Raw genomic sequence first — 57,471 nt, 5'->3', positions numbered from 1 at the left:
CCCCAATTCATTTCAATCAGCGCGTCCGAGGTTTTCGGGGTGCGCCCAGACACGATCCGCGCTGTTTCACTGGCGCGCAGCAAGGGGCTGGACCAGATATCAGCGGCGGCCCATGGGTCAGGCAAGCGACACCCGGCCAGTTCAGACCGCGCGTCCTCATCCAGCGGAATATCACTGCGCCCCTGAATGCGCCCTGCGCGGTTCCAGTGGGTATGCCCGTGGCGAAGCAGTGCAAGACGGGTCATGATACATCCTTCAACAAGGGCCGAAGATGCGCCCACAACCGCTCGGTCGCCTGAGGCATAAGGTGACGCCGGTCCACATAGCTGCGCGTATTCGCCCCAAGCGCGTGGCGCTGCGCGGTGTCCTCGAGCAGGTTTTGCATGTGATCGGCAAGCCCTTTGGCCCCAGCATCAACCGATGGGTAAACCGCCGGTGCCAGCACATCCCGAACGCCGGGGCGATCCTGTGCGACCACGGGCAGGCCTGTCGCCTGCGCCTCGAGATAGACCATCCCATAGGCTTCGTTTACGCCCGGCCAGACAAGCAGGGATGCGCGTTGGTAGATTTTCTGCAAGTCCGCCCGGTCGAGCTGGCCCAGAAAGTGCACCCGGCTTCCGAACGGTACCATCAACGCTTCAACATCCGGCCGCGCCGGACCGTCCCCCGCGATGTTCAGGTTCCAGTCACATGTCAGGTACGAAAGGGCCTCGGCCAAAATCCGGTAGGACGCCAGCTTGTCCCCATGCCGCATCATTCCGACAGTAAGCATCGGGCCGTCCCCGGTCGTAGCCACAGGCAACACGGTTTCAGGCAGAAATGGCGGCAATTCAACCAGTGCCTGCTTGCCAAAACGGTCCCGTTCCAACGTAATCAGGTCATTGGCAGTGTGGTAGAAAATGATATCCGCTGCATCGCAAGCCTGATGCGCCGCTTGGGCGAAATCGGCCCACGGTCCGTTCAGCCTGCTTGATGCGCGCGTGCTTTCCAATTGCACATACGGAATGCCGCGCGCCTGGCAGATCTTAGGGCCCAGCAGGTCGGGTGCTTTGTAGTAATTGTGATAAGTCACCCACAGATCTGTATCAAAGGGCAACTCGGCGCTCAGCCGCTGTGCTTCAATCTCAGCCGCGCGAACAAGGGTTCTCTGTAGGTCCCGGTCCCCGTTCTTGTCGTAGACGCGCAGGTCCGAAGCCAGTTCGACCTTATTCCCCTGCGCCGCCAAGGCCAGCATCAGGTTTCGCGCCATTTCGCGATCGCCCGAGGGTTTCTGGCTGCCGGGAGATTTCATTGGCGCATAAAACGCAACCCGCGCCATTACGCGTCTTCCATGCTCAGGGTTTTCAGCCGGGCCGACAGCCGTGCAATACCAGGGTCCATTCGAAAATCTGCAATCAGGCGGTCATAGGCTGCACGCGCCATAGTTGCAGCCGTTTCCGGATCAGCGGCCAAAGCTGAAATGGCTGAAGCCAATGCAGCCGGGTCGTCATCAGACAACACGCCATGCGTTCCGGATTGGATGAATTCCGGGATGGCCGAAACCGGTGTCGACAGGATCGGCAACAGCTGGGATGCGGCCTCCATCAACACGTTCGGCAATCCGTCCCGGTCCCCGTCCGCAGCAATCCGGCTGGGCAAGACAAACAGGTCGGCCCTGCGCATGGCATCGATCACCTCGGGCTGATCGCACGCTCCCCTCCAGGTGATGCGGTCCGCGATACCAGCAGCGCGCGCCTGCGCGCGCAGGGTGTCACCAAGGCCCCCGCCGCCAATGTGGGACCAATGCCAGTTCAGGTTCTCCGGCAGCAGCGTGAAGGCCGCAATAAGGCGGTCAAAGCCCTTCTTTTCGACCAGTCGTCCAACGGAAATCATGTGAAACGGGTCACCAGCGGCACGTGTCCCGCGCTTTGGCGGTTCGGGGAAGCGCGACAGGTCCAGACCGTGATAGATAAGGTCCACCCGGTTGGGGTCATCAGCGAGACCGCGCAGATGTTCCGCGCCGATTGCCGTGCAGGTGGCACTGAAAGCAGCTCCGTACGTTGAGGCCTGCAACTTTTCACGCTTTTCCCAGACCGGCGAGGTCCAGATATCCTTGGCATGGGCAGAAAAGCTCCATGGCAGACCGCGCATGATGGCCGCATATCGGGCGACGGACGAGGGGGTGTGCATGAAATGGGCATAGAGCCCCTGCGTCTGGGCGGGTAACTCGGCGGCCAGAACACATGCTTGCCCGAAGCGGCGGATGCGGTTCGGCGTGGGATCGCGGCGCAGGTCGTGCCGCCAGATCTTGTAGGCTTCGGCATAGCCGGGCAGGTCTTGGGCGGCAGCGCGGGCCGCCCACACTCTCTGTGGCTCTTCATGCAGGTATTCCGGCAGATAGCGAACCTGCCCTGCGAAACGGTCGTGCAAAGGGTGACGTTTGGTGTCGGTCGGATGGCGCAGAGACCAGATGTCAAATCGGTGCCCGGCTTCCTGCAAGGCAACAAGTTCCTGCGCGATAAATGTTTCGGACAGTCGCGGCCAGCCTTTGACCACAACCGCCAGATTGGGAGAGGCCGAGTTCATCCAGTGGCTCGTTTCTGTTCCCATGTCAGCAGGCTGTCAATGCGGTCGGTGACATAGTCCAAACCGTCCAGTAAACCGCTTTGGATGGCCTGTGACGGCACAGATTGGTGCGGCAGGTTGCGGATGGCACGGATCATTGCGTCGGGTGTCAGGCTGTCGCGTTGTTCGTCCAGCATCTTGACCAGCCCCAGCTCTTCTGCGCGTGAGGCCCGAATCCATTGTTCCAGACGGGGTGTGGTGCGTGGAACGATGACGGCCCGTTTGTCAAAGGACAGGACCTCGCAAAACGTGTTGTAGCCGCCCATGCAGACCACGCCTTCGGCCCCGGCAAACAGCGTTTCGATCTGCGATTCAAATCCAACCGCGGTTACACGACCATTCAATGCGGCAACCCGTGCTTCGAATTCATTCCTCAATTCACCCGACAGGAATGGGCCATAGACCAGCACGGCACGCGGCGACAGGTCTGGGTCTTTCTCGTAGGCGGACAAGACGAGGTTGACCAACGCCTTGCCATCGCCCCCGCCGCCGGGTGTGATCAGGATATAGGGTTGCTGAGGCGGTTCCCCGACCGGGCCGAGATCTCGGCGCAGATATCCCGTCCAGTGAATGCGGGATCGCGCTGACGCGCTTAGCGGCAAGCCTTGCGTCGGGTCATAGATCGACTGTGATCCATAAACCCAAATCTCATGATAGAACCGCTCGGTCGCTTCGATGGCTTCTTTGCGCGCCCACTCGGCAGCCAGTACTTCGGGTTCGTCCAGCACATCACGCAGACCCAGAACCAGTTTCGTTCCGCAATGGCGTTCAAGGTATTTCAGTGTCGGCACCAGCTCACCCCGGAACCCTGTCGGTTCCTTGTCGACGACCAACACGTCGGGGTCGAATTGCTGAACCGCAGTCTGGATCAATCCCGCGCGCAATTCGGTTACTTCGTCGATACCCATTCCGATTGTACGCGCGGCATACGATCCGTCCGCGCGCTTGGTCACGCCGGGCAGGCGCACATGGTCAACGCGGCGGGGAAAGGTAAAACGGCCTGCCACGGGCGAACCCGTCAGGATCAGCGCCGAGGCGCTTGGGTCCGCCTGCGTGATTGCCGCAGCCAAGGCGCGGGACCGGCGCAAATGCCCCAGACCGAACGTGTCGTGGCTGTAAAACAGGATACGCGGCGCGCGGTCCGGTTTAGAATTGGTTGTGCCAAGGCTCATAGTGTTGCCCGTCTTCTTGATCCCAGAGCGAAATCCGCGCGTTCGCAAGCGTTACTGTATATTTCAATCCCACGCTTGCCAAAGGCGGATTTGCGCACTTGCAAATGTTTCAAGCATTGCGATTTGGCAACAGCGTATTGACTGTTTCGCGACATATCGCACCACCGCCAGACAAGATCGCCCAATGAGAACGATGAAGACAATCGAGGCCGACCAGAAACCTTTGCTTGGTCATATTCAATTATTGAAAGATTGAAAACACCTGCGCTCATCAGAGTGCGCCAAGAACACGTCCAAACACGATATTGAGACGGTTCGATGCGAGTATTTGAACTGCTTGAAACGCTTCTGTAATCTGACCAATATCGGCAAAAACTGGATGCACGACCCAATGCGAAATAACTTTCTGGCCGCATTTTTTTTGGCGTTTTGGGCCATTTTCCTGAGCATTTCCACTGGTGCATTGGCGCAGTCATCCTTGATTCCCGGATATCCTTCAGGGTCGGGCAGTTCGTCCGAGGCCGACAAGGAAAGTGATCTGGCCGCTGCAATCCGCGCGGCCAGCGATGCGGGCGCAAGTGTCATTGTCATCGACAGTGCCGGTCAGGTTGTGACAACGGCAGGCGGAAAGGATGCAGGTTCGGAGGGCGCAGACAGCGATTCGAGCAACCCAATGGGTGACGGTTCGCAACTGATGAAGGCGCAAGAGCGGTTCTCGAAGTTCCGCGAGTCGATGCAATCCAGGCTCGAGGCGCTGCCCTATTCTATTTTTGAAGTACAATACATCCTGCGCCAGACCAGCCCGGATGGCCGAATCCAGACCTATGTCGAGGTGTTGGGCTGGAATATCCTGTTCCTGTTACTTGGGCGGTGGCTGTCGATCGAGATATACGGGAAGCGGTTCGCGCGCCGGTGGGTAGTGGCGCGGATCAAGGACGAACCACAGGGGTATCGGGAAAAGATGCCGTTCCTGCTGTTCCGGTTCCTGATGGGGATTGGAGCCACGGTCTTTGCCATGATCATGGCTTTGATCGTCGGGTATCTGATCTTTGGCGAGGCCGAGGATATCTCGGTCCAGTTCACGATCACGGCAATCTTTACGGCCTTTTTCCTGTCGCGCACGGTGTCGGACCTCTGGCGCATGGTCCTGTCACCTTATCTGAGCCAATATCGATTACCGCCCTTTTCGGACAAGAATGCGCGCAGGCTGTATATTTGGGCGTCCGTGCTGGCGACCTATGACATTTCGGTCGTTCTGTTTTCTACCTGGGTCGCGGATTTTGGACTGAACTACAACGTCTACGCCATGGTGTATGGCGGTCTGACAATGCTGGGCGCGCTGGGCAATATACTGATGATCCTGTTCAACGCCCGTGCAATCTCGAACGCGATCCGGGGTGGGCGGGCATCCGAACAGGTGTCATGGCTTTTGCGGTTTGTGTCTTTCGGCTGGGCACCGGCGTTGATCATCTATGTCGTGTTCAGCTGGTTCCGTCTGGCTGTTGATCTGGCGCTGGAGCATCCGACGCCGCTGCCGCTGATTGCAAGCAGCTACATGATCTTCATGTCCGTGGTCGTGGCCTATGGTGCAATGAACTATCTGCTGGAGCGATATTTTGACCGCTCGCGCATGATTAGCGAAATTAACGGGGAAGCCGCCGCAGCGGAAGAAGGCGTCGTGACGACGGATATACCCGAGCCCGAACAACCGAAGCAGCATCTTCTGACTTATGAAGACCTGGCCCGCCGGGTAGCCGGAATTCTGGCTTTCGTGCTCGGGGCTTATGCGCTTGTCGTGATATGGTACCCGAACGCGGACTGGAGCGAGGATCTGCCGGTTGAACGTGCGCTGGATGTGATGGTTGTCCTGTTCATCGGGTACATCCTGTTTCACTTCTTTCGGATTTGGATCGACAGCAAAATCGCTGAAGAATCCGACGATGGCACCGAGGTTGAACTGGGCGACGAAGGTGGCGAAGGCGGGCAAAGCCGTCTGGCAACGTTGTTGCCGCTTTTCCGGGGCGCAATTCTGGCCGTTGTCGTGGTTACAATCGTTCTGATAGTCCTGATGGAACTGGGTATTAACGTCAGCCCGCTGTTTGCGGGTGCCGGTGTGGTTGGTTTGGCCGTGGGGTTCGGGTCACAAACGCTGGTGCGCGACATTTTTTCCGGCGCATTCTTCTTGTTGGATGATGCGTTCCGGAAAGGAGAATATATCGACATTGGGGATGTGAAAGGCACGGTCGAGAAAATCTCGGTCAGGTCCATGCAACTGCGCCACCATCTGGGTGCGCTGAACACCATTCCCTTTGGCGAGATCAAAGTGCTGACCAACTACTCGCGCGATTGGGTAATCATGAAGCTGCCGCTGCGCGTGACCTATGACACCGATGTCGAGAAGGTCCGCAAACTGATCAAGAAACTGGGACAGGAGTTGTTGACCGATCCCGTAATCGGAGACAATTTCATCCAGCCGCTTAAGTCGCAGGGCGTGATCGAGATGCAGGATTCGGCGATGATTATCCGGGTCAAGTTCATGACGAAACCGGGTGATCAGTGGCTGGTTCGCAAAAAGGTCTATCAGGATATCCGCGAGTTGTTCGCGCGCGAAGGGATCAAGTTTGCACATCGCGAAGTCACTGTAAGATTAGCAGATGGGAAAGAGGCGGAAGACCTGACACCAAAACAGCGTGAAGCTGTAGCGGGGGCTGTTCAGACTGCGATTGACGAGGATTATCTGGACGATATCGGACCGGGCGGCGACGACCGTTAGCAAGGCCTTCCGCCGCTCTGAATTGCGCGTCGGATGAGGTGCCACCGACAGCGTGAGGTCCGACCGCGCGTTTCGCGCGGCGGTTGGGTCAGTTGGAAGTGAAGGGCCAGACAGGTTTGGATGTGCCCAGTTTCGACGCTGGTAAATCCCATTGTAGCACAGTGTCACCGAGACTGAGGGCTGATCTGAGGCGGTGCCCTGGTCCCCAGCCCGAAGCTTCTGTCGCAGGGGAGTAATCCGTGGGCGTCGGAGTAATGGTCTCTGCCTCGACGTCGTCTTTGCCGAGAACCGCCAAAAGCTCGGCGGTGCGGGCAAGGGACAGATGCGCATGCATGATGGAATTGCCCGACGCGGCTTCGGTCAGAGCAGAAAGAACGGCGGCTGCCATCAGGTAGCCGGTTGCGTGGTCCAAAGCCTGAACCGGCAATGGCGTCGGTTTGTCGGCGTCAGCCCACTCCATGCCCGCATGCGCAATTCCCGCGCTCATCTGGACAAGGCTGTCAAACCCGCGCCGGTTCGACCAGGGGCCTTGCCAGCCATAGGCATTCAGCGTCACCTCGACCCTGTTCGGTGCCAGTTCATCGCGCTTGGCGCGGGTCAGGCCAAGCGCGTCCAAAGCGCCGGGCCGGTACCCGTGTACGAACACATCCGCTTGGGGCAGAAGTTCTTGCAGCCGTTCCATGCCATTGGTCGGTTTCAGATCGAGATAGGCGCAGTGTTTTCCAAGTGAAATGTCGGGGATCACACCGGGTTCGTCCCAACCGGGCGGATCGATCCGCAGAACCTCGGCCCCGAAACCGGCCAATGTGCGGGTCGATACCGGACCTGCCAGAACGCGTGTAAGGTCAAGAACCCGCAACCCGGCAAGAGGTCTTGCAGGGGTTGCCTGCGGCCTCTCGCGCAGCTTGACGTACCGGGGGCCTTGCCAGCCAATCAACGGGTCGCGCGATACAGCGCGGCCCTGCGGATGTTCAAGCCACTCGGTCCGGCTGCGCATGGCAGCGGCCACACCGCCTTCGGCCACAATATCGGTTTCCAAATCGGATATGGCCCGGGTTCTGACGGCTTTTGTCACAGCTTCACGCTCTGGCGGGGTGCCAAGAACCTTCATCGCTGCCGCGCGATGGCGCGGCAGGTTGGTGTGCAGCCTTATCCAGCCATCTGACGCCCTGTAATCCCCCGCGACCGAATCCCACAGGTTTGGCATTTCCCAGCCGTCGGGCTTGAAGGAATAGCCGAACCACAACGATGCCAGCCGATGGTCGACGGCGATCTCGGGGGCTTTCTGGGTCAGGTTCAGCGCCTGCAAAAGCCGGGCCATTTCCTGCCCAACGGCTGCAAAGCTGGCCGTCGCCAGTTCGGAAACGGCAAAAGCACTTGGCAGAGCGCCAGTGCCGATCCTGCGATATCGGTCGGCGGCGGGAAGGGTGGCAAGAAGGCTCATTGCTGATACGGGTCCAAGCTGTCGCGCAATCCGTCACCCAGAAAGTTGAAAGCCAGTACGATCACGATAATCGGCAGCATCGGGATTGCCGTCCAGGGGTAGATCTCGATCGATGCGAGGTTTTGCGCGTCATTCAGCATCACACCCCAACTGACCGCTGGTGCACGAAGGCCCAGGCCAAGAAAGCTCAGCGCGGTTTCCCCAAGGATCATTGCCGGGATCGACAGGGTGGCTGATGCAATCAAATGAGACATGAAATTCGGCAACAAGTGCTTACGGATCACCCGGCCCGAGCTTGCGCCCATCATTTCAGCGGCGCGTACATATTCTTCCTCGCGCAGTGACAGGAACTTGGCACGGACCGAGCGCGCCAGCCCGGGCCAGTCGAGGATGCCGAGGATGATCGAAATGATGAAGAATACGGCAACCGGGCTCCAGTTCGATGGCACGGCAGCAGACAGTGCCAGCCACAGCGGCAGTTCCGGCAGTGAACGCAGGATTTCGATGACCCGGTTGATGACCCAATCGATGCGCCCCCCGAAATAACCCGCCATCGAACCGAACAGGATACCCAGAAAGAACGATACCGAGATACCTATCAGGCCCACGGTCAGCGATAGCTGCGCCCCGTAGAGGATGCGGCTGAAGATATCCCGACCCAGCCTGTCGGACCCCCAAAGGAACAAGGTGGCACCATCCGGCGCGCAGAAAAGATGCCTGTCTGTCTTGATAAGACCTGCAAGTCGATATTCGGACCCTTCACAAAAGAACCGGATCGGGCGCGGGTCGTCAGTGTCTGGGACGAACTTCCATTGGAAGGTTTCGAGATCCGCCTCGGCGACGATTGGAAAAACATGGGGGCCGATAAAAGCGCCGTCGTAAAACCAGTTCACCGATTGCGGTGGCGCATACAGATGCTCTCCGTTCCGGTCATTCGGGCCATAAGGCGCGATGAAACCTGCAAAGGGCAGCATCAGGTAGCACATAAGCAGGAAAATGCCTGAGATCAGGCCCAGCTTATGCGTGCGGAACTTGCGCCAGACCAACACCCAGTTGGGGGCATCCAGATCGGCGCGTTCCAGTTGCTGTATCGACGCCTGCGGATCAAAGGGCGCGTCATCGACGTAGCGGTTGTCAGGAGTATTGGTCATGCTTCGCGCCCCTCATACCGTATGCGGGGATCCAGCATGACCAGCAGAATATCCGAGATCATCGTGCCGATAAGCGTCAATAGCGCGACAAACATCAGGATAAACGCGGACAGGAATTGGTCCTGCGTTTTCAGTGCTGTCAGCAAAGTCGGCCCGATGGTTTGCAAGCCCAGAACAACTGAAACCAGAACCGATCCAGACACCATTGATGGCAGAAGGTTACCGATATCCGCAACGAACGGGTTGAATGCCACGCGCAACGGATATTTAGTCAGCATCCGCGACGGCGCCATGCCCTTGGCAATGGCCGTTTCGACATAGGGCTTCCCCAGTTCATCGAGCATATTTGCCCGCAGGCGCTGCATCATCGCCGATGCGCCCGAGGTTCCGATAACAAAAGTCGGCACGATCAGGTGGATGAGAATGGATTTTATCTTGTCCCAACTCAGCGGCTGACCTTCGAATTGCGGGTCCATCAGGCCGCCGATAGGCAGGTTGAAATACCGATGCCCGTAGTAGAACAGGATCAGGGCCAGCAAAAAGTTGGGGGTCGCCAGCCCCAGATAACCCACAAAGGCCGAGGTATAATCAATCCATGTCCGTGATCGCGCCGCAGCAATAACACCTAAGGGAAGAGCGACGGCATATACAAACAGGATCGCGGCCAGGTTGACGACGACCGTCAACCAAAGCGTGTCGCCCACGATCTCCGATACAGGCCGGTCGAACTCAAAGGACCAACCGTAATTGCCTTGGATCAGACCTGAAAATCCGTGCGGTCCCGGCCAGAAGCCAATCCAGATCAGGTACTGTTCCCACATAGGGCGATCCAGAGCGTACTCGGCGCGCAGAAACTCGGCCTTGGCGACGCCCGCTGACTGGCCCGAAGCCTGAAGCTCGGCAATCTGGTTGCTCAGGTAATCACCGGGCGGCAGGTTGATGATTATGAAAATCAGGACCGAGACCACCAACAATGTCAGCAGCATCGTAAAAAAGCGATACACCGCATAGCGCAGCATGACCATTTAGCTGCTCCTGCTTAGTCGGCGAAAAAGAACTCGTCCGGGCGGTGAACGCCGAAATGCGCACCGGGCTCCCATGCCCACATGGCCTGTTCCGGCACGTTGCGCAGACGGTTCGACACGACGATGGGTTGGGGTGCTCCGTTCAGGATACCGATGGCATAAAGCTGGTCGGCGTGGATTCTCAGCATTTCAGTCCAGACTTCCTTGCGTTCGTCATCCGTTGTGGCGACCTCCCAGTCATGAGCCAGTTGCATCAGACGCTTTGCCTCAGGCATGTCGGGCGCTTCTCCGGCCTCGCCACCTGTCTGGTAAAACTGGCCCCATTTCGGCCAGGCCAGGAAGACCTGATCGGTTGGTGCCAGATACGCCGGTGACGTGTGCGCTTGCGGGATACCGTCATCCCATCCATACCAGACCGATGCCATTGAGTTGCCGGCAAACACCCGGTTGCGCAGGATATCGCGATCCAACGGGCGCATGACCAGCTTGACCCCGATCTCGCGCCAGGTGTCAGTAACGATCTGAAGGGCGTTTTCAACCTCTTGCCGCTCGCCAGCGGTTTCGATCACCAGCTCCATTGGGCGCCCGTCCGGTAGCAGGCGGATACCGTTCTTGTCGCGTTGGGTCAGGCCGACTTCATCCAACAACGCATTGGCCTGGCCGACATCGTACTGAGCCCAGGCGGTGGCATTCTTTTCATCGTAGAAGGGCGAAGCAGGCAGAACCGACATTGCGCCGGGATGCGCAAGCTTGAAATACAAAGCCTGGTTGATTGTCTCGCGGTCAATGGCAAGGGACAGGGCGCGCCGCACTCGGACGTCACGCAACACGTCGCGCCAGACGTCATCCTCGAAATTGAGGTTCGGATAAATCGCGATTTGCGACGCAACGCCGGTTTTCCATAGCAATGTCTTGTAGCCGCCTTGCGCCTCGCCTTTTTTCAGGATCGAAGCGTCGCGGAAATCCAGACCCCGGCCTTGCAGGTCGCTTTCCCCTGCATTGGTTTTGGCAGCGACCAGACCGGGGGCAACGATCTCCATCTCGACCACATCGATATAGGGAAGTTGAACCCCTTTGCTGTCGATGCGGTGGTAATAGGGGTTACGTACGAAATTGTGGCGGATTTTCTTGCCGGAACTTGCATTCAGCCAGGGTTGCAACGTGGGCAATTCGTGATTGTCGAACTTGTACAGGTTGTCGAGCTTGTTGTGCAGCGCGGCCCAGCTTTTGACTCGGGCATCGTCGACCAGAAAGGCAAGTTCCTCGGGGTCGGCATATTTCTCGTGATATCGTTTCAGGAAAGCTGCTGGGCGATAGATAAAGGGCGGTCGTGCCTGAGCCAGCGATTGTAGAAAACCCGGGTTAGGGTCCTCCCATTCGAAAATCACCGTGGTTTCATCCGGGAAGGTAACTGTTGGTGGTTTGCCTTCGACAATCAGAAAATCCGGCGGGCCTGACGGGCTGAGCAATTTGTTGTTGGCAACGTCTTCCCACCAATAGCGGAAATCTTCCGACGTAAACGGAGAACCGTCGGACCATTTGTGCCCTTCGCGCAGTATCAGGGTGAACTTGCGGCCGTCTTCGTTTTCAAACGACGCCAGCAAATCGGGGATAATCTCGTAGTTCTGGTCGAAACCGACCAGCCGGGCATAACCATAGACAACCATCTGGCGGATATCTTTGGACCGCGTGATCATGGTGCGCAGGGTGCCGCCCTGTTTGCCGAACTCGCGGCCCTTTGCTTCCAGATCGACTACCAGCGGGTCCTTGGGTAGGCGCTCTTGAACGGGCGGCAGATTGCCCGCTTCTACTTCCGAGTTCCAGAACGCGCTTTCCTGAGGTGTGGGGATCGTCTCTGCCGTGGCGGGCAGCATCCCGATGAGCGTCAGCGAAGCGGCCAGGATCAGGGGGCGAGTGGTCTTAAACATGGCAACGTACCTTATGGCCCGGTTCCAATTCCACCAATGAGGGTATCACGGTGTCCGAGAAACGAAAGGCTTCATCCCAACTGTCCGGCGCGCCGGCGCCCAAGGAAACCACTTTCAGGTCGATCGGACGATTGATGTCGGGTTCGGGTTGAGCGGCAATCAGCGCTTTGGTGTAGGGGTGGCGCGGATTGTAGAAAAGAGTCTCGGGTGGTGCCTGCTCGACGATCAGGCCTCGACGCATCACGGCAACTTCGTCGGCGATCCGCGCGACGACAGCCAGATCGTGCGAGATGAACAGATAGGACAGGTTCAGGCTTTCCTGCAATTTTTCCAACAGCGTCAGAATCTGCTCTTGCACCGATACGTCCAGCGCCGAGGTGGGTTCGTCACACACGATGAGTTGCGGGTCGAGCATCATGGCGCGGGCCACCGACAGTCGTTGCCGCTGACCCCCTGAAAAGGCGTGTGGATAGCGTTTCAGCATGTCGGCTGTCAGGCCGACGCGCTGCAACATCTCGGCGGCTTTGTCGCGCTGCTCGGCCGTAGTTCCGATACGGTGAATTTCCAACGGCTCGGTCATCGCGTCCTGAATGCGCATCCGCGGGCTGAGCGAGCTGTAGGGATCCTGAAACACCATCTGGGCATTGCGCTGAAACGCGGTGCGCTGGGCGCGGGTCATGTTGTGCACTGTGATGGGATCGGTATTCGGCGCGGTGCGAAACAGGACTTCTCCGCCGGGATCGGGCAGTTCTGCACCCAATGCAATCCGCGCGGCTGTTGTTTTACCTGATCCGCTTTCACCGACTATGGCCAGCGTCTTGCCGCGTGCCAAATTCAGATCGACCCCTTTGCAAGCATAGATTTCCTTGTCGGCTTGCCACCCTTTGCTGGACCGCATCGTGTAGGTCTTTGAGACGCCCTTCATCTGGAGGATCAGATCGTCGTCTGGCATCGGTATGCCCACAGCATCCTGATCCGGAATTTCCGGTGCCGCATCAAACAGTTGTTTGGTATATGGATGCGCGGGGGAGGTCAGGATTGGTGCGGCCGGGCCAGCCTCCATGATGCGGCCCTTGTGCATGACCACAACCTGTTCTGCCATGTTGGCAACCACGCCCAGATCATGGGTCACCAGAATAAGCGACATGCCGGTCTCGCGCTGCAATTCCTTGATCAGCCCCAAAACCTGCGCTTGCGTGGTCACATCCAGCGCGGTGGTGGGCTCGTCCGCGATCAGCAGTTCGGGTTTGGATACCATGGCCATCGCAATCATGGCGCGTTGGCGCATTCCGCCCGACAGTTCGAATGGGTAGGAGTCATAGGCACGCTGTGGATCTGGAAAGCCCACGCGCTCGAACTGCGTCAGGACCTTTTTGCGCGCCTCAGACTCAGATAGCCCGCGATGCAGCCACAGGACTTCACTGACCTGATTCCCAATCTTGTGCAGAGGTGACAGTGATCGCATAGGCTCCTGAAAGATCATCGAAACGCGATTGCCACGAATGCCGCGCATTTCCCGCTCGGTGACCGCTGTCAGGTTACATGTGCCCTTGGAATCATTCAAAGTTATCGTGCCGCTGCGTATCTGGGCCGTTCGCGGCAGAATCCGCAAGACGGCCCGGCACGTGATGGTTTTACCCGATCCCGATTCACCGACCAGCGCCAAGGTTTCCCCTGGTTTGACATCGAAATTCACATCCGTGACCACGGAACTGCCCGCACCAAAGCCGATGCTAAGGTCTCTGACGCACAACAACGCGCTCATGCAGGCTTTCCAACCGTTTGGCCGCTTGGTGACATCGGTCGTTTCAACTCCCCGTGATTTTTTCGTCAGTGTCGCGCGGTTCCGCATGTCTAGTCAAACCCGTTCTTGGGCTGAAATGTCGCGAAAATGTGAAACTTTGGGCTTCGTCGCTACACAAAGTCTTGAGAATTTGTCATCTAAGGCGGCGTCGGGGGCATCTATGCTTTCGATTGGTATCAAGGAGATATTTGCCGGTGTCCAAGAATCAAAGCCGTCTGGACTTGTTTATCGATCGTATGGTGTCACAGCGCGCCTGCCTGGATCACGCGATTGCGCAAACGGCAGGCATGGCTGGCCCGGTGTTTGAACTGGGCCTGGGCAATGGGCGCACCTATCATCATCTTGTGCAGCATATCGATGGACGCCCTGTCTTTGTGTTCGAACGCGCGGTGGCTTCGCACCCCGATTCAACCCCGCCCGAAGATCGGGTGATCTTGGGAGATGTGCGCGAGACGCTGCCAGCGGCGGTCGACAGGTTTGGACCGACAGCAAGTCTGATCCATGCAGACCTTGGGGGGCATAATCGCGAAAAGAACGACATCTTTGCGCGGCTTGTTTCCCCGTTGATCGAGCCCTTGCTGGCATCGGGTGGATTAATGGTATCAAGTGACCGGATGTATTTCGAGGCGCTGGAGGAAATGCCGTTGCCCGAGGGTGCCGTCGAAGGGCGCTGTTTCATCTATCGGCGCTGACCAGAGAGAAGGGGCCCGCATGATATTCTACGATTGCTCTACGGCCCCAAACCCGCGCCGTGCCCGCATGTTCATCGCGGAAAAAGGGTTGAACATCGAAACGCACGAAATCTCGATTGCTGAGGGCGCGCAGTTGAGCACTGAGTTTCGTGCAGTGAACCCCCGGGCCACAATCCCGGTTCTGGTAACGGATGACGGCGCAGTCCTGACCGAAAATCTTGGCATCGCCGCGTATCTTGAAGCGCGTTTCCCCGAGCCGCCCTTGATGGGCCGGACCGCTGATGAAAAAGGGTTGGTCCTGATGTGGAACGCAATTGCCGAGCAGCAGGGCGGTGCGCCCATCGCTGAAGCTTTACGCAACAGCCATCCGGCGTTCAAAGACCGTGCTATTCCCGGCACGGTTAATCATGCGCAGATCCCCGAACTGGCGCAGCGTGGGCGCGAGCGGGTTGCGTCATTTTTTGAACTGCTGGAGACGCGGTTGATGCAAAGCGCGTATGTTGCGGGCGATGTATTCACTCTGGCGGATATATCCACTTTTGTTTTTGTCGATTTCGCGCGCGTCATTAAGATGCGGATACCGGACGGCAATACGAACACGCAGGTTTGGTTTGAAAGCGTGAAAGCCCGCCCAAGCGCCCAGCTTTAGGTTTGCAAAGCATTCGGCAGAGTTCTCGCATTCCGAACTGTACAGAATTGTCTAGACAGAACTGAACAGTGCCACTAGCGTCTTCCCAGATTCTGTTCAGGGAGGTCGGGATGAAATCCCAATATCGCGTAGTGGTCATTGGAGGGGGCGTCGTTGGTGCCTCGGTTCTGTATCATCTGGCCAAATTCGGCTGGTCCGATGTGGTCATGCTGGAGAGGCGGCGGCTGGCATCGGGATCGTCATGGCACGCAGCGGGCGGCATCCATGCCCTGAACGCGGATCCGAACATGGCCTCGTTGCAGGCCTACACAATCGACCTGCTGAGTGAGATCGAAAAGGAATCGGGCCAGAATATCGGGCTGCATATGACCGGTGGCCTGACTTTGGCCGGTACGCCTGAACGCTGGGAATGGTTGCAGGCCAATTACCGCATCTTCCAGTCAATCGGCATTGATGATTGCGAGCTGCTGACCCCGCAAGAGGCACAGAGACGCTGCCCGATCATGTCAACCGATGGTGTTTTGGGCGCGATGTGGGCGGATCGCGAAGGGTATATCGATACAACAGGTACTGTTCAGGCTTATGCGACGGCGGCCAAGAAACGTGGTGCCGAGTATTACGAGGAAACCAAGGTCGAAGAGCTGATCCAGACGGCAGATGGCTGGCAAGTGGTGACCGATAAGGGCACGATCACCTGTGAACATGTGGTCAACGCGGCCGGACTCTGGGCCAAGCAGGTTGGGCGCATGGCCGGGGTGGAGCTGCCAGTCTCGCCGTTGAAGCATCACTATCTGATCACGGACACGGTGCCCGAAGTGGCGCAGGCGGATTTCGAGATGCCGATGACTGTCGACCTCGAAGGATTCACTTATATGCGGCAGGACCAGAAGGGTGTTCTGGTGGGGATCTACGAGGTCGATCATGAACACTGGGCGATGGACGGAGCGCCGTGGAACTATGGCGAGGAACTGTTTCAGGAACAGCTTGACCGGATCGAGAACGAACTGACGCTGGGCTTTGAGCGGTATCCGTCAATCCAGAATGTGGGCATCAAGACATGGGTCAATGGTGCGTTTACGTTCTCACCGGATGGTAACCCGCTGGTTGGTCCGGTTCCGGGCAAACGGGGATATTGGACGGCCTGTGCTGTGATGGCGGGCTTCCTGCAAGGTGGCGGTGTTGGCAAAACGCTGGCCGAATGGATGATCCATGGTGAGCCCGAAGCTGATGCCTGGCCGATGGATGTGGCGCGCTATGGTGATTTCGCACAGAACAAGCGGTATATCCGTGAAACCACTGGCCAGTTCTATTCGCGCCGCTTTGTGATGACCTATCCGAACGAGCAACTGCCTGCGGGTCGCCCGCTGAAGATGGCCCCGGCGCATGACGCGATGACCGAGGCCGGTTGCAAATGGGGTGTCAGCTGGGATCTGGAGGTGCCGCTGTATTTCGCACCCAAAGGGTTTGAGGAAACGCCAACGCTCAAACGTTCGAACGCGCACGACATTGTGGCCGCTGAATGCAGAACCATCCGCGAGGGCGTGGGCCTGATGGATATCACGGGCTTTTCCCGCTTTGAGGTTTCCGGCCCAAATGCTGAAGCATGGCTGGATAACGTTATGGCGTCGAAACTACCCGCCCCGGGTCGTGCCAAGCTGGCACCGATGCTGGGCGAGGACGGGCGGCTCAAAGGTGATCTGACCGTGTTGAACTGGGGCGACGGGACATGGTGGATCATGGGCAGCTATTACCTGCGCGCGTGGCATATGCGATGGTTCAACGATCATATGATGGAAGGGGTCACCGTCCGTGACTTGGGAGAGGAGTATTGCGGGTTCGCCGTGGTCGGACCAAAATCGCAGGCGGTGGTCGAGAAACTGGCCGAACAGGATATCTCGGGCCTGAAATTCATGGGCTGCGGTGATTTCGATATCGGCCTCGTCCGTGCCCGCGTGGCTCGTATGTCGGTGACCGGCGAAAAAGGGTATGAAATCAACTGCCGCTATGGCGATCACATCAAACTGCGCCGCATTTTGCTGGAAGCTGGTGCAGAAGAGGGTATCCGCGAGTGCGGTTTCAATGCGATGCTATCAACCCGGCTTGAGAAAAGCTTTGGCATCTGGTCGGCGGAGTTTACGCAGGCTTACACACCCGGCATGACCGGCATGGATCGCTGGATCGACTGGGACAAGGAATTCATCGGCAAGAAGGCCGCTTTGGCCGAACGGGATGGCAATGGCCCGGCGCAGGTACAGGTAACACTGGAAATCGATACGTTGGACGCCGATGCCAGCGGGTATGAGCCGGTCTGGGCCAATGGCGAACGCGTGGGTTTTGTGACTTCAGGCTGTTATGGGCACCACATCGGCAAGTCCTTGGCGATGGCCTTGATTGACCGTGACAAGGTGGACCCGGGTACGGAACTGTCTGTCCATGTGGTGGGTGTGGAATGTCCGGCGCGGGTAATTGCACCGTCGCCTTACGACCCTCAGGGCAAAGCGATGCGGGGCTGATCATGGCCGCTCCGGACCGACGACGCCGAAGGCGAGGGGGCGAGGCTGCCCCGCAGCCCAGCCGCGACGTGAACTATCGCCAGCTTAGGAACCCTTTCCCATTGATGGAGGTGTTCCCGGCTGACCGGATCGCGGACATGCACGAGACAGCGTTGCGTACGCTCGAGGAGTTGGGTGTAAAGACCCTGCTTCCCGAGGCGCGCAAGCTGTTCAAGCAGGGTGGCGCGCGCGTGGATGAAGACAGTGAGATGGTCTTTATCGGGCGCGAGATGGTTGAGGCTGCCGTTGCCTCGGCCCTCAAATCTATCGCTTGTCGCGCCGGTTCGCGGCATCGGGATTTCACTCTGGAACTGGGTTCGCTGGTTTTTCAACCGGGGGCAGGCGCGCCGAACGCAACCGATCTTGAGCGTGGCCGTCGCCCGGCGACAGGTCAGGATTATCTGGAGTTTCTAAAGCTCACCCATCATTTCGATGTGTTCCAGATGATCTCGCCTCAGGTTGAACCTCAGGATATACCGACGCATTTGCGCCACTACTTCACGACACAAGCGCAGATGGAACTGACCGACAAGTTCCCGTTCCTCTTCTCGCGCGGCACGCCGCAGGTCATGGATTGCTTTGAGATGCTGTCCACGGCGCGCGGTCTGTCGGATGATGAGTTCCGGGGCAATGCGCATTGTTACACGATCATCAACACAAACAGCCCGCGCACGTTGGATATTCCCATGGCGCAAGGGCTGATCGACTTTGCGCGCCACGGTCAGATGTCGATCATCACACCGTTCACTCTGATGGGGGCGATGGCGCCGATCACCGTGGCCGGGGCAATCACCCTGTCCCATGCCGAGGCGCTTGCCGCGCTGACCTTGACGCAGCTGACCAGACCGGGCGCTCCGGTCTGTTATGGCACGTTCACCAGCAACGTGGACATGAAATCCGGCGCGCCTGCATTCGGGACGCCCTCGCATTTTCAGGCGTCACTTGCCGCAGGCCAACTGGCGCGTCACCTGGGCTTGCCCTGGCGGTCAGCGGCAGGGTCGGCGTCAAACAGCAACGACGTACAGGCGGCGAATGAAAACCAGTTTGGCCTCTGGGGTTGCCTGATGGCCGGCGCGACTGTGATCATTCATTCAGCGGGCTGGCTGGAAGGGGGATTGACCGTATCCTTCGAAAAGCTGGTCTGTGATGCCGAGGTGCTGAACATGGTGGCCGAGCTTTGCGCAGGCGCGCAGGCGGGGTCCGCTGAGATCGGCTTTGACACCGCTTTAAGCGAGGTCGCGCCCGGCGGTCATTTCTTTGCCTGCCCGCAGACGATGGAGCGCTACACCACCGAGTTCTATCAACCGCATGTCCATGACTACGCCAATTTCGGCACATGGACCGAGCGTGGATCGACGGATGCCAACCACCGTGCAACGGGGGTTTGGCAGGGTATCCTGAACGATTTCAAGGCCCCCGCCATAGACAATGATCGTTTTGGTGCCTTGCAGGACTTTATCGCACGCCGCACCGCAGAGGGTGGGGCGCCACCGGAGAGTTGAATGAACAACAAACCTATTCTTCACCGCGATGATCCCGAGGCCGAGCCCCTGATCGGCAATATCAAGGTCACCCGCGACGACTGGCTGAACGTGGCGATGGACGTGCTGATTTCGGACGGGGTGGACCAGATCAAGGTTCTTAACCTGGCCGAGCGGATGGCCGTGTCACGTTCATCCTTCTACTGGTACTTCAAGTCCAGACAGGAACTTTTAGATGCACTGCTGGCGCGGTGGCAGGCGACCAATACGGTTGCGCTTGTAAAACAGGCCGAAGCACCAGCCGACACGATAACGGGCGCGGTCTGCAACGTGCATCGTTGTGTGGTCAATACGGATTTGTTTGACACCGCGTTGGACTTTGCCGTGCGCGACTGGGCGCGTAAATCGGGCAAAGTTCGCCGTGCGCTGGACCAATCAGACACACGGCGGCTTGAGGCTTTGCACGCGATGTTCGCCAGATACGGCTATTCCGAGATCGAGTCCGAAACGCGTGCGCGCGTGCTGTATTACATGCAGATCGGATATGATCTGGCACAATTGAACGAACCCTTCGAGACGCGGATCTCGATGGTGCCGCATTACCTATACGCCTTCACGGGCGTCGAACCGAAACCCGAAGAAGTTGAAGAATTCAGCGCATATTCCCGGCGCTATTGGAAAGGAGACCCGACATGAGTCAACCAGACGCAATCATCATCGGTACCGGCGTGATCGGCGCGGCCATCGCGTTCGAAATGTCCAAGGCGGGTTGGAAAACCCTGTCTCTGGATCGCAACGCACAGGTTGGACACGGTTCAACCGCCGGGTCCTGCGCGATCATCCGGATGCATTATTCCACCTTCGATGGAACGGCGTTTGCCTGGGAAGGCTATCATTACTGGCGCGACTGGGCTGACTATCTTGGACTGTCGGAGGGGGCCAATCTGGCTCAGTTCAGGGAAACCGGCTGCCTGGTTATGAAGACCGAGGCGAACGGGATGCTGGAAAAGCACATGCGCAATTCATCAGAACTGGATTGCCCGTTCGAAGAATGGTCGGGGGACAAAGTGGTTGAACGCCTGCCGGTTTATTCGCTGGACAGCTTTGCCCCGGCGCGCCGAATGGATGACCCGGAATTCGGCCAGCCTAACGGGCGAAAGATGTCGGGTGGAGTGTACTGGCCTCAGGCAGGATATGTCACCGACCCGGCCTTGTCGGCGCAAAACCTGATGGATGCTGCCAAACAGCACGGAGCCGAGGTTCGCACCAGTTCCGAAGTAACCGAGATCCTGACCGAGGATGGACGTGTTTCCGGTGTAAAACTTGCCTCAGGCGAAGAAATCCGCGCAAGGGTTGTCGTGAACGTGGCCGGGCCGGGCTCGGCTATCATCAACAAGATGGCCGGAGTTCTGGATGACATGACCATCAAGACCCGCCCCCTGCGGCAAGAGGTTGTGCATGTCCCCGCCCCGGAAGGGTTCGATTTTGAACACGACGGAACCATAGTTTCGGACAGTGACATCGCCTGCTATTGCCGCCCGGAACACGGCAATCACATCCTTGTGGGATCTGAGGACCCGGAATGCGATCCGCATCAATGGTGCGAGGATGACGTCAACTACAACCGCGAGTTCACGGATCAATGGACCACACAGGCTATGCGATATGCGCAGCGTGTACCCAGCCTTGGCATCCCATCGAAAACGCGAGGCGTGGTTGACCTTTACGATGCCTCAACCGACTGGATTCCGATCTATGACAAATCCAGCCTGCCGGGGTTTTACATGGCCTGTGGGTCCAGCGGGAACCAGTACAAGAATGCGCCGATTGCGGGGAAGATGATGGCGGCACTGATCGCGTATTGCGAAGGCGGAGCGGATCACGACGCGGAACCGCTGCAATTCGAACTGCCTTATATCAAACGCACCATCGACGTGGGCTTTTACTCACGAAAGCGCCCGATCAATGAGGAAAGCAGTTTTTCGGTTCTGGGCTAATCGGGTTTTTGTATCGATCAAAGTCGAGCGGGGCAGGTTAACAGCTTGCCTCGCGCTATGACCGACACGATGTTCGGCGCATGACATCCGGGCGCGTCGCTGTCGGTTGTCTGCTGTTCAGAAGTTCTGGGTGTGATCTGGTCGATCTTATCGGTGCAACGGGTGGTATATTCTGGCGGGCTACGCTGCCCCGAAAGTCACCCAAGCCCAGACCATCGCCACATAAGTCAGATTGTGCAGGCACTGGTCTAACCCAGCCGCACGCCAGAACGCGGCCTGTGTCGGCTCCAGCTGTTTCTTGTCTGAATAGCTTGCTTTCAAGAAATCGATATTGAAATGAATCACCCATTCAAGAAGTCCGACAATCAGGATGAACAATACCGGAGCGCCAAACACGGCAAACACGATGACAGAGCCCGCAACATGTACTGCTGCGTGCTGCGCGCGTCCCAAGTGAAAATACTCACCTCTGCCAGAGAGCATTTTCGGTGTCTGGAGGTAGTAGTCAGCGAACATATGCTTGACCTGAAAAAGGCAAAGCATAAGTAACACCGCGCCAATACTGGCAGTCAAAAGAACCCTCCCGATATCGCTCTGTACCAACTGTAGGCAATAACCCTGCCATGCGTAAATGAACTAGTTCACATAAGATCAAGAAAATTCTCAGGTGGGAAAAAAATTGCATATCGTGTCAGTATGGCAGTAAATTCAAACCGTTGAATCCGGGTGCGTGGCATCCGGGCCGCGTTGTTAGCCAGCAGTAGGGGCAGGTTCCATAGAACGCACGATTTTCCGCTTTATCTGGAAATACTCCAAACGCGATCAGCTGATCCTGCTGGCTGTGACGGCGACGTTGTTTCCGTTGCTCTATCTTACGCTGGAGTTGCCCAAGCGTATCATCAACGACGCAATCGGTTCGACAACGGCCGAAGTGGATGTCTGGGGCTATACGCTTTCACAGACGAATTTCCTGATTATTTTGTGTTTTGCTTTCCTTGCTGCCGTGTTGGCGCACGGGCTGATGAAAATGCGCATCAACACCATGAAGGGTGTGCTGAGCGAACGCATGCTGCGGCGGTTCCGATATCAGCTGGTCAGCCGCGCGCTCCTTTTTCCGCAACCCTATTTCGAGCGGGTCAGCCAGGGCGAAATGGTTTCGATGATCACAGCCGAGAGCGAACCGATGGGTGGTCTGATGGGCGATGCGATCAGTCAGCCGGTTCTGCAAGCCGGTCAGATGATCACCATCCTTTCTTTCCTGTTCTTGCAAAGCTTTTGGTTCGGACTGGCCGCAGTCGCCCTGATCCCGGTGCAGGCCTGGTTAATCCCAAAATTGCAACGTCAGATCAACCTGTTGAACAAGAAACGTATTCAGGAGGTGCGGGCGTTGGCTGCCCAGATCGGCGAAAACGCGGCAGGGGCGTCCACCCTTCGCAGCAATGGCGGCTGGCGTTATCGCCGGGCTATGATCTCTGATCAGTTGGGGCGGCTTTTTGCGATCCGCTTTGATATTTACCAGAAGAAGTTCTTTATGAAATTCATAAACAACTTCATCTCGCAGCTGACACCATTCATGTTCTACCTAATCGGTGGCCTTCTGGTGTTGCAGGGCTCGGTTTCTTTGGGGGCGTTGGTTGCGGCGCTGGCGGCGTACAAGGATCTGAGCTCACCCTGGAAAGAGCTGCTGACCTATTACAACCAAACTCAGGACATGTCGTTGCGCTGGGATATCGTCGTTGACCGTTTCGATCCGGCCGGATTGAAGGACGAAGCGCTGTTCGAGGGCGAACCAGCAGAGCGCCCCCACCTCAGCGGCGATATAGCGCTAAAGCACGTCTCGGTTCGCGACATGGACGGCAATCAGGTGCTGGATGATCTGAATCTGACTTTCCCCGGCGGCAAAACAATTGGTATCGCCGCACCAAGCGAAGAGGACCGTCGCGCCATGGGGGAGTTACTGACTCGCGAGATTTTGCCCGCTGCCGGCACGGTTCAGGTGGGGGATTTGAATCTAGCAGACCTGCATCAGGGCGTTGTGGCTGCACGTATCGGGTATGCCACATCCCGCCCGGTGATGTTTCAGGGAACGTTGGGTGACAACGTGATGATGCCGATGCGGTTCAAACCTTTGGCTGAATCCACAGATGACCCAGATTTTGCCGAGACCTTGCGGGCTGGAAACAGCACGGATCCGTTCAGGGCGGAATGGCTTGACCCGTCGCTTGCCGGGCTTCACGACGCGGTGGCGCTGCGTGACTGGTGGTTGCAACTGATTGATGGAATGGGGTCTGGGGCTGCCCTGTTCCGGCGTGGTGCTGAACAAAGCTTTGTTGCGACGGAGCACTGCGAACTGGCAAGGAAACTGGTCGAGCTTCGCCCGCTTGTGCGGAAGGCGGTCCAGGACGCGGGTCTTGAACAGCAAGCGCTCATCTTCGACCGGAATTTTTACAACCCGGCGCTGCCTGTTGCCGAGAACCTGCTTTTTGCGACGCCCCGCGTGCCGGTGACACAGGCCTTGCTTGCCCGGCAGAAGGTGTTCCTCATGCAGTTGCGAGAGCTGGGGCTGGATGAGACACTGATTGCCCTGACCCGTGACGTGATCGAGATGCTGCGCCAGATCTTCGGGTTCGACGGAACCGACCATCCGCTGTTCCGCAAGCTGGGTCTTGATGCAAAGACCTATGAGGCAGCCGTGGAACTGGTTGAACAAACCCGCAAAGAGGGAACGTCAGGGCTGGATGACGAACAGCTGGCCAGTATGTTGGCTGTGCCTTTCGTCGTCTCGGCTGAACAGATTGGACCGGCTTTCACGGATGAGCTCAAGGACCGCATTCTGGAACTGAGGCAGAGTCATTCGGACAAGCTGTTGGAAAGCCTCAAGGACGCTTTTGTTCCGCTGGACCCGGAAGAGTTCGCACCCGGATTGACGGTCATGGAAAACGCGCTGTTCGGCAAGGTCAGCCAGATAGGTGGCGCGCGATCGGACGAGGCCCGCAAAGTCATTGTCGACGTGTTGGAGGAGAACGGTGCGCGCCCCTTGGTGGTCGAGCTGATTTATGACATTCCGGTTGCCTTGGGGGGGCAGGGCCTTCCGGCGGTCTTTGCCGAACCGCTGGCGTTTACCCGCGCGACAATCAAGAAGCCAGATATCCTGATCCTGGAGCAGGCATTGGCCAGTTACGACATGAAAACGCAGGTGTCGGTCTACAAGAAGCTGCGCGAGTTGTTGCCGGATGCCACGGTGTTCTACCTCAATGACCAGTTCGAAAACCCGGACGTATTCGACATGTTCGTGGAAATCCGGCAAGGTCGTGTCGTCTCGGACGGAGGACCGGTAGACGTGGGAAAGGACAGCGCATCTTCAGCAGACCTGGCGCGGAAACTTCGCGCGCTGGAGCAGACCCCCTTGTTTTCGGGGCTGGACCGGCGGCAATTGCGCCTTCTGGCTTTTGGCGCACAATGGTTCGATGCCAAGCCCGGTCAGGTGGTTTTCCTGAAAGATGATCAGCCGACCGATGGCGCTTATGTGGTGCTGGAGGGAGAGGCAGGCCTTTACCTGCCACAGGAAGATGGCCCCGATCAATTGATCACCACCGTGGGGCCGGGCGCATTGGTGGGTGAACTTGGTCTGATCCGCAAAGAACCACGCGCGCTGAGTATGGTGGCCGAAACGGAACTGTCCTGCCTTCGGATCGGTGAGGAAGAGTTCCTGGCCGTTGTGGAAAACGATGCGGCAACCGCGTTCAAACTGATGCAGGTGATCGCCGGTTACGTGTCCAACTAGGCGTGATCAGCTGGCAGGCTCGCAAAACAGTTCGTACAGCAGACCGATCATCTGCGCTGCATTCCCATCGCGCAGCGAATAATAGATCGTTTTGCCATCCCTTCGGGTGGTGACAAACCCTTCTTCCCGCAAGCGGGCCAACATCTGGCTGACGGCGGCTTGCCGCAATTGCAGCAAATCTTCAAGCTGGCCTACGGATTTCTCACCATTCCCAAGGTGGCACAGGATCATCAGGCGCCCTTCATGCGCCAGCGTCTTGAGAAATGCCGCCGCGCGGGCTGCATTTTCTTTCATTTCCGATGGTGTGTCCGAGGTGTGTGCCTGAGGTTCGGTTTCTAGGAGTGTCACGTTTTGACCGTTGTTCCGTTAATCTTGGGTTAATATGCCTCAAACACGTCTGCATTGTCACCCCTCGGTTGCAGGGGCACCGCCCTGAAAAGCGTTGCCGTTCACATAATCGCAGGGCTCTTCCTGCATTTGCAGATGCAAGCCCCGACCTTCATACGGATGCGCGCGCGCCAGATCTTCGTCGATGTCGATCCCAAGGCCCGGACCGGTCGGAGCGATCACGAAGCCATTCTCTACCTGAATGGAGCCTTTGATAAGCTGATTATGGAACGGTGTTTCGATGGTTTCCAGCAACAGCAGGTTCGGGATCGACGCGGCCAGGTGGGCATTGGCGGCCCATTCGACCGGTCCTGCATAAAGATGTGGCGCCATCTGAGCATTAAATATCTCAGCTATGGCGGCGACTTTCTTCATCTCCCAGATTCCGCCGGCTCGCCCCAGCGCCGGTTGCAGGATTTCCGCAGCCCCGGCGCGCAGAACGGCTCCAAACTCAGCCTTGGTTGTCATGCGTTCTCCGGTGGCGATGGGGATACGGACGTTGCGGGCGACACGGGCCATGTCTTCGATCATATCGGGTGGTGTGGGTTCTTCGAACCATAGGGGCTGGTACGGTTCCAGCGCCTGCCCCAGCCGGATGGCTCCAGCCGTGTTGAACTGACCGTGTGTGCCAAACAGTAGGTCGGCCTTGTCCCCCACCGCATCGCGAATTGCCTTACAAAAGGCGACGGACATGGAAATGTCACTCATCGCCGGCATGTGGCCGCCACGGATCGTATAGGGGCCTGCCGGGTCGAATTTCACCGCGGTATAGCCGCGCCGCACCATTTCGGCAGCTGTTTCACCCGCTTGTTCGGGAGAGGTCCAGAAGTCGGTCAGATTGTGATGCGGCAAAGGGTAGAGGTAAGTATAGGAGCGAATTCGTTCGTTCACCTTGCCGCCCAACAGCGCATAAACCGGACGGTCGCGATCCTTGCCAAGAATATCCCAACAGGCGATCTCCAACCCTGAGAATGCGCCCATTACCGTCAGGTCGGGGCGCTGCGTGAAACCGCTGGAATAGACGCGACGGAACATGAGCTCGATGTTTTCGGGGTTCTCGCCCAGCATGTGCCGTTCGAACACATCCCGGATGACGTGGCGCATCGCCTCGGGTCCAACGGACGAGGCATAGCATTCGCCCCAACCGGTGATGCCGGTATCTGTCGTCAGTTTGACCAATATCCAGTATCGCCCCCCCCAACCCGGAGCGGGTGGGGCAGTGACGATGATGTCGAGATCCTGCAGTTTCATCTCAGTTCCTCCGAGCCGGGGGATCAGGTTCTGTCGAACAGGATCACGTTGCGCTTGGCAGATCCGGTTTTGGTATCGGCAATGGCCTCGTTGATCTGGTCCAGCGACCAGCGGCCCGAGATCAACTCGTCCAGCTTCAACCGACCCTGTTCATAAAGGTCAATCATCCAGGGGATGTCCCGCTGAATAACCACATCACCCATTTTCGAGCCGACAACACCCTGCCCCAGGGCTGCCAGAACAACCGGTTCATAGCTGGCCATGCCACCCGAATGCGGCATTCCGATCATGATGGCCTTACCGCCGCGGCCAAGATAGCGAGGGGCCTGATCATAGGCGGCGATTGCGCCGACCGTAATCAGAACCGCATCGGCCCCGCGCCCGCCAAGGGCTTTGAACGCTGCTTTCCAGGGCTCTTTCAGGCTGGCCAATACGCCATGGGTCGCGCCGAATTCCTTTGCGATTTCCAGTTTTTCTTCTGTCATGTCCACGGCCACGATTCGCCGTGCACCCGCGATCCGTGCGCCCTGAATGGCGTTGAGGCCAACACCACCCGCGCCGATGACAACGACATCCTGACCCGGACGCAAATTGGCGGCGTTAACCGCAGCACCGACCCCGGTGATCACCCCGCAGGACAGTAGGCTGGCCAGGTCTTTGGGCAGGCTTTCGGGTATCCTGACGATCTGCCGATGGCTCACCACGACCTTTTCGGCAAAAGCACCGCAGGCCATGGCCTGCTCCAACGGTTCGCCCTCAGCCGTTTTCAGCGGGCCTTTGACAGTGTCGTACGGTGTTTCGCAATTTGTCGGATGCCCTCCGGCACAGGTGGGGCAGGACCCGCACGCGCGGATCAAGGTCACAACCACAGGTTCGCCAATCCTGAAATCCCCGGCGGCCTCTCCAACTGCCGAGATCACACCTGCGGCTTCGTGGCCGTAAACGGCGGGCAGGAACCCGCCCCAGGCACCTTCGGCATAGGATATGTCTGAATGGCAGATGGCCACTGCATCCAGCGTCACTTCGACTTCGCCCGTGCCGGGGGGTGCCAGCTGAACCTCTTCGATAACCAGGGGTTCGCCGAATGCCCGGCAGACTGCGGCTTTGATTGTTTGCATGATTTCCCTCATTCCCGTTGGCCCCACGGTGGCGTGGGAAAGCGTTGATCGCAAGGTAGAAACCGTCATGTGTGTGTCGTTGTTAAGCCACGACAGGCGGGGACCGGCGAAACAACACAAACCCGGCCAGCATCAGCGCCAGTGCCAGCAGGAACGGAGCACCCGGCAGGTACAGCGGTGTGTCGGGGCGAATGAATTGCGCAAATACGCTGGTCATGACCAGAGGCGAGATTACCATCGAAAGCGCGTGGAGCGCGGCCAACACGCCTTGCAACTCTCCTTGCTGCGAATCCGGTGTCACTTTGGACATCATTGCCTGAAGTGCTGGTGTCGTGATTGCGCCGATTGCGGTGATTGGGATGAACAAAAGCGCAATGAACCCGTTGGTCAGAAAGGCCAAAATTGCGAAACTAAGAATCTCAAAACCCATCCCGTAGATGATGGCGCCCCGTTCTCCGCATAATCGGATTGCGGGACGGATCAGACCGCCCTGCACAACGGCCATGCCGATCCCATAGACGCCCAGTGACAGGCCGATCATCTGAGGGGACCAGCCGAACCGTTCGGTGGTGAAAAAGGACCAGATGGCGGGGTAGACGTAGATTGAGACCGAATACAGAAAGTAGACCCACAGCATAGGTCGGATACCGGGCAATGCAGCAATCGCGCGCAGCGAATTCACCGGGTTGGCGCCGCGCAGGTTGAAGGCGCGCCGGGTCTTGTCGGTCACGGTTTCTGGCATTACGAAACAGCCGATGACAAAGATCAGTGCCACCAGCCCTGCCGCCACCCAAAACGGGGCACGGGTTCCATATTCGCTGAGCAATCCGCCGATCACCGGGCCGAGGACAAAACCCACGCCAAAGGCAGCCCCCAACAGACCAAAGTTCGCGGCCTTGTCCTTGGGATCGGAAATATCCGCCATGAACGCGGCAGCGGTGGAATGCGTGGCTGCGGTAATACCGCCGACAATGCGACCGGCCAGCAACAGCCATATACTGCCCGCCACGGCCATGACCATATAATCAAGCGCCATGACGAACAGCGACACCAGCAGCACGGTTCTGCGGCCATAGGCGTCGGACAGGTTTCCAAGGATTGGACCAAAGATGAATTGCATCGCCGCAAAAGCGGTACTCAGCACTCCGCCCCAGATTGCCGCATTGGCAAGCGAGCTGCCCTGCACATCAACAATCAGTTGCGGCATGATTGGCATCACCAGACCAATGCCCATTGCGTCGATCATGACGATGCTGAGGATGAAGAGTGATGGCAGGCGCATGGGACTCGGGCAGGTGATCTGTTCGTGGCACCCTAGGCACAGTCACCGAATGTGGAAAGACAGAGTTTTACGTACAATCTGCGGTATCACCCGAATTTGTTTGCCAATTCGGTAAGCAGTCCAGCCAGTTCCTGTGGATGCGAGAAAAACGGAGAATGCGAACTGTCGATGGTTCGTCGCAGCTCCTCGGGGATGAACGCGCACATGTCCGCCTGATATTCCGTGGGGATCGTTCGGTCATCCGTGGTGCGGATATAGGCCTTGGGTACTTCGTTGAAATTGGTGCTGACCGGCAGTGGTGTTTCCTGGGGGCGAATGGCCTGTGGGCACAAGCGTGCATAGGCAAAGGGCAGAATATCGTCCGGACAATCGTGATAGAACAGCTTGGGGATGGCGTCTACCGACACGGTGTAAGACAGACCGTCTGCAGATTTTTCCACCGCGTGTGCTATGGTTTGCCGTGGCCCGCGCCTACGCATATCTGCCAGCGAAAGCCCATCGTGAGGCACGTAGGCGCACAGAAAGATCAGGGCGCGCATAGCGTCCGGTCGAGCCTCGGCGGCGGCGCTGATCGGATAGCCGCCCCACGAGTGACCCACGACAATCGTATCGGGCGTGCAGGCGTTCAGAACGGCATCGCGGCAAGTGTCCAGTGTAACCTCGGACACCGGCGTTGGATCCGCACCATGACTGGGCATGTCGATGGCCCGGGCAGAGTGTCCCAAAGCCTCCAGCGCGGGGATCAGATCGCGCCAGCACCAGGCACCGTGGCAGGAGCCGTGGACCAACAGGAAAGACGCCATCGCTGTTCTCCTTCAGATATGCCCGGTATCGGTCAGAAACCGGGTTAGGATTGCTGCGTATTCTGCGGGTTTCTCGACACAGGGCAAATGGCCGGCCCTGCGGATCATTTCGAACCGCGATCCGGGAATCAGGTCAACAGTTTCGCGCACCAGATCGGGCGGGGTCGAGCCGTCCGCGCTTCCGGCGATGCCAAGTGTAGGCAGGCGCAGGCCGCTTGTGGGTGTATAGAAGTCGGTCCCGGCGATGGCAGCGCAACAGCCCAGATACCCGTCAACCGGTTGGCTGATCATCATGTCGCGCCATGACAGGTGGTCTTGCGCCGCGCGGAAATCACGGGAAAACCAGCGTTCCATCGTGGCGTCTGCTACCGCTTCAATCCCACCGCGACGTACGGCGTCGATCCGATCCTGCCAGACTGCGGGTGTGGCGATTTTGGCAGCGGTGTTCGACAGAACCAGCGCACGTATCTGATCCATTCGTTTGACGGCCAGCCCCTGTGCAATCATGCCGCCAATGGACAGGCCGACAAAAACGCAGTCGCGAACCTTCAGGTGATCCAGCAGCGCCTCGGCATCGCGGATCAGGGCGCCCATAGAATAAGGCGCCGGTGGAACCGAGGATTGCCCATGCCCGCGTTTGTCATACCGGATGATGCGCAACCCCTTGGGCAAGTGCGGTAACACGGCGTCCCAAAGGTGCAGGTTTGTTCCTAATGAGTTTGCAAAAACCAGTGGCGCGCCATCCGCCGCACCATCGACACGATAATTCAGTTTCACGTCGCCCAGATCAGCGATCATCATGACTCAGGTCCTTGCAGCCCCGGCGTTCCAGGTGCAACTTGCACAGGTTTGGGGTGCCTGTCAGGTCAGGAATTCCAACGCCCTGGAAAAAATATCCGGATCGACATTACCACCCGAAGTGACCACGATAACGTCGTCGCCCTCGATCTCGTCACCCCGGAACAGGGCCGAGGCCAATGCAACTGCGCCGCCGGGCTCTAGCACGATCTTGAGGCGCAGGAAAGCAAGTGCCATGGCGCGCAGCGCCTCGTCTTCGGTGACCGAAATACCGGGCCCGCAAAGTCGGTTTAGGATGGGAAAGGTGATATCGCCGGGTTGTGGTGTCAGGATAGCATCGCAAATATTGCCTGATGCCGCGTTGTTGTTCTGAATCCGTCCCGTCGCCAGTGATCGTTTGACGTCATCGAACCCTTCCGGTTCGCACGGGCGTGCCCTTAGGTCGGGGGCGTGTTTTTCAAGCGCCAGTGCAATACCAGAGGTGAGGCCGCCACCGCCGCAACAGACCAGAACATCCGCCTGAGATAACCCAAGTTCCGCGGCCTGTCTGGCAATCTCCAAGCCGGTGGTACCTTGCCCGGCAATCACCTGAGGTTCGTCATATGGCCGGATCAGGGTCAGCCCGCGTTCGGCGGCGATGGTTTCCCCGATCTCTTCGCGGCTTTCGTTTGCGCGATCGTAAAGAATGACCTCACCCCCTAGCGCGCGGGTGTTTTCGATTTTCAGGTGCGGCGCATCCGACGGCATGACAATGACCGAAGCAATACCGTGTTTCGACGCCGCCATCGCAACGCCCTGCGCGTGGTTGCCCGAGGAATAGGCAATCACGCCGCGCTGGCGTGTGTCTTCGTCCAGCGCGGATATGGCAGACCAAGCCCCCCGAAACTTGAAACTGCCGGTATGTTGCAGGCATTCCGGCTTGACCCAAATCCGGCGCCCGGCGATCGCGTCAAGAAATGGCGACGACAGAATTGGTGTCTCGCGGACATGTCCCTTAAGCCGTTTGGCCGCGGCTTCGATCATTTCAATTGTGCTCATGCAGCGTTCTTCAATACCTTTTTGATGACATCCAGAGATTGAGGCTCATTCAAGAACGGAACATGCCCGCGATCCGGCACTTCGGCCGAGATCAGACCGGGATGCCGCCGGTGCATCTCAGCCAGTGTTTCTGCGCTCAGAACGTCCGAGTTCGCGCCCCTGATCGCGCCGCAGGGAATGTTACGCAGCGCTTCAAAAAACAACCAATAATCGGGTATGGCACCGCTCGCGGCCTGTTCCAGAAGCGCCTTGCGCAGGGCCGGGTCATAGCGTAGCGCCAGCCCGTCCCCCTGTTGTTCGTATTGAATTTCGGCCTGTTTGCGCCAAATCTCCAACGGAACTTTCGGGAATTGCGGCTCCATCACATGTTTCAGGGCAGCAGCAGCTTCGTCATAGGTTTTCGCGGCGGGTTGTGCGCCCACGTAGGCCATGATCTTGGCGATGCCTGACGTCTCGATGACCGGCCCCACATCGTTCAGAATCACACCGGCCAAACGTTCGGGGTGGCTTGCCGCCAACGCCATGGCAATCAGCCCGCCCCGCGAGGTGCCCAGAATGACCGCTTTTTCGATGCCCAGAATATCCAGCAGTTCAATCGCGTCATGGGATTCACGAAAGACGTTGTAATTCATGAAATCGGGGTCGTAGTCTGAGCGACCGCGCCCCCTGTAATCCATCGTTATCATGCGCAATTCAGTGGCATGTGGTGCGAAATACGAAAAATCCCGGCCGTTTCTGGTCAATCCGGCCAGACACAAAAGCGGCGTGCCCGATCCATGGTCTTCGAAATAGATGCGCCTGCCGTCCGAAGTCGTAAAGTCTGACATCAAAGACCAGCCAGCTTGGGAATGGTGGTCAAGTCAGACAGCACATGCGCTGGAGTCCACGGCAGCCGGTCTATTGGTTCCCCGATCCGGTTGACCCAGACGGTGACAAAACCATAACCGCGGGCCCCTGCAGCATCCCAGCCGTTTGAACTGACGAACAAGACTTCGTCGCGGGCGCAGTCAAACCTGTTCTGAACCAGATCATAAACACGGGAATGGGGCTTGAAGACCCCAACGCTTTCGACCGACAGCACGTCATCAAGCACATCGCCGATCCCGGCGGATTGAACAGCGCCGTCCAGCATGGGTAGTGATCCGTTGGACAGGATGGCAGTCTGCATCCCGCCATCCTTGAGGGCTTTCAGCATCGCAGGAACTTCGGGATAGGCCTGCAACTCCCAATATAGATCCAGCAGGCGTTGGCGCAGTTCTGGGTTGCCCTGAAGGCCGGCAGCTTCCAGCGCCCAGTCCAACCCGTCCTGCGTTACATCCCAGAAGTCCGCATGGGCATCTGCCACAGCACGCAGCCATGTGTATTGCAATTGCTTCAGGCGCCAATGCCCCGCGACTTCGGGCCATTTGTCTTTCAGGGCTTCGAACCCCGGCTCGCCTGCTGCCTGCCGGGCGGCGGCCGCTACGTCAAACAGCGTTCCGTAGGCGTCGAACACGCATGTCGTGATTGCCATATGACCCTCCTCTGATTGCGCGCAGGTTGGCACAACGCGAAAGGGGGGGGAAGGGCCAAGGGTTTACAACTTTGTGTCAACCTCTAGGGTTGGCCGCTTAACCCCTAAAAACGGCCGGAGACCACTATGACCGAAATCAAGCAAGGCGACACGGTTCGCATCCATTACACAGGGACATTGTTGGATGGCAAAGTCTTTGACAGCTCGGATGGGCGCGATCCGTTGGAGTTCGTGGTTGGATCGGGCCAGATCATTCCCGGTCTGGACAGTGCCATGCCCGGTTTGTCCGCAGGTGACAAAAAACGGGTCGAGATTGCCTGTACCGACGCCTACGGCCCGATCAATCCTGCGATGCGTCAGGAAATCCCCCGTGAGGGTATTCCCGAGGATATTCCGCTGGATCCGGGCACTCAACTGCAGATGCAGACACCAGACGGTCAGGCCGTACCTGTAACAGTCGTGGACGCCAACGAAGCAACTGTGACCCTGGATGGGAATCATCCGTTGGCCGGTCAGGATCTGGTGTTTGAGATTGAAGTCGTCTCGATCAATTGAGACATAGTTCGGGTTGGAACGCCCGCCCGGACTTCAGCCGATCAAAGCTTCAATAGCTGCACGTACCTGTGGCTGGGTGAAAAAGACAAACACCAGCAGTAATGATGTCAGCGCAAGCAGCAGCACTCTGGCCCGCTGGCTGAGGAAACTGGATTTCTTCCGGCTTTGCACTGATCGTGCGTTGTTTGCAATGATTTGATCTAGCTTGCTCATATCGAAGTCCTGCCGCCCAAAGATGGTGAAATCTTGGCGGCGGCAGGGAAAGATATGGTCACATGAAATCGGGTTGTGGCATGCCCAGAACGTGGAAACCCCCATCAACGCGGATGATTTCGCCAGACGTGCAGGCTCCCGCATCAGATGTCAGGTAAACTGCGGTCCCGCCAACAGCTTCCAGAGTGGCATTCGAACGCATCGGCGCATTCTGATCGCAGAACTTATATGTCCTGCGCGCACCGCCAATGGCCGCACCGGCAAGGGTTTTCATTGGCCCCGGTGAGATTGCGTTCACGCGGATACCATCCGGGCCAAGGTCATTGGCCAGATAACGGGTCGCCGATTCCAGCGCCGCCTTGGCAACACCCATGACGTTGTAGTTCGGTACTACCCGGTTTGATCCCTGATAGGTCAGCGTCAGCAGCGAACCCCCATTGTCCTTCATCATCGGATAGGCGCGGCGTGCCACCTCGATAAAGGAATAGGCCGACACGTCCATCGAGTGTTTGAAGTTCGCCCGCGTGGTATTCAGAAACCGGCCTGTCAGCTCGGATTTATCCGAATACGCAATGGCATGAACGACAAAGTCGATGGTGGGCCAACGCTTGGCCAGCTCACCAAAGGCACGATCCAGTGACTCGTCGTCGGTCACATCGGCATCCACCATAAAATCGCTGCCAAGGCTTTGAGCGAGAGGTTCCAGCCGTTTGCCGAAAGCCTCGCCCTGATAGGTGAAGGCCAGTTCTGCGCCTGCCTCGTGCATGGCCTTGGCAATGCCCCACGCGATTGAGCGGTCATTGGCCACGCCCATGATCAGGCCGCGCTTACCTTTGAGAAGATCCGACATCACTTTCACCCGTTATACTTAGACAGAATCATGGACCCGTTGGTGCCGCCAAAGCCGAAGCTGTTGGTCATGACACTGTCCAGTCCTGCGTTTTCAACCACTTCAGTTGCAATTTCACCGGGCAAGATGCCTTGGGCGAGTGTGTCGACATTGATCGACGGTGTAATGAAATCATTGTCCAGCATGAGCAGGCAGAAGATCGCCTCAAGCGCTCCTGCCGCGCCTTGCGCGTGGCCAGTCATCGATTTGGTCGAAGAAATCGGTGGCACATTGCCTTCACCGAAGATGCGGCGCACAGCCTCTACTTCGCCTACGTCACCGACAGGGGTCGAGGTCCCATGTGCATTGATATAACCGACCTTGCGACCTTCGGGCAATGTGGCCAGCGCCAGCCGCATCGCGCGCTCACCGCCTTCACCCGAAGGGGCCACCATGTCGTGGCCATCCGAGGTAGCAGCATAGCCGGTGACTTCGGCATAAATCTTTGCGCCGCGGGCCAGCGCGTGCTCCAGCTCTTCCAGAACGAGGATGCCGCCGCCACCGGAAATCACAAACCCGTCACGGTTTTCGTCAAACGCGCGCGAGGCTTTGTCGGGCGTGTCATTGTATTTCGACGACATCGCGCCCATCGCATCGAACAGGCACGAAAGCGTCCAGTCCAGTTCTTCGCCGCCGCCAGCAAACATGACGTCCTGTTTACCCAGCATGATCTGTTCGGCCGCGTTGCCGATGCAATGCAGCGAAGTCGAGCAGGCCGAGGTGATCGAATAGTTGATACCCTTGATCTTGAACGCGGTCGCCAGGTTTGCCGAGATTGTCGAGCACATGCATTTCGGCACAGCGAACGGACCGATCCGCTTGGTCGCGCCTGTCTTCAGAACGGTCTGATGCGCCGTCAGCATCGCGCTTGTCGACGGGCCGCCGGATCCAGCCACCAAACCTGTGCGCGGGTTGACTACCTGGTCCTCGGTCAGACCAGAATCTGCAATGGCCTGAGACATGGCGATATGAGCGTAAGCCGCGCCCGGACCCATGAAGCGCAGGGTGCGTTTGTCCACGTGTTCAGCCACGTCAATCTTGAGCGTTCCCGCGATCTGACTGCGAAACCCATGTTCCGCCATCTGTTCGCTGGCTTCGATCCCGGATTTACCTGCTTTGAGCGAGGCCAGAACCTCTTGGGCATTATTCCCGATCGAAGACACTACCCCCAGACCGGTGACGACTACTCGACGCATGTGCGCACTCCTTATTTCGGGTCGGTCAGGCTCAGGCCTCGGACAGAACGACCTTCATATCTTTGACATCATAGATCATCTCGCCATCGGCTTCGACGATTCCATCTGCCACACCCATGGTCAGGCGACGTGTCTGAATCGCCTTTTTGAAATCGATTTTATACGTTAGCATCTTGCGGTCGGGACGAACCATACCGGTCAGTTTCACTTCGCCCACGCCGACAGCCATGCCGCGCCCTTGCCAGCCACGCCAACCCAGGTTGAAACCGGTCAGCTGCCATAGACCGTCAAGGCCCAGGCAGCCCGGCATAATTGGGTTGCCGGGAAAATGGCAGTCAAAGAACCAAAGGTCAGGGGTGATATCGAACTCGGCCAGCACATGGCCCTTACCGTGCAGGCCACCGTCTTCCGAGATGTCGGTAATCCGGTCCATCATCAGCATTGGCGGGGCGGGCAATTGTGCATTGCCGGGGCCAAATAATTCGCCGCGGGCGCATTTCAGCAGATCGTCTTTGTCAAAACTGCTTGGGAACTGGGCCATTCTTGCCGCCTCTCCTGCCGTGGGTCCGTTCGTTATATCTGGCCTCGTCTAGCACCCGTTTGCAAGGTCCTGCAAGAGCAGCGGCTACATCATGTTGTGTATGCCGCGTTCTTTGCGAATGAATTTCATTTGAAATTGCCAACCATGCGCTCCTATATATAATGGAAGTGACTATGGGTATTGGATCAATGACACCGCAGAGCGACGAAATAGCAACGGGTTGGCTGGTGAACGCCGGCCTGCGTCCGACGCGTCAGCGTGTGGCGTTGGCCGAGCTTCTGGTGGGCGATGGCCGCCATCGTCACGTCACCGCCGAGAGCCTGTTTGAATCGGCCAAGGAGAATGGTGACGCTGTGTCACTGGCGACGGTATACAATACCCTGCGCGCGTTTTGCGACGCTGGTGTTCTGCAGGAAATTACTGTGGACGGGTCAAAAAGCTATTTCGACACGAACACGCATGACCACCCTCATTTTTATTGGGAAGACGAGGCGCGCCTTAGTGATGCGCCGTCTGACCAATTGGTGATCCAACGCCTGCCTGAAGCGCCCGAGGGGGTCGAGATTGCCTCGGTCGACGTTGTCATTCGCCTGCGCAAAAAGTAGCGCCAATACCGCCTTTCAAACTCGCCAACAACAAACGTTCAACCTGATCAATGGTCGCGTCAGCTGGCCCTGTTCCGTGGCGCGCAAGAACAACGGACTCAGTTGCGTCCTGATCGCTGATCGGAACACTGACAAGACGTTTATTGTCATAACTGACCGGGTTGAGCGGGCTGGTATAGCTGATCCCGATCCCTTCGCCATGGGCGGCAAGACTGCGCTGAATCTCAATCGATGCCGCCCTATGCGCGACAGTCGGGTGCAGACCGTTGCGCCGAAAGAGGCTGAGGATGTGTTGTGCCGACCAGCCTTCTGTCGACAGGATCAACGGATGAGCGGCCAAGTCAGCCAGCGAGACTGTGCCCGCTGTCGCCAACGGATGATCCGGGGGCATAAGGGCCTTTGGCCGACTGTCGAACAGTTTTGCTCGTGTAAACCCCGCGTCCATTGTCAGCTCGTAAGTGATTGCAACATCGATCTGGCCATCAATCAATCTGTTCAACAGCCCTTCGAAGGAGGCGGCAAAATAAGTGATAGCGATGTTTGGAAAAGCATCGCGCAAATGGTGCAGGGCGGGTGCCAGCAGGAAGGGCGCGAGGTCCGTAAAACACCCCAGTCTTAGATGTGTCGTGCCCGGCGACGGAGTTTCAGATGACTCGATTTGGGCTGCGTCTTTCAGCAGGGTCTCGGCCTGATCGATGAATTTTCGCCCCTGAGGTGTCAGCGCCATGGCCGAACCTCGGCGGCGGATAAACAGCGGGTATCCCAAATGTGCTTCGACACGCGTCAGGGCCGTGGACAGTGCTGGTTGTGAAACATTCAGGTATTGTGCGGCTGCTGACAGGCTGCCGTGGCGCCCGACCGCGCAAACATATTCGTACTGACGCAGTGAAATGTATAACATGAAATTAATTATAACTTCGAAAGATATGATTTGAACAGAACACTCCTTCTACGCAAAAGATTGAAAAACGAATGGAGACCCGGATGCCTCACCCGCTTGTTACCCAAGAGATGATCACAACGTATCAGGATGATGGCGTCGTTCTGATCAAAGGGCTGTTTGCAGACTATGTGGATCAACTGCGGAAGGGTGTGGCCGCGAATATGGCAGAGCCTGGCCCGTATGCATCAGAAAACAAGAAAGAGGGTCAAACGGGTCTGTTCTTTGACGATTACTGCAACTGGACCCGCATTCCACAGTTCCGCGAGGCGATCGAAAACTCGCCCGCGGCCGAGGTCGCAGCGGACCTGATGCAGTCGAAAAGCGTGCAGGTGTTTCACGACCACGTATTGGTAAAAGAACCCGGGACATCCATGGCCACGCCCTGGCATCAGGATGGCCCATATTACTTCGTTGAAGGTCAGCAAACCATCAGCTTCTGGTCTCCGCTGGATCCGGTCAGGCAGGCGACGTTGCGCTGTGTCGCAGGCTCTCACCGGTGGGAGAAAGAGGTGCTGCCAACCCGCTGGGTTTCCGAGGAAGGTTTTTTCCCCGATGAAGGGCAGTACATCCCCGTGCCGGACCCGGATGCCGAGGGCATGAAAGTCGTTGAATTCGAAATGGACCCCGGTGACGCCGTTGCCTTCAATTATCGCACCCTTCACGGTGCGCGGGGTAACCACTCGGATAGCCGTCGCCGCGCCTTTTCTCTCCGGCTGGTCGGCGATGACGCACGGTATGTAGAGCGTCCAGGCAGAACCTCTCCACCTTTTCCCGGCCATGGCATGACACCTGGGCAGCGTCTTCGCGAAGACTGGTTTCCGGTCCTGTTTCAGCGCTAAGACGCTTCAGAACCACTGGCCTGATTCGATCAGGCCCAGATCCAGCAGCTGCCGCGAGTGCCATTCAAATGGCACAGAGTTGCGCCAGCTGAAATTTGAAATGTCAAAAGTCGACCCGGCATTTGTTTTGAGCGCCTTCGCGGCGCGGAAGGAACAAATAGCTGCGGTCATGTTGTGGTGCCATGGGCAGGAATAGGTATTGTATTCCGGCTCATTGAACGTGTGGTCCGATTTCAGGATCAGGCCTTTTTGCGCCTTGAACAGGGCGATGCGGTCGATGCGACGGCGTTCATAGGGAATGTGATCCTCGAACCGCCAGCGCAAGCCACCGGACAGGTCAACCTGCCGGTCCAGCGGTTGGCCGTCAGGGTCGCGGCGTGATTGGGCATAGTAACCCGTTTTGTCGAACAAAGCCTGTTCGGGGGCGACACCGTTGGGAAAAGCGGTCAGATCCTCGGCATAAAGGTCGATGACGTAGCTCAGCATCGCGTTGCGGCGTTCTTCGCTGTGAAAGGCCAGCATCTCAGCAATGCTGCGCGTTTCGCAAAACGGAAAGAACAGGTATTCGGCGTTGTAGCAGTAGTACATCCAGATGCCGGGCGCGGCCTGAATTATTCTGTTCAGGGTATCGAAAACCACCGTTCGGGGAACGCATTTCAAGGTGACCCGATGCACCCGGTCGGTCAACGCGGGCTCCAGTCGGAACTCCTGAGGCATGAAGACGATAACGGATTTGAACCCAAGCTTCAGATGGTGATGCAGAGTACTTTCCAACTCGATTTCGTCCTCGGCAAAGACCATAGCAACGGGGCCTTGCGCCATTGCGGGCTGCCCGGCTTTCAGGAAATGGTTTAGGGAATCGTATTGCATCGGCTTTTTTCAATTTTGTCTTGCTGGAAAGTTCCGCCAAATTCGGGTAATTGCGCCCGCATTGCAAGCGGCGTTCGAAGCATATAGACGACGCCGGTCCAGCGAATGCAAAGGCCCGTCTTATGTCCGAACCGAAGAAGCTGTTTATCAAGACCTATGGCTGTCAGATGAATGTCTATGACAGCGAACGCATGTCCGAGGCGCTGGGCGGGCAAGGCTATGTTGAAACCCAGACACCTGATGATGCGGATATGATTCTGCTGAACACCTGCCACATCCGTGAGAAAGCGGCAGAGAAAGTGTATTCCGAACTTGGGCGCTTCAAGGGCCTGAAGGCCGAGAAGCCTGATCTGAAAATCGGCGTGGCGGGCTGTGTCGCTCAGGCGGAAGGCGAAGAGATCATGCGCCGCCAGCCTCTGGTCGATCTGGTGGTCGGCCCGCAAAGCTATCACCGCCTGCCCGAGATGGAGGCAAAGACCCGAGCGGGTGAAAAGGCGTTGGACACGGATTTCCCCGAAGAGGATAAGTTCGAAAAACTGAAAAACCGCCCCAAGGCCAAGCGTGGCCCGACGGCGTTTCTGACTGTTCAGGAGGGCTGCGATAAATTCTGCGCCTTCTGCGTGGTTCCTTATACACGCGGTGCTGAAGTCAGCCGCCCAGCGGATCGCATCATTCGCGAAGCCCATGATCTGGTCGAGCGCGGGGTGCGGGAGATCACGTTGCTGGGCCAAAATGTCAACGCCTATCACGGTGCCGGTGCGAATGGTGACATGACGCTTGCTGGTTTGATCTGGGAACTGAACAAGGTCGACGGGCTGGAACGTATCCGCTTTACCACCTCGCACCCGAACGACATGGCCGACGATCTGATCGAGGCACATGGCACCTGTGACAAGCTGATGCCCTATCTGCACCTGCCGGTTCAGTCGGGTTCGGACCGTATCCTCAAGCGGATGAACCGCAGCCACACGGCAGAAAGCTATCTACGGCTGGTCGAACGCATTCGTGCGGCGCGGCCTGATATCGTGATGTCGGGGGACTTCATCGTTGGTTTCCCCGAAGAAACCGAAGATGATTTTCAGGCCACGATGGATTTGGTCGAAGAGGTCAAATACGGCTACGCCTATTCCTTCAAATACTCCACACGTCCGGGAACCCCGGCGGCTGAACGGGCTCAGGTCGATCCGGCAGCGGCAGATGAACGGTTGCAGCGGCTTCAGGCCCTGATCACGCGCCATCAGCGGGAGATTCAGGACGGTATGGTCGGACGCACTGTCCGCGTTCTTTTTGAAAAACCGGGTCGCTTGTCCGGGCAGATGGTTGGAAAGTCTGAATATCTGCATTCGGTGCACGTAAAAGGACCAGAGATCGCCACGGGTGACTTGAGAGAGGTCCGGATCACTGCGTCGGGGGCGAATTCTCTGGCGGGCGAGTTGCTGTAGATCGGTGCAAACACCTCCCGGACACCATAGTTGGTGTTTGTTTCCAAAATTTACCCTTGATTTATTGCTTAGAACTATGCTCCGAGAGGAGCCATGGTTTTTTGGGCGCAAGGATCTGCGTCTACAAATCGGCGATATGCCGGTCCCGGAAAACGGGATGAGGGAGGTACGAGTGTCGACTATCAAGAGCTTTGGGAGCCTGAGCAGGTTGAGAACACTGACGTTAACTGCCGCTGTTACACTGATTGCCGGCGCATCCATTGCCGGTGATTTGAAAGGTGACATAAGCGATCCGGAAGTGGTCAGCCCGAAAAGATTCAGCAGCGATGTCCGCGCTTTTTACCTGGGACTTACCGGCGGTTATGGCTCTGGCGGGGACGATCGGTTTGGCCTGACAACACCCGGCGGACAGTTTGATATCGGTGATCAGGATTTATCCGGAACATTCGGGGGTCTCCGGGGCGGCTGGCGTGGTGTCTTACCAGCTTCAGGTGGGCGCGACTACGTCTATGGCTTTGAAGTCGGGTATGAATTCGGATCCCTGGACGACACTGTCAGCAGGCGGATCGGCGGCGTCAATGTGCAAGGCGGAACAGAGATATCGGATGTTCTGGCAGTCCGATTTCGCAATGGTCTGACAAACCGCAGCGGACGAATTCTGTATTTCTTCAGTGTCGGATATCTGTGGGGCGATGTGGAAACAACCAACAGTATTGCATCGGCCACTTCGGTTCAGAATTTCTCGGTGTCAGATCGGCGGAACGGCTATTCGGCAAGCATAGGGGCCGAGCATAAGTTGTCGGGCAATTGGTCGATCACAGGCGAATATGAATATGTCCAGTTCCAATCAAAGGACGTCCAGTTCAGTTCTGGTTTTTCCACAAAGTCCACACCAAAATACAGCGGCTTGAGAATCGGGCTGAATTACACCTTCTGAAGTACATCCAATCGGCAACCGATCACCATTAAATCGGCTGTTATGACATCTCAGCATTTATTTTTGAAACTGTGGCTTGCGCCTACCAAGATTTGTTGTCTACGCTCGGGGTGAACAGCCAAGACAGGAGAGCGGATTGGCCATCGGTGCCCTGACCCCACCGCAAGATGAAATGCCCCAACACGAGGCGTTCGTAGAATTTCCCGACAACCGATTGCTGATTGACCTGTGCGGTGAATATGACCGCAATCTGGCCGAGATCGAAACCAAGCTTTCGGTCCAGATTGTACGTCGCGGCAATCAGTTGGTTGTTATGGGCGATGAAGATGCTCAGAAACAGGCGGTTGAAGTGCTTCAATCGCTGTATACAAGGCTTGAAGGTGGGCGCGAGGTTGAGGCCGCAGACGTCGATCGCGAGTTGAGGATGGGTGTTTCGGAACAGGGAACCGGAAGCCGGGATGGCGACCAGCTTGAAATGTTCAAGGGCGGTTCGGTCGAGATCAAGACCCGCAAGAAGCTGGTTGAACCGCGCACCGACGCCCAGAAAGCCTATGTCCAGTCACTGTTCAACAATGAGCTGGCCTTTGGAATTGGTCCCGCGGGGACGGGTAAGACCTATCTGGCAGTGGCGGTCGGGGTTTCGATGTTCATCGGCGGACATGTGGATCGAATCATCCTGAGCCGTCCGGCGGTCGAGGCGGGCGAAAAACTGGGTTATTTGCCGGGTGACATGAAGGACAAGGTCGACCCTTACATGCAACCGCTTTATGACGCGCTGAACGATTTTCTGCCCGGAAAACAGTTGGCCAAACTGATCGAAGAGAAACGAATCGAAATCGCTCCGCTGGCCTTTATGCGCGGTCGTACGCTGGCCAACGCATTTGTGGTTCTGGATGAAGCGCAAAACGCCACCACGATGCAGATGAAGATGTTTCTGACCCGTCTGGGGGAAGGAAGCCGCATGGTCATCACCGGCGACCGGTCACAGGTCGATTTGCCGCGTGGCGTTCAATCGGGCCTAACGGATGCTGAGAGGTTGTTGAAAACGATCCCGAATATCAGTTTCAACTACTTCACCTCAAAAGACGTGGTGCGTCACCCGCTTGTCGCCGCGATCATCGAGGCGTATGAGGCCGATGCGGGCCGTGAAACCACGTGAGCACATAGCCCGTTAACGAGGCTGTTGCGCGGGATGATGACCCTGGATCTCATTTTCGAAGACGAAAGGTGGCAAGACCTGGAGGTCTTGTCACAAAAGTCGATTGACGCCGTTCTGGCCCATTGCGGACTGGCGCTGGAACAGTGCGAAGTCAGTATTTTGGCGTGCAACGACGCGCGGATTTCAGAACTGAACGCAGAATTTCGCGGCAAACCGACGCCCACCAATGTGCTGAGCTGGCCTGCGGAAGACCTGGCTCCGGACGAGCCAGGGCAAACACCACGCCTGCCAGAGCCTGATTTTACCGGTGAGATTGTTCTGGGTGATATTGCGATTTCCTATGACACCTGCGTCCGCGAGGCGTCCGAAGCCAACAAAGCAATGAATGATCACGTGACCCATTTGCTGGTTCACGGAACGTTGCATTTGCTGGGTTATGATCACATTCGTGACCCCGATGCCACCTTGATGGAAGGGATTGAGGTCAAGATACTTGGCAAATTGGGTATTGATGACCCATATAAGGTATAATGTGGGTTCAAGACCCGATCAGTTGGAACAAGGTAATGGGCGATATAGAAGGCAGTTCTAGGGCGGCGCAAAGCGCGCAACCTCAGGACAGCAGTACTGAAACGGAAGAGAAAACCGGTCTGTTTTCTCGAATCCTTGATGTGTTTTCGAGCGAAGATACTCAACCGGACCAGTCGGTGAACGGACAAAACGCGGCTGTGGCGCAGCCACGCGGGATGATTAACCTGCGTCGGATGCGCGTTGAGGACGTTGCCATCCCTACCGCTGAAATCGTCTCGGTTCCTTCAACGATCACAAAAGATGAACTGGCGGATGTTTTCCGGAGCAGTGGTATGTCGAGGATTCCGGTCTATGAGGGAACCTTGGATACACCGCTTGGCTTTGTTCATCTCAAGGATTTTGCCCTGACCCACGGTTTCAACGGTGGGGGTAAAGAGTTTGATCTGACCTCTATGCTTCGGACGCTTTTGTTCGTGCCGCCATCCATGCCGATCGGCGTCTTGTTGACCAAGATGCAAACCGAGCGGCGTCACATGGCATTGGTGATTGATGAATATGGCGGCGTTGATGGTCTGCTTACGATCGAAGACCTAATCGAGCAGGTCGTTGGCGAAATCGCTGACGAGCACGATGCGGATGAAGACCAGCTTTGGGTGCAGGAAAAGCCCGGATGCTATGTGGTACAGGCGCGCGTGCCGCTCGAAGACTTCGAGGCCGAGATTGGTCGGTCTCTGACCAGTCATGAAGACGTCGACGAAGAGGAAATCGATACTCTGGGCGGGCTTGTCTTTATGCTCTCCGGCCGCGTTCCAGCGCGGGGTGAGGTTGTCATTCACCCAGAGGGCCCAGAATTCGAAGTGATCGAAGCCGATCCACGCCGTATCAAACGGCTGCGCGTCATGCTGCCGGGCGTTGCTGCATGACCCCAGTACGGGGATGGCCATTATCGTTGAGATTACTGGCCGCCGCCGCCCTTGGCGGGGTAGGCGCTTTTGGTCAGGCGCCTCATCTGTATTGGGGCGCAACCGTTTTGGCTCTGGTCCTGATTGTGCCGATCTTCCTTACCAGCGAAACCCGAGGCCGGGCGGCCTGGGTCGGCTGGGCCTTCGCGACCGGCTATTTTGCCCATGCCCTCGGCTGGATCATTGAACCGTTCCAGGTGGATGCTGAACGCCATGCCTGGATGGCCCCGTTTGCGTTGGTGTTCTTGGCGGGCGGGCTGGCCTTGTTCTGGGCTGCCGCCTTTGGCCTGTCGCGCAGAATTGGTGCGACGCCCATTCGTCAGGGCATATTACTGGTTGCAGTCTTGTCCCTGGCCGAGGTGGCGCGTGGATACGTGCTGACTGGCTTTCCATGGGCTGGCGCCGCGCAGATCTGGGTGGATACACCGGTGGCTCAGGTGCTGTCTCTGGTTGGGCCGTATGGGTTGAACGTGCTGACCTTTGCCGCAACGTTACCAATTGGCGCGGCATTGGTGCAGGATAAACCCTTGAACGGTTTGGCGCGGACCCTGGGTTTTACTGTTGCGATGGCGGTGATGGCGATTACTTATGGGTCGATGCGACCCGTCGTTCAGGGTAGTTCGCATCTGGTTCGCGTGGTCCAGCCGAATGCCCCTCAGCACCAAAAATGGGATCCGGCATATGCGCCTTTGTTTTTCGCGCGTCAGGTTGAATATACCGCAGCTTTTCCCAGACCCGACCTGATTGTCTGGCCCGAGACCGCAGTTCCAGCGTGGTTGGGTAGCGCGCAACCGTTTCTGTCGACTGTTGCGGATGCCGCGCAGGGTGTGCCGGTGATATTGGGGATTCAGCGCGCAGAAGGCCCGAGGATCTTGAACTCGCTGGTCTATCTGGATGAAACCGGGCGTCAGGCAGGGTTGTATGACAAACACCACTTGGCGCCTTTCGGTGAATACGTCCCCTTGGGTGATCTGATGGGGCGTTTCGGGGTCAGTGGACTGGCGGCCACAACCGGGCATGGGTTCAGCGCGGGGCCGGGCCCCGCCCTGTTGGACCTCGGCAAGCTTGGAATCGCATTGCCCCTGATTTGCTACGAAGCCATTTTCCCGCAAGATGTGAATGGTGCGCCGGGCCGGGCTGACTTCTTATTGCAGATCACAAATGACGCCTGGTTTGGTGCGCGGTCGGGACCGTTTCAACACCTGGTGCAAGCCCGGATGAGGGCAATTGAGCAGGGCTTGCCGATGATCCGTTCGGCCAATACTGGTGTATCGGCCATGATTGACCCATTGGGTCGGGTGACTGCGTCATTGGCTCTGGGTGAGGCGGGATATGTGGACGCCGTGCTGCCGCAACCGCACCGTCGCACGACTTATGCTCGTATCGGGGACAGTCCGGTCGTTGTTGTCCTACTGTTTATTTTGGCAATGGCGCTGTTTGGTATCCGCGGCGACCGGGCAATTAGAGATTGACCCCAACTTTGGTCAGGCGTATGCGTCTGTGGTCTGCCACAACGGCTTCCTGGCGTGGCGGAGAAACCTTAATGGAGCACATTTATGTCCCGACAGAACTATACTTTTACTTCGGAATCCGTTTCTGAAGGGCACCCGGATAAGGTCTGTGACCGTATCTCGGATGCTGTCCTTGATGCATTTCTGAACGAAGAGCCTGAGGCGCGCGTGGCCTGCGAAACCTTTGCCACGACCAACCGCATCGTTATCGGTGGCGAAGTTGGTCTGTCGGACAAGGACAAACTGCACGACTACATGGGCCGCATCGACGAAATTGCGCGCGAGTGCGTGAAAGACATCGGATATGAGCAGGATAAGTTCCACCACGAAACCGTCGAGGTGACGAACCTTCTGCACGAACAATCCGCCCATATCGCGCAGGGTGTGGATGCCGCAGACAACAAGGACGAAGGCGCTGGCGACCAGGGCATCATGTTTGGCTTTGCCACAACAGAAACGCCTGCGCTTATGCCTGCACCGATCCAGTATTCGCACGCAATCCTGCGGCGTCTGGCCGAAGTGCGCAAGAACGGCACCGAGCCTGCACTGGGGCCGGATGCGAAATCTCAGTTGTCTGTCGTTTATCAAGACGGCAAACCGGTCGGCGTCAGCTCGATTGTTCTGTCGACGCAGCATCTGGACGAGGCACTGACGTCGGATGATATCCGCGCCATCGTTGAACCCTATATCCGTGAAACTCTGCCCGAAGGCTGGCTGTCGGCCGAAACCGAATGGCACGTCAACCCGACCGGCAAATTCGTTATTGGCGGGCCGGATGGCGACGCGGGTTTGACCGGTCGTAAGATCATCGTGGATACCTATGGGGGCGCAGCCCCGCATGGTGGCGGTGCTTTCTCGGGCAAAGACCCGACCAAGGTTGACCGTTCGGCGGCCTATGCCGCTCGCTACCTGGCGAAAAACGTCGTAGCCGCAGGTATGGCCGAGCGCTGTACTATTCAGTTGAGCTATGCCATTGGCGTGTCGAAGCCGCTTTCGATTTACGCAGACACGCATGGCACGGGTCAGATTGCAGATGCGGCGATCGAAAAAGCAGTTGGTCAGATCATGGATCTGACGCCGCGTGGCATTCGTCAGCACCTTCAGCTGAACAAGCCGATCTACCAGCGTACAGCGGCTTACGGTCACTTTGGCCGCGAACCGGATGCAGATGGTGGTTTTAGCTGGGAACGAACTGATCTGGTCGACGCGCTGAAATCCGCGGTTTGATCTGAAAAACCCAAAGCGCGCCTTCACGGGCGCGCTTTTTCTTTGGGGCAGTGCACGCTCTTGCAACGTACTCCGGTGCGCAGTATGGCCACCGCCATGAGCACCGAGACCCCACAACGCCCGCGCAGAAACTTTTATGGCCGTTTCAAGGGCAAGACCCTGAAGCCCAGTCAAAAGACCTATCTGAACGAAGATCTGGCCGCCTTGTCACCCGGCGCTGTGGACTGGGACACCAACCCTGAACGCAAGCCGCTGGACCTGGATGGCCTGTACGGCGGTAAACCGGTCTGGTTGGAAGTCGGCTTTGGCGGTGGTGAGCATCTGGTGCACCAAGCGCAAAACAATCCTGACATTGGCATCATCGGGGCCGAGCCATACATCAACGGTGTTGCCATGCTGCTGGGCAAAATCCGTCAGGCAGGTGTTGAAAACCTTGCCGTGCACCCCGGAGATGCGCGCGACCTGTTCGACGTGCTGCCAGAGGCCTGCATTTCGCGCGCGTTCCTACTATACCCCGATCCCTGGCCCAAAACGCGGCATCATCGCCGCCGTTTTGTGACGCCGGAACATCTTGAGCCACTGGCAAAGGTGCTGCAACCCGGGGCGATCTTCCGGGTAGCAACTGACATTCCCGATTACGTGCGTCAGACATTGGAAGAGGTTCCGCGCGCCGGGTTTGAATGGCTGGCGGATCGTCCTTCTGACTGGCGTGAACCGTGGGACGACTGGATCTCCACGCGATACGAACAGAAGGCGCTGCGCGAGGGTCGGACACCTCACTACCTGACCTTCCGACGCAAAGGCTGATTGCCGCTGGACCAACGGGCGTCAATTCGCTAATCGGCTTGAGCACTGATAGCGCAAAAGGAGCCCTCATGTCCGGACACGGCACGCCCATCCCGATGACCTCGCATCCCTGCGGCCCGCTGACCGGCACGGCAGAGGTGCCCGGCGACAAGTCGATTTCGCACCGGTCGCTGATCCTTGGCGCGATGGCCGTGGGTGAGACCCGGATTTCGGGTTTGCTCGAGGGCGAAGACGTTCTGGATACCGCCAAGGCGATGCGTGCCTTCGGCGCCGAGGTCACAGATCACGGAAACGGGGAATGGACAGTGCACGGCGTGGGTGTCGGTGGCTTCGCCGAACCGGGCCAAGTGATCGACTGTGGCAACTCGGGAACCGGCGTGCGCTTGATCATGGGGGCGATGGCGACCTCTCCGATCACTGCGACCTTTACTGGTGATGCCAGTCTGAACAAACGCCCCATGGCCCGGGTGACTGATCCTCTGGCCCTGTTTGGGGCAGAATCGGTTGGACGGTCCGGCGGGCGCTTGCCGATGACCATCGTTGGCGCGGCGGACCCTACCCCTGTGCGATACGAAGTTCCGGTGCCGTCGGCGCAGGTGAAATCCGCCGTTCTGCTGGCGGGTCTGAATGCCCCCGGAAAGACCGTTGTGATCGAGAAAGAGGCCACGCGCGACCATTCCGAACGGATGCTGGCTGGATTTGGCGCCGAGATCACGGTCGAGGATACCGACGAAGGCCGTGTTATCACGCTAACCGGTCGTCCGGAGCTGAAGCCGCAGGTCATCTCTGTACCACGCGATCCGTCCAGCGCGGCTTTTCCGGTTTGCGCGGCACTGATTACACCTGGATCCGATGTTTTGGTGCCGGGGATCGGTTTGAACCCTACACGCGCGGGCCTCTTTACGACCCTGCGTGAGATGGGCGCTGATCTGACCTATGAAAACGAGCGCGAAGAGGGCGGCGAGCCGGTTGCCGATCTGCGCGCGAAATACTCGCCAAACATGAAGGGCATTAACGTGCCGCCAGAACGCGCGGCCTCGATGATCGACGAATATCCCGTTTTGTCCGTGGTTGCTGCAAACGCCACGGGCACCACGATGATGGGCGGAGTAAAGGAACTCCGGGTGAAGGAAAGCGACCGCATCGATGCCATGGCGCGCGGTCTGCGAGCCAACGGCGTCACGGTCAACGAGGGTGACGATTGGTGGTCGGTTGAAGGGCTGGGCATCGGCAACGTTCCGGGCGGCGGCACCTGCGAAAGCTTTCTGGATCACCGCATTGCCATGTCGTTCATGGTGATGGGTATGGGGGCACAGAGCCCCGTGAGTGTGGATGATGGCGGCCCGATCGCGACGTCGTTCCCGATATTTGAACCTTTGATGGCGTCATTGGGTGCAAAGGTAGAGCGCACGTGAGTTTCACGGTTGCCATTGACGGACCAGCGGCTGCGGGCAAGGGCACAATATCCAAGGCTGTGGCGACGCATTTCGGCTTTGCCCATCTGGACACGGGTTTGCTGTATCGCGCTGTCGGAAGGCGAACCCTGGAAGGGGTTGACGCGCTAGAAGCCGCGCAGGCCCTGACAGCGGAAGAACTTGAACAAGGGGATCTGCGCACCGCCGAGATTGCACAGGCAGCTTCCAAAGTGGCGGTTCTTCCAGAGGTTCGCGCAGCCTTGGTCGATTTTCAGCGCGCGTTTTCCCGCAGGGCAGGTGGGGCCGTTCTGGACGGTCGTGATATTGGCACGGTGATTTGTCCGGATGCCGAAGTGAAGCTGTTTGTTACAGCCAGTGCAGAAGTGCGCGCCGAGCGTCGTTTTCTGGAGCTTAGTGCAAAAGGCGCTGACGTAACCCGTGAACAGGTTCTGGCTGATGTCAGAGAACGCGACGCGCGGGATGCTGAGCGTAGCACAGCTCCGATGAAACCCGCTGAAGATGCCGTGCAGTTGGACACCACCGATCTGAGTATCGAGGCGGCGTTGGCCAAAGCCGTTGAGGTGATCAACGCGAAACTGCCCGCGACGCGCTAACGCCGCGGGCAAACGGGTCAGGTCTTACAGCTCGCCCACGGCGACGCTTTTGATATTCGCCCATTGGTCATCCGCGGTTTTTGCGGTGGCGCCAACATCCTTCAAGAAGGCTGCCCGGGTTTCTGCATTCAGGAAAAGAAACAGTTTTCCGTCTGCGACAAGGTATTGATCCGGGTCACCGTCAAATTTCTTGCCGACCGATACACCGAACGAACAGAAGCCACCGTGCTGCGGCAGGTATGCAGCAGGGTTTGCTTCGAACGCTTCTCGGTTCGCGGCGGACGTGAAATAGTAGGAGGCTCCGTCATAAGTTGACGAGTGAGTGGCGAAGCCTTCGACCGGGTTGCCATCATTGACCAGTGCAACCAGATCAACCCCATGGGCGGCCAGCGGCGCACCGGCGGCTGAAATGCCGTTGGACACGTTGATTTCGTCAGCAGCAAAGGCTGGGGTGGACAGGGCAATTGCAGTTGCCATGGCGGTAAAGATGAGAGATTTCATGATATTTTCCCTTTGGTTCTGGTTTCGGGTCGACCGCTTTGTCGACCGACAAGGCAAAATTAGGGAAAGAATGCCGAACGTTTAATCTCAGATACATCGCCAGATGTTGCAGATCGTACAAACGGTCGAATGGATTGCTGTTCTCACTCCAATTCTCTACGATACATCTCGTGACGCAGGCAGCTGAGTGCCGGGTCCCGCGCGGTGTTTCAAGACACTTCACCCTTGCGCTGCACTCGAAGACACAACCATGCGGTCCCGCGTCCCAATACCGAGAAACCGCCTAAAGAAGACCTGACGCGAACCGTGCAAGCCATTTCAGTCAGAACCCGCTATTGTTCAGGTTGCTATGACGCTCGGGGGATCAGCGTTAGGCAAGAGTTCCTGCGCGCGCTGCCGCGCACCATAGGCTTTGCACTTGCACCGGTTCAAGATTCAGCCTATACGCGCGCTGTCGATACAAGGGCGGTCAACGTCCGGATGACGTTTCTGAGCAGGGCCGGGTTACCTCGGCCCTTTGTGTTTGTTTGCTCAGCGGCGCACCGGGTCACGCCAGACGGCATCATGAAACAAGACCGGCGGAGACAACCGCTCGGCCAGCAAAAACGTACTGTAAAGGAAATGAACGCCACATGGCTAACGCATCCATGGAGGAATTCGAAGCCCTCCTGAATGAAAGCTTCGAAATGGACACACCCGAAGAGGGTTCTGTTGTCAAAGGCAAGGTTCTGGCGATCGAAGCCGGCCAAGCCATCATCGACGTAGGCTACAAAATGGAAGGCCGCGTTGATCTGAAAGAATTCGCAAATCCCGGCGAAGCCCCTGAAATCGCTGTCGGCGACGAGGTCGAAGTTTACCTGCGCGCCGCAGAAAACGCCCGTGGCGAAGCCGTCATCTCGCGCGAGATGGCCCGCCGTGAAGAGGCATGGGACCGTCTGGAAAAAGCATATGCCGACGACCAGCGAGTCGAAGGTGCAATCTTTGGCCGCGTCAAAGGTGGCTTCACCGTCGATCTGGGTGGCGCAGTTGCGTTCCTGCCCGGCTCGCAGGTTGACGTGCGCCCCGTACGCGACGCTGGCCCACTGATGGGTCTGAAGCAGCCGTTCCAGATTCTGAAAATGGACCGCCGCCGTGGCAACATCGTTGTGTCGCGCCGCGCCATCCTAGAAGAATCGCGTGCCGAACAGCGTGCCGAAGTCATCGGCAACCTGTCCGAAGGTCAGACCGTCGAGGGTGTTGTCAAGAACATCACCGAATACGGTGCATTTGTTGACCTGGGCGGCGTTGACGGCCTGCTGCACGTCACCGACATGGCATGGCGTCGTGTGAACCACCCGTCCGAGATCCTGACGATCGGCGAAACCATCAAGGTTCAGGTCATCAAGATCAACAAAGACACCCACCGCATCAGCCTGGGCATGAAGCAGCTTCAGGAAGATCCGTGGGATCTGGTTGCTGCCAAATACCCGCTGGGCTCGGTTCATCAGGGTCGCGTCACCAACATCACCGACTACGGCGCATTCGTCGAGCTGGAAGCCGGTGTCGAAGGTCTGGTGCACGTGTCCGAGATGTCCTGGACCAAGAAAAACGTCCACCCCGGCAAGATCGTTTCGACCAGCCAGGAAGTCGACGTCATGGTTCTGGAAATCGACGGCGCCAAGCGCCGCGTGTCTCTGGGCCTGAAACAGACACAGCGCAACCCATGGGAAGTGTTTGCAGAAACACACCCCGAGGGCACCGAAGTCGAAGGCGAAGTCAAGAACATCACCGAATTTGGTCTGTTCATTGGCCTCGAGGGCGACATCGACGGCATGGTTCACCTGTCGGACCTGTCCTGGGACGAGCGTGGCGAGGATGCGATCCAGAACTACCGCAAAGGCGACATGGTTTCGGCCGTTGTCTCGGAAGTGGATGTCGAGAAAGAGCGTATCTCGTTGTCGATCAAAGCTCTGGGTGGTGACAAGTTTGCAGAAGCCGTTGGTGGCGTGAAGCGTGGCTCGGTCATCACTGTCGAAGTGACCGCAATCGAAGATGGCGGCATCGAGGTCGAGTACGAAGGCATGAAGTCGTTCATCCGTCGTTCCGACCTGTCGCGTGACCGTTCCGAACAGCGCCCCGAGCGTTTCTCGGTCGGTGACAAGGTTGATGTCCGCGTAACCAATGTCGACAGCAAGACCCGCCGTCTGGGTCTTTCGATCAAGGCACGCGAGATCGCAGAAGAGAAAGAAGCCGTGGAACAGTACGGTTCTTCCGACTCGGGCGCGTCGCTGGGCGACATTCTGGGTGCAGCGCTGAAGTCGGGCGACTAAGCCCGGGGCGCATCCCAAGTATGATTTACGGCCTCGCATGGAAGTGCGGGGCCGTTTTTGTTGCGAATCAACGTGTTCCAAACACGCTGCTTAAACTCGATAATGTTCGCGCTTGAAGTGTGTAAATCGGCCTGTCGGGCAAAATTTCGCGTGAGAATATGGCAAAATAAAGCCTCAACACGCAGAGTATCCGTTCCCCCGTTCTGGGTTTTTTCCTATACTGTCAAAACAGTAGACCTGTCACACCGGCTGCCTGGGAGGGTATCACGAATGATCCGTTCAGAACTGATTCAGAAAATCGCTGACGAAAACCCGCATCTCTATCAGCGTGATGTCGAGCGGATTGTGAACACCGTGTTCGAAGAAGTCACCGATGCCATGGCGCGCGGCGACCGGGTCGAGCTGCGCGGCTTTGGTGCCTTTTCGGTGAAAAAGCGGGATGCCCGCGTTGGGCGCAACCCCCGTACCGGTGAAACCGTTCAGGTCGAAGAAAAATGTGTACCATTTTTCAAAACTGGTAAGTTGCTCAGGGATCGTTTGAACGGTAAAGCCTGACCTCATGATGCGTTACCTTCGATATGCTTTTCTTGGGACTCTCGGGATCGTTCTGATTTCCGTTTCCCTGGCAAATGTTCAGTCTGTAGAACTGAAACTGATGCCCGATGCTCTGGCCGAGCTTCTGGGCTTTAACGTCAGTACCTCTTTACCGCTTTTTCTGGTCGTTCTCGGTGGCGTTGTCGCCGGTTTGATCATCGGTTTCATGTGGGAATGGCTGCGGGAACATAAACACCGCCGCGATGCGACCGTGAAAAAGGGCGAGGTCCGCAAGCTTGAACGTGAGGTCAAGAAGCTCAAGAAAAAGCAGAACGAGGGTAAGGATGATATTCTGGCCCTGCTCGACGAGGCCAGCTGAGGCTTATGTCGACCGTTGTGTCCGTCAAGATCTGCGGTTTGACCGCCCCAGAACATGTGCGCGCTGCGGTTGAAGCTGGCGCGCGCTATGTCGGGTTCAACTTCTTTCCCAAATCGCTCCGTTACGCGCCGATACCGAAAGCCGCGGCGTTGGCCGCCGAAGTACCAATCGGCGTCGCCAAGGTCGCTCTGGCCGTGAATTTCTCGGACGCGCAGCTTGATGAGATTGTCGCGGGTGTTCCGTTGGATATGTTGCAGCTTCACGGTGGAGAGATTCCCGAGCGTGTGGCAGAGATCAAGCAGCGCTATGGCCTGCCCGTCATCAAGGCGATCGGTGTTGCCGAGGCCGAGGACCTGGCTGCGATTGATCTGTATTCCGAAGTTGCAGACCAGCTTCTGATCGATGCAAAGCCGCCGAAGAATTCGGAACTTCCCGGCGGCAACGGTCTTCCTTTTGACTGGCGGCTGCTGGCAGGTCGCAAATACTGGCGCAGGCCGTGGATGTTGTCCGGCGGTCTGAACCCAGACAATGTCGCTGAGGCGATCCGCATGACGGGTGCTCGGCAAGTCGATGTGGCGTCGGGTGTTGAAAGCGCGCCGGGCGTAAAGGACGCTGGACTGATACAGGCATTTATCGACGCGACACGCTGATTTTGTTTGCCGCTGCCAGGGGGCGACATGGTGCGTTTTGCCATGGCAAATCCCGCGACGACCACCTATGACAGTCAGGTACGACGAGGGAGACACCCATGGCCAACGATCTTTTCAATTCCTTCATGTCCGGCCCTGATGAGCAAGGGCGCTTTGGCATATTCGGCGGGCGTTTTGTCAGCGAAACGCTGATGCCGCTGATCCTGTCACTGGAAGAGGAATACAACAAAGCCAAGGATGATCCGACCTTCTGGGCCGAGATGGATGATCTGTGGGCTAACTATGTGGGCCGCCCCTCACCTCTGTATTTCGCGGAACGCCTGACCGAGCATCTGGGCGGGGCGAAGATCTATCTGAAACGCGATGAGCTGAACCACACCGGCGCACACAAGATCAACAACGTGCTGGGCCAGATCATTCTGGCGCGCCGCATGGGCAAGACCCGGATCATTGCCGAGACCGGGGCAGGGCAGCACGGTGTGGCCACAGCCACGGTCTGTGCGAAATTTGGTTTGAAATGCATCGTTTATATGGGTGCCCACGACGTGCAACGTCAGGCGCCGAACGTGTTTCGTATGCGCTTGCTTGGGGCCGAAGTGATCCCGGTCACTTCGGGTCGCGGTACGCTGAAGGACGCGATGAATGACGCGCTGCGTGACTGGGTGACCAATGTGCGCGATACGTTCTACTGCATCGGCACAGTGGCCGGTCCGCACCCATACCCGGCGATGGTGCGTGATTTCCAGTCGATCATCGGCAAGGAAGCCAAAGAGCAGATGATGAAGGCCGAAGGCCGTCTGCCGGATACGATCATTGCAGCTATCGGTGGCGGCTCGAACGCGATGGGTCTGTTCTATCCTTTCCTTGATGACAAGGCCGTCAACATCATCGGTGTTGAGGCCGGCGGTAAAGGTGTAAACGAAAAGATGGAGCATTGCGCCTCGCTGACAGGCGGTCGCCCGGGCGTTCTGCATGGCAACCGGACCTATCTGTTGCAGGATGATGACGGGCAGATTCTGGAAGGCTATTCGATTTCGGCCGGTCTGGACTATCCGGGTATCGGGCCCGAACATTCCTGGTTGCATGAGGTCGGTCGCGCGACTTACGTCTCGATTACCGACAAGGAAGCGCTTGAGGCATTCCAGCTGTGCTGTGCCACCGAGGGTATCATTCCGGCACTGGAACCCAGCCACGCTCTGGCGCATGTCATGAAGATCGCGCCAGAGTTGCCCAAGGACCACCTGATCTGCATGAATATGTGTGGACGCGGTGACAAGGATGTTCAGACCGTCGCAAAATACCTGAACTTCGATATGTCTGACACCGAGGGTCGCACTGTCGGTTGATTTCGAACCGGGGCCACATGCCCCGGTTTACAATTTCGATCAATCAAGCTGCCGGGAAAACCCGTCGGTCCACCATTGATTGTAGTGCCGCTCCGAAATGGCTTTCGGATCCAATTGCTGTTTTGCCGGGCGCAGATGGATTGTTGTTCCTGCCCTGGCATAGCCTCCGGTTTTTTCACCGTATGCTCGCCCTCGCAAGCGATCCTTTTGGACCCGCCGGAGCCCGGCCAAAGAATCGACCACAAGCGATATCGCCCTGTTCAACTTGTGCCCGAAAGTTTCCAAATGGTGGTCAGTGCGGCAAGTGGAGCCACACTGTTGCAAAATTGCTGAACTTTCAGCGATTATGTCCCTTCTGTCTTTGCAGACGAGTTTCTAGCGTAACCTGCCTCAGGTTCCTTTCTCCGCGCGACGACACTGTAAATACTGGGTGTTTCAAGCTGTTTGAGAGTTAGCCTTGGTCAAAACCCGGTTGTTCTAACAACACGACGTGTCCCGCACGCCCCAGTTGATTCCTGCCGCGTTCTATACAGCGTCTTCCAATTGAATTAACTTCTCATTAACCGGCGATTTGCCGCCGGTTCTGGGGATGTCTCTGCGAAGATGGGGCAAGGATGACGCTGCTTGGGATGCGATTTTAACCCCGGGCACTCTGGTGTTTGGCACCCACGCGGTGCTGTAGGAGGTAATATGGTTTGGTCCGCAATTACGAGGCTGTTGTGCCTGGGTCTTTTGGTTTCCGCGCTTTTGATGGGAAGCGTCAAAGAGGGTCTGGCGTTTGGCAACCCTTCGTTTCCGTCCCAGACAGTCGCAACACCTAACGGCGGGCAGATTTTCTTTTCCAATCTCCAAAGTACTGCGACAGCGTTCATGTCGTTGGGCGGCTCGGGTGAAGGCCCGGGAGGATCGTTCTATTTCAACAATGGTGTTTTGACTCAACCTGCTATTACGCCAGCAGGATTGGCCAATCTTGGATATATTGGCGCGACGATACTCAGCCAGAATGGAGCCGATTCCACTTACGCCGCTGATGGCTATCTTGGGGTCATGTTCACCGCGCGCGAAACCGTCGGAGGGCCGCTTTACCTTTATGAAATCGCGCTGTCGGGTGTCACGAATACCCAGATTATCAACACTCGGACTTTGGCAGACACGACGCAGCCGACGGCCTCAATTGGTGCGCTGACAACAATCGGGAACGGTACGTTCCAAGCGGTGATCACACTGAGTGAACCCAGCACAGATTTCAC

Annotated in this window: 53 protein-coding genes and 1 riboswitch (1 of these 54 only partly in view); of the genes, 27 read left to right on the top strand and 26 right to left on the bottom strand. The window is 57.6% G+C overall.

Annotation, left to right across the window (positions count from 1 at the left end; translation table 11 throughout):
* The 4 genes in view from AC2FND_RS04130 to AC2FND_RS04115 are tightly spaced (each overlapping or abutting the next) and all read right to left on the bottom strand, a layout consistent with a single transcriptional unit that may run on beyond the window.
* Positions 1 to 245, bottom strand: partial view of a histidine phosphatase family protein gene (locus AC2FND_RS04130; RefSeq protein ID WP_496768077.1) — the beginning only. 340 nt of this gene lie to the left of the window's left edge; the window shows 245 of its 585 coding nt (coding positions 1-245); its start codon is at positions 243 to 245; its stop codon lies beyond the left edge, outside the window.
* Positions 242 to 1,318, bottom strand: coding sequence for a glycosyltransferase family 4 protein (locus AC2FND_RS04125; RefSeq protein WP_496768076.1), 1,077 nt, complete (start codon positions 1,316 to 1,318; stop codon positions 242 to 244). The genes AC2FND_RS04130 and AC2FND_RS04125 overlap by 4 nt, the downstream gene beginning before the upstream one ends.
* Positions 1,318 to 2,565, bottom strand: coding sequence for a glycosyltransferase family 4 protein (locus AC2FND_RS04120; protein WP_496768114.1), 1,248 nt, complete (start codon positions 2,563 to 2,565; stop codon positions 1,318 to 1,320). The genes AC2FND_RS04125 and AC2FND_RS04120 overlap by 1 nt, the downstream gene beginning before the upstream one ends.
* Positions 2,562 to 3,776, bottom strand: a complete 1,215-nt coding sequence (locus tag AC2FND_RS04115) for a glycosyltransferase family protein (protein WP_496768074.1) — start codon at positions 3,774 to 3,776, stop codon at positions 2,562 to 2,564. The genes AC2FND_RS04120 and AC2FND_RS04115 overlap by 4 nt, the downstream gene beginning before the upstream one ends.
* Before the next feature lie 391 nt (positions 3,777 to 4,167).
* Here AC2FND_RS04115 and AC2FND_RS04110 point away from each other — a divergent pair, with 391 nt between their 5' ends.
* Positions 4,168 to 6,549, top strand: a complete 2,382-nt coding sequence (locus AC2FND_RS04110; protein ID WP_496768072.1) for a mechanosensitive ion channel domain-containing protein — start codon at positions 4,168 to 4,170, stop codon at positions 6,547 to 6,549.
* 88 nt (positions 6,550 to 6,637) lie between these two features.
* Here AC2FND_RS04110 and AC2FND_RS04105 read toward each other — a convergent pair whose 3' ends face one another.
* The 5 genes from AC2FND_RS04105 to AC2FND_RS04085 are packed head-to-tail and all read right to left on the bottom strand — an operon-like array spanning position 6,638 to position 13,862.
* A complete protein-coding gene (locus AC2FND_RS04105) occupies positions 6,638 to 7,993 on the bottom strand; it encodes a CoA transferase (protein WP_496768070.1) in 1,356 nt (451 codons plus the stop codon).
* Positions 7,990 to 9,144, bottom strand: coding sequence for an ABC transporter permease (locus AC2FND_RS04100; RefSeq protein ID WP_496768068.1), 1,155 nt, complete (start codon positions 9,142 to 9,144; stop codon positions 7,990 to 7,992). Before AC2FND_RS04100 ends, AC2FND_RS04105 begins: the two co-directional genes overlap by 4 nt.
* The gene (locus AC2FND_RS04095; protein WP_209505333.1) at positions 9,141 to 10,169 is read right to left on the bottom strand and encodes an ABC transporter permease; all 1,029 of its coding nucleotides are present in this window, start codon (positions 10,167 to 10,169) and stop codon (positions 9,141 to 9,143) included. The genes AC2FND_RS04100 and AC2FND_RS04095 overlap by 4 nt, the downstream gene beginning before the upstream one ends.
* A 14-nt stretch (positions 10,170 to 10,183) precedes the next feature.
* Positions 10,184 to 12,097 (bottom strand): ABC transporter substrate-binding protein, encoded by a 1,914-nt coding sequence (locus tag AC2FND_RS04090; protein WP_496768066.1) that lies wholly within the window; start codon positions 12,095 to 12,097, stop codon positions 10,184 to 10,186.
* Complete coding sequence (locus AC2FND_RS04085; RefSeq protein WP_496768064.1) at positions 12,090 to 13,862, bottom strand: ABC transporter ATP-binding protein; 1,773 nt, start codon at positions 13,860 to 13,862, stop codon at positions 12,090 to 12,092. The genes AC2FND_RS04090 and AC2FND_RS04085 overlap by 8 nt, the downstream gene beginning before the upstream one ends.
* A 233-nt stretch (positions 13,863 to 14,095) precedes the next feature.
* Between AC2FND_RS04085 and AC2FND_RS04080 the strand changes: the two genes are divergently transcribed.
* From AC2FND_RS04080 to AC2FND_RS04055, 6 genes are all read left to right on the top strand, one after another.
* Positions 14,096 to 14,593, top strand: a complete 498-nt coding sequence (locus AC2FND_RS04080) for a class I SAM-dependent methyltransferase (protein ID WP_496768062.1) — start codon at positions 14,096 to 14,098, stop codon at positions 14,591 to 14,593.
* Between the two features lie 19 nt (positions 14,594 to 14,612).
* Positions 14,613 to 15,242 (top strand): glutathione S-transferase family protein, encoded by a 630-nt coding sequence (locus AC2FND_RS04075; protein WP_496768060.1) that lies wholly within the window; start codon positions 14,613 to 14,615, stop codon positions 15,240 to 15,242.
* Between the two features lie 110 nt (positions 15,243 to 15,352).
* Positions 15,353 to 17,755: a GcvT family protein gene (locus AC2FND_RS04070; protein WP_496768058.1), complete on the top strand. Its 2,403-nt coding sequence runs from the start codon at positions 15,353 to 15,355 to the stop codon at positions 17,753 to 17,755.
* Positions 17,756 to 17,757: 2 nt separating this feature from the next.
* Entirely contained in the window at positions 17,758 to 19,296 is a 1,539-nt protein-coding gene (locus tag AC2FND_RS04065; RefSeq protein ID WP_496768057.1) for a trimethylamine methyltransferase family protein, read from the top strand.
* The gene (locus AC2FND_RS04060) at positions 19,297 to 19,971 is read left to right on the top strand and encodes a TetR/AcrR family transcriptional regulator (protein ID WP_480484041.1); all 675 of its coding nucleotides are present in this window, start codon (positions 19,297 to 19,299) and stop codon (positions 19,969 to 19,971) included. It begins immediately after the preceding gene.
* Positions 19,968 to 21,272 carry an NAD(P)/FAD-dependent oxidoreductase gene (locus AC2FND_RS04055; RefSeq protein WP_496768055.1) on the top strand — a complete coding sequence of 435 codons (1,305 nt, stop codon included), beginning with the start codon at positions 19,968 to 19,970 and terminating at the stop codon, positions 21,270 to 21,272. Before AC2FND_RS04060 ends, AC2FND_RS04055 begins: the two co-directional genes overlap by 4 nt.
* A 180-nt stretch (positions 21,273 to 21,452) precedes the next feature.
* Here the strand turns inward: AC2FND_RS04055 and AC2FND_RS04050 are convergent, their stop codons facing one another.
* A complete protein-coding gene (locus tag AC2FND_RS04050) occupies positions 21,453 to 21,815 on the bottom strand; it encodes a DUF3307 domain-containing protein (protein ID WP_480507104.1) in 363 nt (120 codons plus the stop codon).
* Positions 21,816 to 22,059: 244 nt separating this feature from the next.
* On the opposite strand from AC2FND_RS04050, the gene AC2FND_RS04045 reads away from it, so the two are divergent.
* Entirely contained in the window at positions 22,060 to 25,056 is a 2,997-nt protein-coding gene (locus AC2FND_RS04045) for a cyclic nucleotide-binding domain-containing protein (protein WP_496768113.1), read from the top strand.
* 6 nt (positions 25,057 to 25,062) lie between these two features.
* Here AC2FND_RS04045 and AC2FND_RS04040 read toward each other — a convergent pair whose 3' ends face one another.
* The 9 genes from AC2FND_RS04040 to AC2FND_RS04000 form a co-directional block, all read right to left on the bottom strand.
* Positions 25,063 to 25,350 carry an ArsR/SmtB family transcription factor gene (locus tag AC2FND_RS04040; protein ID WP_496768112.1) on the bottom strand — a complete coding sequence of 96 codons (288 nt, stop codon included), beginning with the start codon at positions 25,348 to 25,350 and terminating at the stop codon, positions 25,063 to 25,065.
* A 111-nt stretch (positions 25,351 to 25,461) separates the two neighbouring features.
* Positions 25,462 to 26,694: a mandelate racemase/muconate lactonizing enzyme family protein gene (locus tag AC2FND_RS04035; RefSeq protein WP_496768053.1), complete on the bottom strand. Its 1,233-nt coding sequence runs from the start codon at positions 26,692 to 26,694 to the stop codon at positions 25,462 to 25,464.
* 23 nt (positions 26,695 to 26,717) lie between these two features.
* Positions 26,718 to 27,812: a Zn-dependent alcohol dehydrogenase gene (locus tag AC2FND_RS04030; RefSeq protein WP_209505348.1), complete on the bottom strand. Its 1,095-nt coding sequence runs from the start codon at positions 27,810 to 27,812 to the stop codon at positions 26,718 to 26,720.
* 82 nt (positions 27,813 to 27,894) lie between these two features.
* The gene (locus AC2FND_RS04025; RefSeq protein ID WP_496768050.1) at positions 27,895 to 29,094 is read right to left on the bottom strand and encodes a TCR/Tet family MFS transporter; all 1,200 of its coding nucleotides are present in this window, start codon (positions 29,092 to 29,094) and stop codon (positions 27,895 to 27,897) included.
* An 86-nt stretch (positions 29,095 to 29,180) separates the two neighbouring features.
* Positions 29,181 to 29,897, bottom strand: coding sequence for an alpha/beta fold hydrolase (locus AC2FND_RS04020; RefSeq protein WP_496768048.1), 717 nt, complete (start codon positions 29,895 to 29,897; stop codon positions 29,181 to 29,183).
* 12 nt (positions 29,898 to 29,909) lie between these two features.
* Entirely contained in the window at positions 29,910 to 30,698 is a 789-nt protein-coding gene (gene pcaD, locus AC2FND_RS04015) for a 3-oxoadipate enol-lactonase (protein WP_496768046.1), read from the bottom strand.
* A 60-nt stretch (positions 30,699 to 30,758) separates the two neighbouring features.
* Positions 30,759 to 31,733: a threonine ammonia-lyase gene (locus AC2FND_RS04010; protein WP_267366714.1), complete on the bottom strand. Its 975-nt coding sequence runs from the start codon at positions 31,731 to 31,733 to the stop codon at positions 30,759 to 30,761.
* On the bottom strand, positions 31,730 to 32,560 hold the full coding sequence (locus AC2FND_RS04005; RefSeq protein WP_496768044.1) for an alpha/beta fold hydrolase: 831 nt from the start codon (positions 32,558 to 32,560) through the stop codon (positions 31,730 to 31,732). Before AC2FND_RS04005 ends, AC2FND_RS04010 begins: the two co-directional genes overlap by 4 nt.
* Entirely contained in the window at positions 32,560 to 33,246 is a 687-nt protein-coding gene (locus AC2FND_RS04000) for a haloacid dehalogenase type II (protein ID WP_496768043.1), read from the bottom strand. The genes AC2FND_RS04005 and AC2FND_RS04000 overlap by 1 nt, the downstream gene beginning before the upstream one ends.
* Positions 33,247 to 33,372: 126 nt before the next feature.
* On the opposite strand from AC2FND_RS04000, the gene AC2FND_RS03995 reads away from it, so the two are divergent.
* Entirely contained in the window at positions 33,373 to 33,801 is a 429-nt protein-coding gene (locus tag AC2FND_RS03995) for an FKBP-type peptidyl-prolyl cis-trans isomerase (protein WP_209505363.1), read from the top strand.
* A 33-nt stretch (positions 33,802 to 33,834) separates the two neighbouring features.
* Here the strand turns inward: AC2FND_RS03995 and AC2FND_RS03990 are convergent, their stop codons facing one another.
* Genes AC2FND_RS03990 through fabA form a run of 4 tightly spaced genes read right to left on the bottom strand, consistent with a single transcriptional unit; the run spans position 33,835 to position 36,640 of the window.
* Positions 33,835 to 34,014: a hypothetical protein gene (locus AC2FND_RS03990; RefSeq protein WP_496768042.1), complete on the bottom strand. Its 180-nt coding sequence runs from the start codon at positions 34,012 to 34,014 to the stop codon at positions 33,835 to 33,837.
* A 58-nt stretch (positions 34,015 to 34,072) separates the two neighbouring features.
* Positions 34,073 to 34,864: an enoyl-ACP reductase FabI gene (locus AC2FND_RS03985; protein ID WP_209505367.1), complete on the bottom strand. Its 792-nt coding sequence runs from the start codon at positions 34,862 to 34,864 to the stop codon at positions 34,073 to 34,075.
* A gap of 5 nt (positions 34,865 to 34,869) precedes the next feature.
* A complete protein-coding gene (fabB, locus tag AC2FND_RS03980) occupies positions 34,870 to 36,099 on the bottom strand; it encodes a beta-ketoacyl-ACP synthase I (protein WP_480920333.1) in 1,230 nt (409 codons plus the stop codon).
* 31 nt (positions 36,100 to 36,130) lie between these two features.
* Positions 36,131 to 36,640, bottom strand: coding sequence for a bifunctional 3-hydroxydecanoyl-ACP dehydratase/trans-2-decenoyl-ACP isomerase (gene fabA / locus AC2FND_RS03975; protein WP_209505371.1), 510 nt, complete (start codon positions 36,638 to 36,640; stop codon positions 36,131 to 36,133).
* A 188-nt stretch (positions 36,641 to 36,828) separates the two neighbouring features.
* On the opposite strand from fabA, the gene irrA reads away from it, so the two are divergent.
* Positions 36,829 to 37,245, top strand: coding sequence for an iron response transcriptional regulator IrrA (gene irrA, locus AC2FND_RS03970; protein ID WP_496768111.1), 417 nt, complete (start codon positions 36,829 to 36,831; stop codon positions 37,243 to 37,245).
* Here the strand turns inward: irrA and AC2FND_RS03965 are convergent.
* Positions 37,223 to 38,146 (bottom strand): LysR family transcriptional regulator, encoded by a 924-nt coding sequence (locus AC2FND_RS03965; protein WP_480538626.1) that lies wholly within the window; start codon positions 38,144 to 38,146, stop codon positions 37,223 to 37,225. The genes irrA and AC2FND_RS03965 overlap by 23 nt on opposite strands.
* Before the next feature lie 83 nt (positions 38,147 to 38,229).
* Here AC2FND_RS03965 and AC2FND_RS03960 point away from each other — a divergent pair, with 83 nt between their 5' ends.
* Positions 38,230 to 39,027, top strand: a complete 798-nt coding sequence (locus AC2FND_RS03960; protein WP_496768040.1) for a phytanoyl-CoA dioxygenase family protein — start codon at positions 38,230 to 38,232, stop codon at positions 39,025 to 39,027.
* 6 nt (positions 39,028 to 39,033) lie between these two features.
* Here AC2FND_RS03960 and AC2FND_RS03955 read toward each other — a convergent pair whose 3' ends face one another.
* Entirely contained in the window at positions 39,034 to 39,897 is an 864-nt protein-coding gene (locus AC2FND_RS03955; RefSeq protein WP_496768038.1) for a glycosyltransferase family protein, read from the bottom strand.
* A 122-nt stretch (positions 39,898 to 40,019) separates the two neighbouring features.
* On the opposite strand from AC2FND_RS03955, the gene miaB reads away from it, so the two are divergent.
* From miaB to cmk, 10 genes are all read left to right on the top strand, one after another.
* A complete protein-coding gene (gene miaB / locus AC2FND_RS03950; RefSeq protein WP_209505380.1) occupies positions 40,020 to 41,339 on the top strand; it encodes a tRNA (N6-isopentenyl adenosine(37)-C2)-methylthiotransferase MiaB in 1,320 nt (439 codons plus the stop codon).
* 4 nt (positions 41,340 to 41,343) lie between these two features.
* Positions 41,344 to 42,276 carry an outer membrane protein gene (locus AC2FND_RS03945; protein ID WP_496768036.1) on the top strand — a complete coding sequence of 311 codons (933 nt, stop codon included), beginning with the start codon at positions 41,344 to 41,346 and terminating at the stop codon, positions 42,274 to 42,276.
* Positions 42,277 to 42,412: 136 nt separating this feature from the next.
* Positions 42,413 to 43,435, top strand: coding sequence for a PhoH family protein (locus AC2FND_RS03940; RefSeq protein ID WP_496768034.1), 1,023 nt, complete (start codon positions 42,413 to 42,415; stop codon positions 43,433 to 43,435).
* A gap of 36 nt (positions 43,436 to 43,471) precedes the next feature.
* A complete protein-coding gene (ybeY, locus tag AC2FND_RS03935; RefSeq protein WP_496768109.1) occupies positions 43,472 to 43,966 on the top strand; it encodes an rRNA maturation RNase YbeY in 495 nt (164 codons plus the stop codon).
* 35 nt (positions 43,967 to 44,001) lie between these two features.
* Positions 44,002 to 44,889: a hemolysin family protein gene (locus AC2FND_RS03930; RefSeq protein WP_209505394.1), complete on the top strand. Its 888-nt coding sequence runs from the start codon at positions 44,002 to 44,004 to the stop codon at positions 44,887 to 44,889.
* Positions 44,886 to 46,400 (top strand): apolipoprotein N-acyltransferase, encoded by a 1,515-nt coding sequence (gene lnt, locus AC2FND_RS03925; protein ID WP_496768032.1) that lies wholly within the window; start codon positions 44,886 to 44,888, stop codon positions 46,398 to 46,400. The genes AC2FND_RS03930 and lnt overlap by 4 nt, the downstream gene beginning before the upstream one ends.
* Before the next feature lie 30 nt (positions 46,401 to 46,430).
* Positions 46,431 to 46,479: riboswitch (SAM-SAH riboswitch) on the top strand.
* 5 nt (positions 46,480 to 46,484) lie between these two features.
* Complete coding sequence (gene metK / locus AC2FND_RS03920; RefSeq protein ID WP_209598222.1) at positions 46,485 to 47,666, top strand: methionine adenosyltransferase; 1,182 nt, start codon at positions 46,485 to 46,487, stop codon at positions 47,664 to 47,666.
* Between the two features lie 84 nt (positions 47,667 to 47,750).
* A complete protein-coding gene (gene trmB / locus AC2FND_RS03915) occupies positions 47,751 to 48,473 on the top strand; it encodes a tRNA (guanosine(46)-N7)-methyltransferase TrmB (RefSeq protein WP_496768030.1) in 723 nt (240 codons plus the stop codon).
* 68 nt (positions 48,474 to 48,541) lie between these two features.
* Positions 48,542 to 49,888, top strand: coding sequence for a 3-phosphoshikimate 1-carboxyvinyltransferase (gene aroA / locus AC2FND_RS03910; RefSeq protein ID WP_496768028.1), 1,347 nt, complete (start codon positions 48,542 to 48,544; stop codon positions 49,886 to 49,888).
* The gene (cmk, locus tag AC2FND_RS03905) at positions 49,885 to 50,502 is read left to right on the top strand and encodes a (d)CMP kinase (protein WP_496768026.1); all 618 of its coding nucleotides are present in this window, start codon (positions 49,885 to 49,887) and stop codon (positions 50,500 to 50,502) included. Before aroA ends, cmk begins: the two co-directional genes overlap by 4 nt.
* Positions 50,503 to 50,526: 24 nt before the next feature.
* Here the strand turns inward: cmk and AC2FND_RS03900 are convergent, their stop codons facing one another.
* Positions 50,527 to 51,003: a YHS domain-containing (seleno)protein gene (locus AC2FND_RS03900; RefSeq protein WP_209505404.1), complete on the bottom strand. Its 477-nt coding sequence runs from the start codon at positions 51,001 to 51,003 to the stop codon at positions 50,527 to 50,529.
* Positions 51,004 to 51,635: 632 nt separating this feature from the next.
* Between AC2FND_RS03900 and rpsA the strand changes: the two genes are divergently transcribed.
* The 6 genes from rpsA to AC2FND_RS03870 all read left to right on the top strand — a co-directional run.
* Positions 51,636 to 53,312, top strand: coding sequence for a 30S ribosomal protein S1 (gene rpsA / locus AC2FND_RS03895; protein ID WP_209505405.1), 1,677 nt, complete (start codon positions 51,636 to 51,638; stop codon positions 53,310 to 53,312).
* 270 nt (positions 53,313 to 53,582) lie between these two features.
* Positions 53,583 to 53,867 (top strand): integration host factor subunit beta, encoded by a 285-nt coding sequence (gene ihfB / locus AC2FND_RS03890; RefSeq protein ID WP_050603110.1) that lies wholly within the window; start codon positions 53,583 to 53,585, stop codon positions 53,865 to 53,867.
* 7 nt (positions 53,868 to 53,874) lie between these two features.
* Complete coding sequence (locus AC2FND_RS03885) at positions 53,875 to 54,225, top strand: lipopolysaccharide assembly protein LapA domain-containing protein (RefSeq protein WP_209505811.1); 351 nt, start codon at positions 53,875 to 53,877, stop codon at positions 54,223 to 54,225.
* Positions 54,226 to 54,230: 5 nt separating this feature from the next.
* Positions 54,231 to 54,875: a phosphoribosylanthranilate isomerase gene (locus AC2FND_RS03880; RefSeq protein WP_496768023.1), complete on the top strand. Its 645-nt coding sequence runs from the start codon at positions 54,231 to 54,233 to the stop codon at positions 54,873 to 54,875.
* Between the two features lie 98 nt (positions 54,876 to 54,973).
* Complete coding sequence (gene trpB, locus AC2FND_RS03875; RefSeq protein WP_209505407.1) at positions 54,974 to 56,221, top strand: tryptophan synthase subunit beta; 1,248 nt, start codon at positions 54,974 to 54,976, stop codon at positions 56,219 to 56,221.
* Between the two features lie 690 nt (positions 56,222 to 56,911).
* On the top strand, positions 56,912 to 57,471 hold a 560-nt coding region (locus AC2FND_RS03870; protein WP_496768022.1), incomplete at its 3' end, for a hypothetical protein.

This window comes from Ruegeria sp. BHSB056, from assembly GCF_059613305.1.
This window is presented reverse-complemented; position numbering and strand designations above follow the sequence as displayed.

Excerpts from the sequence above, each read along its gene's own strand:
- AC2FND_RS04125 (WP_496768076.1), bottom strand. The coding sequence starts at position 1,318 with ATGGCGCGGGTTGCGTTTTATGCGCCAATGAAATCTCCCGGCAGCCAG.
- AC2FND_RS04120 (WP_496768114.1), bottom strand. The coding sequence starts at position 2,565 with ATGAACTCGGCCTCTCCCAATCTGGCGGTTGTGGTCAAAGGCTGGCCG.
- AC2FND_RS04115 (WP_496768074.1), bottom strand. The coding sequence starts at position 3,776 with ATGAGCCTTGGCACAACCAATTCTAAACCGGACCGCGCGCCGCGTATC.
- AC2FND_RS04110 (WP_496768072.1), top strand. The coding sequence starts at position 4,168 with ATGCGAAATAACTTTCTGGCCGCATTTTTTTTGGCGTTTTGGGCCATT.
- AC2FND_RS04105 (WP_496768070.1), bottom strand. The coding sequence starts at position 7,993 with ATGAGCCTTCTTGCCACCCTTCCCGCCGCCGACCGATATCGCAGGATC.
- AC2FND_RS04100 (WP_496768068.1), bottom strand. The coding sequence starts at position 9,144 with ATGACCAATACTCCTGACAACCGCTACGTCGATGACGCGCCCTTTGAT.
- AC2FND_RS04095 (WP_209505333.1), bottom strand. The coding sequence starts at position 10,169 with ATGGTCATGCTGCGCTATGCGGTGTATCGCTTTTTTACGATGCTGCTG.
- AC2FND_RS04090 (WP_496768066.1), bottom strand. The coding sequence starts at position 12,097 with ATGTTTAAGACCACTCGCCCCCTGATCCTGGCCGCTTCGCTGACGCTC.
- AC2FND_RS04085 (WP_496768064.1), bottom strand. The coding sequence starts at position 13,862 with ATGAGCGCGTTGTTGTGCGTCAGAGACCTTAGCATCGGCTTTGGTGCG.
- AC2FND_RS04075 (WP_496768060.1), top strand. The coding sequence starts at position 14,613 with ATGATATTCTACGATTGCTCTACGGCCCCAAACCCGCGCCGTGCCCGC.
- AC2FND_RS04070 (WP_496768058.1), top strand. The coding sequence starts at position 15,353 with ATGAAATCCCAATATCGCGTAGTGGTCATTGGAGGGGGCGTCGTTGGT.
- AC2FND_RS04065 (WP_496768057.1), top strand. The coding sequence starts at position 17,758 with ATGGCCGCTCCGGACCGACGACGCCGAAGGCGAGGGGGCGAGGCTGCC.
- AC2FND_RS04060 (WP_480484041.1), top strand. The coding sequence starts at position 19,297 with ATGAACAACAAACCTATTCTTCACCGCGATGATCCCGAGGCCGAGCCC.
- AC2FND_RS04055 (WP_496768055.1), top strand. The coding sequence starts at position 19,968 with ATGAGTCAACCAGACGCAATCATCATCGGTACCGGCGTGATCGGCGCG.
- AC2FND_RS04050 (WP_480507104.1), bottom strand. The coding sequence starts at position 21,815 with ATGCTTTGCCTTTTTCAGGTCAAGCATATGTTCGCTGACTACTACCTC.
- AC2FND_RS04040 (WP_496768112.1), bottom strand. The coding sequence starts at position 25,350 with ATGAAAGAAAATGCAGCCCGCGCGGCGGCATTTCTCAAGACGCTGGCG.
- AC2FND_RS04035 (WP_496768053.1), bottom strand. The coding sequence starts at position 26,694 with ATGAAACTGCAGGATCTCGACATCATCGTCACTGCCCCACCCGCTCCG.
- AC2FND_RS04030 (WP_209505348.1), bottom strand. The coding sequence starts at position 27,812 with ATGCAAACAATCAAAGCCGCAGTCTGCCGGGCATTCGGCGAACCCCTG.
- AC2FND_RS04025 (WP_496768050.1), bottom strand. The coding sequence starts at position 29,094 with ATGCGCCTGCCATCACTCTTCATCCTCAGCATCGTCATGATCGACGCA.
- AC2FND_RS04020 (WP_496768048.1), bottom strand. The coding sequence starts at position 29,897 with ATGGCGTCTTTCCTGTTGGTCCACGGCTCCTGCCACGGTGCCTGGTGC.
- pcaD (WP_496768046.1), bottom strand. The coding sequence starts at position 30,698 with ATGATGATCGCTGATCTGGGCGACGTGAAACTGAATTATCGTGTCGAT.
- AC2FND_RS04010 (WP_267366714.1), bottom strand. The coding sequence starts at position 31,733 with ATGAGCACAATTGAAATGATCGAAGCCGCGGCCAAACGGCTTAAGGGA.
- AC2FND_RS04005 (WP_496768044.1), bottom strand. The coding sequence starts at position 32,560 with ATGTCAGACTTTACGACTTCGGACGGCAGGCGCATCTATTTCGAAGAC.
- AC2FND_RS04000 (WP_496768043.1), bottom strand. The coding sequence starts at position 33,246 with ATGGCAATCACGACATGCGTGTTCGACGCCTACGGAACGCTGTTTGAC.
- AC2FND_RS03995 (WP_209505363.1), top strand. The coding sequence starts at position 33,373 with ATGACCGAAATCAAGCAAGGCGACACGGTTCGCATCCATTACACAGGG.
- AC2FND_RS03990 (WP_496768042.1), bottom strand. The coding sequence starts at position 34,014 with ATGAGCAAGCTAGATCAAATCATTGCAAACAACGCACGATCAGTGCAA.
- AC2FND_RS03985 (WP_209505367.1), bottom strand. The coding sequence starts at position 34,864 with ATGTCGGATCTTCTCAAAGGTAAGCGCGGCCTGATCATGGGCGTGGCC.
- fabB (WP_480920333.1), bottom strand. The coding sequence starts at position 36,099 with ATGCGTCGAGTAGTCGTCACCGGTCTGGGGGTAGTGTCTTCGATCGGG.
- fabA (WP_209505371.1), bottom strand. The coding sequence starts at position 36,640 with ATGGCCCAGTTCCCAAGCAGTTTTGACAAAGACGATCTGCTGAAATGC.
- irrA (WP_496768111.1), top strand. The coding sequence starts at position 36,829 with ATGACACCGCAGAGCGACGAAATAGCAACGGGTTGGCTGGTGAACGCC.
- AC2FND_RS03965 (WP_480538626.1), bottom strand. The coding sequence starts at position 38,146 with ATGTTATACATTTCACTGCGTCAGTACGAATATGTTTGCGCGGTCGGG.
- AC2FND_RS03960 (WP_496768040.1), top strand. The coding sequence starts at position 38,230 with ATGCCTCACCCGCTTGTTACCCAAGAGATGATCACAACGTATCAGGAT.
- AC2FND_RS03955 (WP_496768038.1), bottom strand. The coding sequence starts at position 39,897 with ATGCAATACGATTCCCTAAACCATTTCCTGAAAGCCGGGCAGCCCGCA.
- miaB (WP_209505380.1), top strand. The coding sequence starts at position 40,020 with ATGTCCGAACCGAAGAAGCTGTTTATCAAGACCTATGGCTGTCAGATG.
- ybeY (WP_496768109.1), top strand. The coding sequence starts at position 43,472 with ATGACCCTGGATCTCATTTTCGAAGACGAAAGGTGGCAAGACCTGGAG.
- AC2FND_RS03930 (WP_209505394.1), top strand. The coding sequence starts at position 44,002 with ATGGGCGATATAGAAGGCAGTTCTAGGGCGGCGCAAAGCGCGCAACCT.
- lnt (WP_496768032.1), top strand. The coding sequence starts at position 44,886 with ATGACCCCAGTACGGGGATGGCCATTATCGTTGAGATTACTGGCCGCC.
- metK (WP_209598222.1), top strand. The coding sequence starts at position 46,485 with ATGTCCCGACAGAACTATACTTTTACTTCGGAATCCGTTTCTGAAGGG.
- trmB (WP_496768030.1), top strand. The coding sequence starts at position 47,751 with ATGGCCACCGCCATGAGCACCGAGACCCCACAACGCCCGCGCAGAAAC.
- aroA (WP_496768028.1), top strand. The coding sequence starts at position 48,542 with ATGTCCGGACACGGCACGCCCATCCCGATGACCTCGCATCCCTGCGGC.
- AC2FND_RS03900 (WP_209505404.1), bottom strand. The coding sequence starts at position 51,003 with ATGAAATCTCTCATCTTTACCGCCATGGCAACTGCAATTGCCCTGTCC.
- rpsA (WP_209505405.1), top strand. The coding sequence starts at position 51,636 with ATGGCTAACGCATCCATGGAGGAATTCGAAGCCCTCCTGAATGAAAGC.
- ihfB (WP_050603110.1), top strand. The coding sequence starts at position 53,583 with ATGATCCGTTCAGAACTGATTCAGAAAATCGCTGACGAAAACCCGCAT.
- AC2FND_RS03885 (WP_209505811.1), top strand. The coding sequence starts at position 53,875 with ATGCGTTACCTTCGATATGCTTTTCTTGGGACTCTCGGGATCGTTCTG.
- AC2FND_RS03880 (WP_496768023.1), top strand. The coding sequence starts at position 54,231 with ATGTCGACCGTTGTGTCCGTCAAGATCTGCGGTTTGACCGCCCCAGAA.
- trpB (WP_209505407.1), top strand. The coding sequence starts at position 54,974 with ATGGCCAACGATCTTTTCAATTCCTTCATGTCCGGCCCTGATGAGCAA.